A 57,671-nucleotide genomic window follows, 5' to 3' on the forward strand; every position below is an offset into this window, starting at 1 on the left:
TTCTCTCTGCGAAAGTTGAGGTAATAAGTTAAAAGAGATAAACGGAGACATTGCAAAGCTTGTTGAAAAGTTAAATGTCGAGTTTGAAAGTGCAACGGGTATTTCAAGTAGTCTAAGTTTGCCAACCAACCTTCAGTCCTTGTACACCTCCTTTTTAGTAAACACGATTTATGGTGAAGATGAAGTTCCGTTAGAGCAACGGGGGGATGGCATTAAGGTTAGGTATATTCCCAGCATATTGAATTATATAGCCAATATATCAAACAAACAATTTATCTGGGGATTTGAAGAACCGGAAAATTCTCTAGAATATAAGCTTTGCACAAAGATGGCAGAGGACTTTGAAAAGGTTTATTCAAAGGTAATTCAAATTTTTACTACCAGTCATTCTCCTGCGTTTATTTCCATAAATAATACTAAGACGTCTTTGTATAGGATTTATAAGCAAGGGTACCAAACTAAGGTGGTATCCTTAAACAAATCCGATCAGGGATCTGTTCATGTGTTGAATGAAGAATTAGGTCTAACAAAGTTATTGCAGGACCAACATGAATATTACTTAAAGAGAGTAGAAGAAATTGAACTCCAAAAGCGCGAGTTGCAGATACTACAAGACGAAATAGCTACGAGTCGAAAACCAACGGTAATAACTGAAGGGAAAACTGATAAAATGATTCTTGAAACGGCATGGTCGAAGTTATACCCAGAAAGAGAGATGCCGTTCAATATTACTAGCTGTGATTTAGAAGATGGCACTTCAGGTGGGGGGGCTGCAGGGTGTGGCATACTGAGGAAACAACTAGAATCAGTAAGACATGATAGTCCGAACATCATTATTGGGTTATTTGATTATGATCAGGCTGGAATGGATGCATTTAAGCTAGATAAAAACTACACATTAACTGAAGGATATTCAAATATCAAGAGGAATAAAAACGGAAGAGGGTTTGCAGTACTTCTTCCAATCCCTGAAGGAAGAGAGGATTTTGAGACAACCAAAAACCTACCTATTGAGTTTTACTTTGAAGAGGCCGATTTGCGCAAAGAGGTTGATGGTTACTCCCTCGGATTGATTCAACCTGTACTTCAAGCAAAATTTATGGGCGTGATCGTTAAACAATTTGAGACTAATGAACTGCAGTATGCTCAAGTTGAAAGTAATACAAAAACAGTTTTTGCCGAGAAAATTGTTCCGACCTTTGAACCCAGTAGCTTTAGGAATTTTGATATGCTCTTTAGTATTTTTGACAAAATTATTAATGACCAAGTTTAGGATAAAGAGGGGGCACCTGCGGGTGTCCCCTTCGTGTTGAAACTTGCCGTTACAGACAGCGCGAAGAACCATATCACAAGTGAAGCGAAAATTTTTGCAAGCAGGGTATATCACTGGCTGACTTGATCAATTTTATACGCGCTCTTATGATAAAGCAGCCTGTGAAGTACCCTCAAATTCTTCAGGATGGTGCCTCTGTATTCGTGGTATACGTCCACGTGTATTCAATCGGTTCCCACGACCAATTCACGTCGCGCTTTAAGATCCGCCCCAAGCTCGGCCAGGGGAAATGATAGGCTAGCACCAGCAGTTGTTCCTCGGCAGCGCGGTTCAGCAGCATGCGTCGCGTGCGGACGGTCTGCTCAGGGTCCAAATCGAAGGCGGTAAGCCAGTCGGGGTGTTCCGGCGTCAGCTTATAATGAGACCAAGCGTCTCCGACTACCAGCATCGAATCGCCTTTGGAGGAGACAAGGAACGCGCTGTGTCCGGGCGTCTCTCCTTTGGCGGAAATCGCGGCAATTCCCGGAATAATGACTTCTTCATCATCGATCAGCCTTAGTTTTGGTTGAAGGCGAGTAAGGCAGTCCTGAGCCAATTGCACCGTTCTTTGTTTGAGAGGTTCCGGGAGTGCTAGAGAACTTAAATCGGGTTGTTCCATCCAGAACGTCCACTCTGCTTTGGAGAGTACGTAAGTGGCGTTAGGAAAAGAAAATCGATCTTCTTCGTCGAAGATTCCGCCATAATGATCGGTGTGAGCATGAGAAAGGATGATGGTATTAATCGACTCAGGAGCAATGCCGAATGTTTGCAGGTTCGAACGCACCTTACCGACGAAGTCTGCTCTGCCGCTCGGTCCCGGCAAATGTCCAAGCCCCGTATCGATAAGAATTTGATGCTGTCCTGTATGAATGTACAGAACGCTAATCTGCATCGGCACATGCGTACTAGGCAAAGCATATTCTCTGAGGGTGGCAGCTACTTCTTCTTTGGTTGCATTTGTTATGAGAGAGGTAGGCAGCGAATAGCTTACTTCATCACTGATTACAAGGCAGTAGAAATCTCCGAGCGTTAAGGGATAGACTCCGGCAGGACGGATATCCGGCGTGCTTGATTGGAAATGATTCTGCATCATGTAGTCTCCTTTTTCTTTGAATAAGATGGGGGATCTCAATGTTGTTTCGCTTGTTGAGCTTGATTATACTGTATTTGTGCCGACGGGACGTGGGCGCCTTAATCATAGGTTTCCTAGTAACAGTTAGGAGCGGTGGATATGAACGATAGCGAGCGACGCAAGGTGCTCGGCGAGTTTTTACGCAATAGACGGGCAAATCTTTGTCCGGGTGACGCAGGGTTCCCGCCCACCAATCCCCGCAGGAAGCCGGGGTTGCGCCGCGAGGAGGTTGCGCAGATCGCCAATGTTGGCGTTTCCTGGTACACTTGGCTGGAACAAGGACGCGATATTCACCCTTCAGTGCAAGTACTGGAAAGCCTGTCCCGGGCGCTCAGACTTACCCCGGACGAACGGCGCCATCTCTACCTGCTCTCCGGGCAATCTCTCCCACCTCAAGTGAATCAAATAGAGGAAAAGACCGGCTCCTTATTGCAGCAAGCGGTCAATGAACTCGGATCGGCTCCTGCCATTGTGATCGGACGGCGCTGGGATTACTTGGTGTGGAACAAAGCGGCCAACGACATATTTGCGATTTCCCAGCCCGATCGGATAAACCCGTCTTACGAATTGAATTTGCTGTGGCAGTTTTTCGCCAACCCGGTATTGAAAGGGCGATTCCGGGCTTGGGAGCAGGTCGCGAGCGGCGTGGTGGCGGAATTTCGCACGGCAAAAGCCCGTTATTTGGAGGATTCTTCGTTTGAAGGGCTAATCGAGGATTTGAAGGCAGTCAATGCCGATTTTGGCCGGCTATGGCTGCAACACCATGCGCGCAGCGTCCTTGATGGATATATTGCGTTGGAGCATCCAGTGCTAGGGATTCTGGAATTCGAGCATACCACGCTGCAGGTTCCCAGCGATCCGGACATCAGAATGATGATGTTTTTGCCGTTACAGGAAACGCGAAACAATCTGGTTCATTATTTTGAACGCAATCAGTAAGGTGATCCACGTGCACCTCAAAGTGCCTCGCTGCCGAATCGTCAGCCTGTCTTGCAGATCATAGAAATAAAATCCATGTGAGCATCAAAAAAGGAGCATGCTGCGGCAGCTCCTTTATCGATTTTCCCCGATGGAACCGTAAGGAGAACCGTATCACAAGTGACGGCGAAATTTTCAGTCATAGTGTGTGGCATGATTAGGTACAGGACAGATTATACGATAAGGAATCACCAAAGTAAACCGATTTAACTTAAATAGTTAATTTAATAAAATTCGTTAATGAAAATTGTGATTCCATCGGTTTTCCTATACTATTGTAGAGTAAGCATCAAAGGAGGCTCCAGTCGTGAGGAAACCGATGAGCGCTAATCATTACTTGAACAAAATTAAGCCTATCGTTCGAAAAACGAAGTCAGCCAATTGAGATAGGCGATATCGCAAAATATATGGATATTAGTAAAGTGACGCTATATAAACATTTTTCATCCAAAGATGATATCATCGAACAGGTTGTCGAATATGAAATTCAGTACTTGCAGCAGGCTGATATCGTTGTAAATGATGATTCCCTCTCTTATGTAGATCGCTTCCAAAAAACTTTTCTGCAGTCGCTGCTGTGCGTTGTTTATTTATCTGACCTGTTCCTGCAAGATCTCAAGGAATTTTATCCGACGCTGTATGATAAGCTAGTCCTGGCCCAATAAAATCGAAATAAGAATTTACAGGCTTTTTTTGAGACCGGGATGGACCGGAAGGTTTTCAACAGAATGAATCCCATGCTGCCCTTGATTCAAGATGACGCCACGCTGCGGCGCATCATGGAACCGAATTTCAGTATTCAATGGTATGATCTCACGTTGAAACAAGCGATAATCGAATATTAAAAGATGAAACAATATCAAATGATTAGGCCGGAACATCTGGATGCGATTGACGATTCCAATTTTGAGAGTCAGGTAGCGGAAATTTTACTAACAATTTCGTGAGCATATCTGTGGGTTGGCTTTTAACTTGCCGTTACAGACAGGGTGGAGAATCGTATCATAAATAAATAAACCGGCTACTTGCAGAGGAGCATATCAGCCTGCCATAGTTGGGAGCCATACTGTGCCTGCAGATCATCCAGCACACCCGGCTTGCTTACTGTTGCGGCTACACGGTCCCCCCCTATCAAGCAACCGGCGAGTTATACGTGAAGCCAAGCCTCCTGACGCTCCTGTAATGAACCATGTTTGCATGCCAAACACCTCCAATCGTTGTCTTCCACTGAATCATAAATGCACGAATTCCTCGCTTTCCCGTCTCAAGCGTTCGAACCGTTCCATATATAACAGGTTGTTCTTAAGAAAGCGTCAAAGGACCAAAAACGTGCAATGACGGCGCAGGGATAGCCTCCCTTACGCCGCCATTTTGAGGTTAATGCCCCTTTTGTGAGCGGGGTGTTCTTAAAGTGAGCTAAAAATCTACTTTTAAAACTTACGGATTGATAAATTGCATCGCCTGCAGCATCCGCTTCAACAGGACGGCACTTTGCGCGCGGGACGCATATTCCCGGGGGCCGAACTCCGTTTCGGTCAACCCGCGGATGATGGAGGCTTCGGTCAGCCGCTCCACCGCGGCATCCGCCCAAGGCGCGATGTCCGCTGCGTCGGCGAACGTTCTCGCCGTCGCCCCGTTCGCATCCGGCGCATGTCCGCCGTACTCCATCGCCCTGACGATCATGACCGCCATTTGTTCGCGGGTAACGGGAGCCTCCGGCCGGAACGTCCCGTCCCCCAAGCCGTTAATGAGCTGATGTTGTTGAGCGGCCCAGACGGCCCCCGCATACCACGCTCCCGGCGCCACGTCCCGGAAAGGCGTCGAATCGTTTGGTTCATCGTCCAGGCCGAGAGCGCGCACGAGCATGGCGGCAAATTCGGCGCGGCTGATGTGATCGTCCGGCACAAATCGGTCTTGCGTTCTTCCTTCGACAAGCAGCTTGTTCGCCATCAGGACGATATCCTTTTGTGCCCAATGCCCGTTCAAATCCGCAAACGTATGATCCGATTGGATGACCGAATAAGCGCCGTTATAAAGCGAACGCATCGTCACCAGGGGGGAGCCGTTGTTCGAGAAGACAGCCGGTGCGAACCGCAGCCGCCCGTTTTCGTCGATGCGTACGGCAGTCGCTCGATCCGGATTGGCCGGTTCGGGCAGAGCGGCCGTCAGCGTCGCGTACGTTCGGCCCCAATCGATGCTGCTGCCGTCGCGGGCCTGGAGCGAATACACGACCGGATGAGGGAGCAGCGGCTCTCCCCCCGCTCTCGCGATCGCTCCGTTCCCGTCGTCGCTGACGGAACCCGCAGCCGCCGCGATCCCGAAGGTAATAGCCGCATCCTTCGGAACGCCTTGCAGGACGTGGAGCGGAATGTGCAGGCCATTTCCGTTAACGCGCCATTCCAACAGGGCGTCGGGACGAACATCCAGCGCGCGAAGCAGCGGAGCGGCCGGAAGGTCCATCTTGACCGAGTCTCCGATGTCTTGCGCTTCGATCCGAATGCCGTTCGGCTTAGTTGCCAATGCTTCGGACAATTGCTCCGCCGTCGGGAAAATCCGGGTTATGCGTTGACCGCCGGACGATTCGTACGATGCGTCCACCCACTTGACCACCCCGTTGAATTTGACGATTACCTGGCGGATGGCCGCAGGCTCGTCGCTGCCTGAGGAGCCGCCGGAGCCATTGGAACCAGCAGGAGCCTTGACCGTCACCGTGCGCGTCGCTTCCGCGGCGGCATTGCCGGATGGATCTTCCACACTGTACCGCAGCGTATACTTACCCGCCTGGCTTGTATCTACCGTTCCGGTCACGACAATGCGATCGGAGATGTCGCCGTAGTAGGCATCGGTCGCTTGCGCTCCGGGATCGGCAAACGCTGCGCCCAGCGGCACGTTCATCGCGGAATCGCCGAGCAGCGTGAGAACGGGAGGCTGCGTATCTTGCACATAGACCGTGCGCGTCACGGTCGCAGCCGCATTGCCTGCGGCATCGGAAACGTTATAAGCTAGCGTATAAGTGCCGAGGGTCGACGTATCCACCGTTCCGATCACCGTGATCGAAGCGGAAAGGTCGCCGTCCTGCACATCCTGCGCCGTTGCGCCGGGATCGACAAACGGGCTGTTCGCTTCCACCGTCATGGGATTCGGTCCGTTCAAATAAATCGCCGGTCCGTCTCCGTCGTACACGTTCACATCGCGGATGACCGCGGCGGTATTCCCGGCGCGGTCCGTGACCTCATATTGAATCGGGTAATTGCCGAGGCGGGTCGTGTCAACGGCTCCCGAAATCGTGATGGACGAGGCCGGAATCGCGCCGTCAATCGCATCAAGCGCCACCGCCCCCGGTTCCGCATACGTCCCGCCTTGCGGGATATTCATCGGATTGCTGCCGTTCAGCGCAAGCTCCGGCGCCGTGTTGTCCAGCACGAACGCATTCGATACCGCGTCGGCGACATTCCCGGCCAGATCTTGCGCGCGGATATGCAAGTACCAGTTGCCGTCCCCGCTCGTCTGCCGCAGCGTGTCGCCGTCGGCAAAATCGGTCCAGCCGTCTGCGGGAACGGCCGTGTCTTGCGTCCATGCGTATTGCAGCGAGGCTGTGTCGACGCCGCTTTCCGCATCCGTCACGGTTACGGTGCTCTCCGCCGTGTGCGAAGGCATCGCTTGGCCGTTCGCGGCGAACTGAACGTCGGGAGGCGTTCCGTCTCGCAGCACGGTGATCGTGTACGTTCGAGGCGGCTTCAAATACGGTTCAACCCGAACAGGGATGACCGTCGATGCTCCCGAGACGCTTACGGTCGCCGTGCTGCCGCTGGCTTGCGGCTGGTTGTCGACATACAGCTGGGCGTTAGCCGCGTCCGCCAGCGTTGCCTTGATATGCACGCTTGATTCCGACAGGCCGACGAAGGTATAAGCGGTGACCGAAGGGGAAAACGCGGGATCCATATCGCCCTCCTGCACCTTCAGGCCGCTCAGACGGTCATTGCCCGGCACGTCCGTTTGACCGTAATAATCACTATCTCCCGGGCCGGCTCCCCAAGCGACGACGGTGCCGTCCGACTTCAGCGCCAGCGAAAGAGTCCCTCCCGCCGCGATTGCCACCACCCCGGAGAGTCCGGCCGGCACTTCTATTTGATCATAAAAATCATCTCCCCAGGCGACAACGGTGCCGTCCGATTTCAGCGCCACCGAATGAAGCCCTCCCGCCGCGATCGCCACCACCCCGGTAAGCCCGGCCGGAACGTACGATTGACCATGAAAATCACCGCCCCAGGCGACGACGGTGCCGTCCGCCTTCAGCGCCATCGAGTGCATTCCTCCCGCCGCGATCGCGACCACCCCGGTAAGTCCGGCCGGCACGGTCGTTTGACCACTGCTATTACTTCCCCAGGCGACGACGGTGCCGTCGGCTTTCAACGCCAGCGAATGAAACCCTCCCGCCGCGATCGCCACCACCCCGGAGAGTCCGGCCGGCACGGTCGTTTGACCATAATAGTTATCTCCCCAAGCGACGACGGTGCCGTTCGATCTCAGCGCCAGCGAATGTTGCGTTCCCCCCGAGACGGCCTTCACGCCGGAGAGCCCGGGCACGTCCGTTTGACCGTAACGGTTATCTCCCCAGGAGACAACGGTGCCGTTCGCTTTCAGTGCCAGCGAATGATACGCTCCCGCTGCAATTGCCGTCACTCCGGTAAGCCCGGCCGGCACGGTCAATTGACCAAGATCCGGGTCGTCGTCCCCCCAGACATCTCCCGGGCTGCCTCCCCAGGCTTCGACGGTGCCGTCCGACTTCAGCGCCAGCGAATGAATCGATCCCGCCGCGACAGCGCCACCCTTGACCGGCTTGGCAAGCCCGTTCGGCACGTTCGTTTGACCCTCATCATTATTTCCCCAAGCGACGACGGTGCCGTCCGACTTCAGCGCCATCGAATGCATCTCTCCCGCCGCGACCGCCACGATCCCGGCAAGTCCGGCCGGCACGGTCGATTGACCGCTACTATTATTTCCCCAGGCGACGACGGTGCCGTCCGATTTCAGCGCCAGCGAATGATTCAATTTCGCCGCGACCGCCACGACCCCGGAAAGTCCGGCCGGCACGGTCGATTGACCGCTACTATTATTTCCCCAGGCGACGACAGTGCCGTCCGATTTCAGCGCCAGCGAATGATTCTCTCCGGCCACGATCCCCGCCACCCCGGTAAGTCCGGCCGGCATGGCCGATTGACCAAACGTATTACTTCCCCAAGCGACAACGGTGCCGTCCGATTTCAGTGCCAGCGAATGCAACGCTCCCGCCGCGATCGCCACGACCCCGGCAAGTCCGGCCGGCACTTCCGTTTGATGCTGACTATTTCTTCCCCAGGCGACGACGGTGCCGTCCGGTTTCAGCGCTAGCACATGGGCGCCTCCCGCGGCGATCGCCACAACCCCGGTAAGTCCGGCCGGCACGTCCGTTACCCCATTATGATTATCACCCCAGGCAACGACGGTGCCGTCCGATTTCAGCGCCAGCGAATAATTCGCTGCCGCTGCGATATCGATCACTTTCCCCGGCCCGGCAAGCTCGGCCGGCACGTCCGTTTGACCAGCGCTATTGCTTCCCCAGGCGACGACGGTGCCGTCCGACTTCAGCGCCAGCGAATGATAGGCTCCCGCGGCGATCTTCACAATTCCGCTTCCCGCTTCCGTCTGCGCCGCATCGGCCTTCCCGGAACCGTAAGGAACCGCTGCAGTCAGCAGCAATACGAAAGACAAAACAAGAGGAATGACTCTTCGCCTTTTCATGAATAACATGATAAACACTCCCACATTCTACGACTCGATTTACATATTGGATCTATTTCGTCATCATTCTGCCATCCCGAATTTTGTCGTCTATTGTTGGCTCCCCCCGAACTACGGATTTATAATTTAATGAGCACCTAGTAGATTATTATTATGCGGGACAAGCAAGGCTTCAACGAGCAATAATGGCGAATGTGTCGGTTAACGAACACGTTTGGCCAAGGTGTCGGGTAAAATTTTCCGGGAAAATCGGGAGGGATTCGGATGAGCGGGAACACGACCGATCTGCGGGTGGTCCGCAGCAAACAGGCGATTCGGGATGCGCTGGTGGAATTGATCGAAGAGAAGGGTTTCGAAGCGGTTACAGTCAAAGACATTACGACGCGGGCCAGAATCAACCGCGGCACGTTCTACGACCATTATCAGGACAAATACGATCTGATGGCCAAATGCGAAGAAGAGATCATGGTCGGGATGTCCAACATTGCGAAGGAGATTATTCCATCTTTGAGAACGGAACTGCAGCAGTCGCCATCCCGATTGGCGATTTATCCGTTCGTTGCAGCCATCTTCGCTTTCATGAACGGGCACAGCCGATTCATGAGAGCGGCGTTGGGACCAAAGGGAGACATGTCTTTCCAGATCAGGATCAGAGCGTTCATGCAAGAGACGATGCTGGGGAAAAGCCCGGACGTGCTGATCAATGAAGAAGAATGCCTCGTTCCGGCAAAGTATTTTGCTACGTACGTGGGATCGGCGCACCTCGGCGTGATTCAACAATGGCTGGAGAGCGGCAGGCAAGAGTCGCCCGAGGAAATGGCGCGCATCCTGACAACCATTCTGGTGCACGGTCCGTTGTATGCGGCCGGATTGAAGAAGCTGCCCCAGTCCTGAAGCGCCTGTTGCCGATTCTTACAAGTTGGGGCACAAATCCGAATGAATGGACGGAATCGATAATAAAACGGCGTTTTTACTAGTTTTGATATGTTAATCGTCGCATCGGGAGTTCATTCGGCCCCCGGATTTATTTCCGGATCGAGATTGACAAGCTGCCGGCACTGCGAAACGCGACCGCAGCGTTCGGAGCTCGACGTCACTTTGCGGGGCGGAACGGCAACCGGAAGGCGATAGATCCCCCAAAAAAAATTCAATCGCTACATAAGATGCAGAGGCCATCCTAAGTCATTTTGGCGACTTTTGGGACGGCCTCTTCGTCAACCGCCGCCTCTTTTTCTCGCCCGATACTGCTGCGGCGTGACGCCGATCGTTCTCTTGAACAAATTCGAGAAGCTGCCCAGGCTGATATAGCCGACCCGTTCCGCGATATCGGTTATTTTCAATTCCGATTCCTCCAAGAGCCGCATGGCCTCCCGGATTCGTTCGCGGATGATGGCGTCCGACAACGATAGCCCGGTCTCCTTCTTGAACAGCCTGGATAAATACGCCGGGTTCAGATACACGTGCGACGCCAGTTCTTCCCGGGTGATCTCCTGGCTCAGCCGCGATCGAATGTATTGTCTCACCTTGGCGACGACGGCGGAGGATAGCTGATCGCTTGCCTTCAGCAACTGCACGGCCGCCTCCAGGCAATCGATCGCCCAGCTCTGCAGAGCCGCCGGGCTTCTCGGGCAGCCCGCCTTGTCCGTCAAGCCCTTGAGCTTCGCCGACTCGTGCACGGACAGCCCCTTCTGGGCCAATACGGCATGAATGATAAAGAGAACGCCGTAGACGAACGGACGATACGCTTCCTTCGTCCAACCGTCCGCCTCGCAGCTTAGGAACCATTGCTTGACGCGGCGCTCCAGCTCCTCGCGTTCTCCGAGCTCGAGAAGGGTGGCCCATTCGGCGAACAGGCCGACGGGAGCCGCGGCGGGCCGCTTCTCGGGTTGCTTGTCCCGCCGCGGATCTTCCGCGGGGAACACTTGCCGGGAACGACCGACGTTCCTCTGCTCTCTCTCCGTTACGTCGGCATAGGCTCTTAAGACATCCGGCAGGAGGACGGGCGCGCTGATATAGATGGACAACGAACATTGAAGCAGCCGTTCGCATTCGTTCAGGAACCGCCGGCAATTGCGTTCCAGCGAGCCGCCGACGCTCCCTCCTCCGCGCCTCTCATAGACGATCGCCAGATTCAGACCGGCGTGATTCTGAATCACGGCGCCTTCCCGTTCCTCCAGGATCAGCTCTCCGGCCAAATTGCGCAGCGCGTATTCCATAATAGCCTCATCCCGCGCGCTGAGGTCTTCCTTCCACTGCTCCATGCCTAACAGAACAAGGATGAACCGGTCGTCCGGCGCGAAGCTCAAGCCGTAAATCTCCGCGGACCGCCGCAACGAATCCGGATGAAGCGACGAGCGTTGGCTGAGAATATCCTGCCAGAAGCGTTCCACCAATAACGGCAGCTGATGCTCCCACTTTCTGCGGTAATCCTGCATAAGGAAGTCGTATTTTTCCCGCTCCTTTTGCTTGCCGACTTCGGCAATGGCATTCCCCGCCGCTTTTCTCAGCTGCTCGTAATCGACGGGCTTCAATAAGTAATGGAACGCGCCGTGCTGGATGGCGCGCTGCGCATATTCGAAATCCGCATGACAAGTCAGCATGATCGTCCGGGTGTCCGGCGAGTGCCGTTCCGTCCAGGCCAGCAGCTCCAACCCGCTCTTCCCTGGCATCTCGATATCGCATATGAGCAGATCGACCGTATGACGGCTTAACATATCCATCGCTTGTTCCGCGCTCTCCGCAAGACGGACGTCCGTTACGCCCAGCTCGTCCCAATTCACGCCCTGTTGCAAGCCCAGCAAGGCGAAGTATTGGTCATCGACGATCAAGACCCGATACATCCGAATGATCTCCCTCCTCTCGCAAGGGCAATCTCAGTTCCACAAGACCTCCGCCTTCGGGATCGTTGCGGAACGAGAGAGTCGCCCGTTCGTCATCGAACATAGCCAAGCGCCTGCGCACGTTCCATATTCCTAAATGCCGGTCGGTCGGCTCCCTCTCGTAGGCCCCGAGATTAAGCCTCTCGAGCTGCTCCCCGGAGAAGCCCGGCCCGGAGTCCCGGATTCGGATCACCATGCGCACAGCCCCATCCTCCCCCGCTTCCTCGCTCGCCGTCAACTCGATCCGGAAGGGCTTCCGATTGTTGACGAACCCGTGCTTCATAGCGTTCTCTACGAAGGGTTGCACCAGCAGCGGCGGAATCGGCGCGTTCTCGAGCTGTTGCGGCAGCCGCTCCTCGAAGACGATCCGGTCCGGGTACATCACCCTGTGGATCTCCATATAGTTGCGGATATGGCTGAACTCTCCGGCAAGAGGAATCCAGGTCTCGTTCGTGCTCATCAGGAATCGGAAGTAGGCGACGAGGTGGCCGATCATCTTCTTGATCAGCTGATCCTTCCGCAGGTCGACGAGATGGAAGACGATATTCAAGGAATTCATGAAGAAGTGGGGATGAATCTGAGCTTGAAGATGCTTCAGTTCGGCATGCTGAACCTTCATCCGCTCCTCGTACACGTCGATCTTCAAGCTGCCGATCTGCTCGGCCATTCGGTTGAACTGCTGCGTAATCAATTGGAACTCCTTGGAGTTCCCTTCCTTCAACCGGTAATCCAGTCGTCCCCGGCCCAGAGTGCGCATTCCGCCCGCCAACCGCTGAATGGGCTTGAACACGAGCCGGCTTAATAGAACGAACAGAATGACGATCGTCGCGAGGACCGCGACGGGAATCCACCGGATCACGCGTTGGAACAGAGGCAGCTCGTCCAGCAGCGACCTCTCGTCCAAGAGGATGAAGACGTTGAGATCGGCGAAGAGCGAAGGCTTATTGACGAACAAATAGGCCTTGTCGTCGTCCAGGCGAACGGAGGCGCTGGCACGGTCCGACGGATCGTTCAGATGGCCGCGGATGCGGGAGAGTTCGTCGTCCGAGAATCGCCCCCACAGCAGGTCGCCGTCCCGGGAGACGATGCCGACCCGCTCGTCGCTCCTCGCGGAATCCAATTGGAGCAGCGGCTGGGCCAACGAATCGATGCCGACAAGAACGCCGACGAGCAGTCTCCCGCTCTTGTCCGGCAACGCCTTGTACAGGACCGGTTCGCCGCCGACGGTTACGATCTCCCACTTCTGGGACGTCGGAAGCCGGGACGTTCTCAAGCGGGAGGACAATCCTTCGCGAATGGCCTCCTTCTCCCGGTAGTATTCTTCTCGGCTGCTGAGGAACAGCTCGTCCCGATCCTGATGATAGACGAAGACGCTTCGTATAACGGAGTAATAGCTGACGTCGTTGTACCATTGATCCATCAGCTTCCTTATCGACAAATAATAATTGACGCTGTCCGGGCCGCTCTCCGCGTACAGCTCGAGCAGCATGCTGTCGTTTGCCGTGCGAAGCAAGTAGATGCCGGTCTGTTCAAGCAGCTCGTCGAGTCCTCCCAGATGAAGGGCCAACGTGCCGGACGCGGATTCGGAGACCTTCTCCCGCACGATGTTCGTAGAATAAATATTGGTATAGTACAGAAATAGAAAAAGAGGCGTTACGAGGAGCAGCACCGGAACGCTTACCTTCAATCGCAACGATAGTCTCACGGTCTCTCTCCTCTACAAGGTTCGTTCGCGCCGACGCGGCACGAAAGGGGGAAGACGTCGAGCGTCCTCCCCCTTGCCTTATTTAGGCTGCTTCGCTTGCCACTCCTCGTACTGCTTCTGGACTTCCGCGCGGATCTTCTCGATCCCGTTGGCCTTCAGCTTGCCGTTGTATTCCGCCAGCACCTTGTCCGCGTCCAGGCTTCCCGTCTCGAGCAGCGGACGATACTCCTTGATGATGTTGCTGACGACCGACACCTCCGTCTTGACGGGATCCGTATTGAAGTTGAAGCCGAAGGACTTGACCTTATGCGCCTTCTCGTTGTATTCCTTGAACTTCTCCCACTTATCCGGGCTCTCCCCTTCCCACAGATACGTGAGCGTCTGATTCCCGAACATCCATTCGATGCCCGGCGCCCACCCCGTGTCCGCTCGCGTGGCGATGCCGTCCGGCAGCTTGATGAAGTTCTCCTTGCCTTCCACCTTCACGTATTGCCGGCCTTCCACGCCGAAGTCGATCAGATTGACGAGATGCTTATCGGTGTGCAGAAGGTTAAGCAGCATCATCGTTCGCTCCGGATCGACGGAGGTGCGCCCGATCGCCATCATGGAGTTGCTGACGCTCGCGGTGCTGATCTCGGGATCGTTGCCCTTCAGCTTGACGAGTTCGATGCCGGTGGCGGCGGAGTCTTCCTTGTCGGAATCCGGCTTGTCCGAACCGAACTTCATCCACGTCTTGCCCGCCTTCAGCGCGTCCTCGGCGCTAGTCTTGGTCGTGGCGGCATCCTGATTGATATACCCCTTCTTGAACCAGTCGCTGTAGAGCCTCATCCGGTAGATCGCCGCTTCGGACTCCATGGAGCTGATAATCATCTTGTCCGTCTTCGTATCCAGCACGATGCCGGCCGGCGCGCCGGCGACCAGCTCGTAGCGGAAGTTCTCCTTCATGCTCGGTATCGTCTTATCGAAGTAGCTCAGCGTATCGGACCCGCTGCCCGACAGCCAGATCGGCGCGAGGCCGGGCTCCTTCTCCTTAATCGTCTGAAGCCAGGGCTCCAGATCCTCGAGGGTATGGATAGAGTCGACATCGAAGCCGTACTTATCGATCAGATCCTTCCGGAACATGATGGTATGGCTCTCGCCGATCTCCTTGTTCGTCGGGATCGCGTAGATCTTGCCGTCCACCCGGCCGCCGTCGAAGAACCTCGGGTCCAGCGAATCCGTGATCCCCTTCCCGTATTCGGCCAGCAGGTCGTCCAAGGGCAGGAACGCGCCCTTCGCCACGTTGTTGGCGAAGTCGGCCCAGTTGGGCGCGAAGGTCAGATCGACCTGTTCCCCGGATTGATAAGCCAGAACCATCTTCTCCGCCCAGGAAGACCAGGGGAGTCCCTGGAAGTCGATCTCGGCGTTGATCTTCTCTTTCAGGTACTTGTTGATCTCTCCGATGACCGCTTCAGAGTCCTTCTGCGGGAAGTTCCCTACCGTATACACCTTGAGCTTGCGGTACTTCGAGATGTCCGGCTTGGCGCCTCCGGCATCGGCGGTCGCCGTTCCGCCGGCCTTCGGTTCCTCGCCAGGCGAACCGGACGAGCTTGAGCCGTTGCCCGAGCAACCGGAGATGACCAGCGCGGCCGCGATGACCGAAGCCAGCGCCATCCCCCACCCTTTCGCTACCTTCATTTCGTAGTGCCTCCCTAATCGTTCTATTATCTATCTCTAACCGGCCTAATTCGCCAGGGTTAGACGGCTTAACCCTTGATCGCCCCGACGGTCAATCCCTTGGTGAAGTACTTCTGGAAGAAGGGATACACGAACAGAATCGGTCCGATCGAGACGACCACCATCGCCATGCGAAGACTCTCCGTCGGCACCGTCTCTTGGACAAGCAGAGCGACGCCGCTTCCCGCCAATTGATTTTTGAAGAACTCGGCTTGGCGGATCATCTGAATCATGACGTACTGCAAGGAGAATTTATCGGTATCGTTGATGAACAACAAGGAGTTGAACCAGTCGTTCCAATACATGAGCGTCGTGAACAGGCCGATCGTAGCCAGAACCGGCAGCGAGATCGGCAGGACGAGCTGGAAGAAGATGCGCCACTCCGAAGCTCCGTCCAGCTTGCCCGATTCGATCATCTCCTCCGGAACCGTCTGCTGGAAGAAGGTGCGCGTGATGAAGATATAGAAGGCGTTCGACAGCCCCGGCAAAATAAGGGCGATGAGCGAATCTCTCAGGTGCAGATAGTTGATATAGAAGAGATAGAACGGAACGAGTCCCCCGGAGAAGAGCATCGTGATCAGAAGGTAGAGATTAAAGGCCTTCTTGAACGGAAAGTCCTTGCGGAAGAGGGGGTACGCGTACAGGGCGATCAGCAGCACCGCCAAGATCGTACCGACGAAGGTGACGGTCAGCGTGACCCCGTAGGCTTTGAACAGCGTCTCCGAATCGTTGAAGAGATACCGGTACGCGGACCAATCGATCTCTTCGGGCCAGAACTTGTAGCCCTTCAAGGTAAGCAGCTTCTCGTTGGACAGGGAGATGGCGACGATCAGCACGAGGGGCAAGATGCATGCAAGACTGAAGACGATGAAAAGAAGATGAAGCCCGATCCCCGCCAATCCGGAGACTTGTTGATAGGCTTTGACGTTCGTTGTTTTGGTCATGTCGATTCTCCGTTCTAGAAGAGTGCCGTATCGCGATTGAGTCTGCGAGCCAGGCTGTTGGCTCCGATGACGAGGAAGAAGCCGACCACCGATTGGTAGAAGTTCGCCGCGGACGACATTCCCAGGTCGTTGAGCTGGATCAAGCCCCTGTACACATACGTATCGATGACGTCCGTCGTCGATCGCAGCGCTCCGGAGTCGAGCGTGACGTGGTAAAACAAGCCGAAGTCGGAGCGGAAGATGCCTCCCAGGTTCAGAATCGTCAGGATGACCATCACGGGAGTCAGGAGCGGAAGAGTGATGCGAACGATCTGCTGCCATTTGCCGGCTCCGTCCATAACCGCGGCCTCATACAGCTCCTCGCTGATTCCGGTAATGGCCGCCAGGTAGATGACGCTGCCGATGCCGACGGAGTGCCACATCTTCGTGAGCCATAAAATATACGGCCATGCCTGAGGGTGCATGTAGGCGTTGACGTCCGAATACCCGAATAGGGGCAGCACATGCTTGACCAGGAAGCCGTACTCCGGATGAAGGAACGCATAGACGATGTAGCTGACGACGACCATAGACAGGAAGTTCGGCATGATCATGACCGTCTGGTAGAACCGCGAAGCGAGCCTGCTGCGCACTTCGTTGACGGCTATGGCCACGGCGACCGATAGAATCAAGCCCGTTACAATAAACGCGGCGTTGTAGGAGATCGTATTGACGGTGACTCGCCAGGCGTCGGAAGTGGCGAAGAGGAAGCGGAAGTTGCTCCATCCCGCCCACGGACTGCCCAGAATGCCGTCGACGTAGTTGATATTCTTGAAGGCGATGAAGATGCCGAACATCGGAATATAGCAATTGATGAAGAATACGGCGGCCGGCGGCAGCAGCATTAACAGCAGCACCCGATACTTCACGACGTTGCGTCCCAGTCGGACCATGCCGCTCGTCCGCCGCGGACTTGCAGGCTTGTTGGATGATGATATTGCGGTCGATCGAATCCCCATGCCTCTAACCTCGCTCGTTGTTCGATAGGATAGGTTCATTATACGAAGGAGGATACCGGATTCTCTCTCTCGGAGATGACCTTCTTTATTCGGAAGTTACTTCTTGCGGAATGCTTCGGAATAGCTTCGGAATAGCCCCGGAATGCGCCGTCATATCCGGAGTGCCCCCTTCGTCCGCTGGAATGGCTGTGGTCCATAAGAGAAGGCCCGCTCCGAGAATGAAGCCGCTCGAAGTGGGCCTGCCTTAAGCCAACTAGCCATCTAGCGATCTAGCCATCTAACCATCTACCGATACAAGGTTTAATGCCGTTCTACGGGTCCGATATCGAGAACCAGGCCGACTCGCCTCCGCTTCCCCGACTCGACCCCGTTCCGGAACGCCAACCGGACGAAGTTATAGGCGCCGTGGTTCCATACTTGAAAGTCGTGGTTCCCGTCCGTCAGCAGGACTTGATAAAAGTCGCCCAGGGAATCGCCCGCCGCCTCCGCGAGGCCTTCGATCGAGCCGGCGTAGCTGCCGACGGCGATGCCGTCCGCGTCTCCGCAAGTCATATAGAGGAGCTCCAGCTTGCGGTCGCCGGACGCGAGACCGGAGCCCAGCACATGGCCGGCGCTCGAGGTAGGGGCATTCGAGAAGGCGCCGACATAGGCGAACAAATCCGCCATTCCGGGCGCGCGCACCGTCGGAGCCAGCCCGTTCTTCCAGCCGCTCGGCGCTCCGGCGAATTCAGCCGCGTCGCACCGGTAGCCGCCGAGAATCAAATTAAGCGACTGCATGCCGCCCATGGAGAGGCCGGCGACGGCTCTATGCTTCCGGTTAGATTCGATTCCCTCCGGAGACGCATCCTTGATATCGGCATAAGTGCGGTAATTGGCTTCGATGAAGGGGATCAAGTCGTATCTGAATTCATAGTCGAAATAATAAAATCCGAGCATGTGGGTGCCCGCGGCGTTAAACGTACGATCCTCCCAGTCATGGGCGCTTCTTCCGTTGGGGAATACGACGATGAGCGGCTCGATGTCGCCGTTCGCGATCAGGTTATCCAGAATATGGGCCAGAACAAAGCTCCCGTCCGCCGTCCCGCTCCCGTGCAGCCACTCGTTCTCGTCTCCTCCTACTCCGTGGAGAAGATACAACGTGTCGTATCGGGTATGCGAGTCGTTCTCGTCATAGCCGGCGGGGACGTAGATCTTGCACGTCTTGCGAATGGCGGCTCCCTCGATCGTCTCTCTGCCGGCCTCGCCGGAATCGATATTCCGATCCGTCGCCAGCCGCCTGGATGAGTGGATATAGTTCCGGACCGTATAGGCGACCTCGCGAATCGTCCCCCGACGCCCCTCCGGCGCCGCCCGCTTGTACTCCTCCGGTATGGCCGTCACAGTCGCGTTCTTCATGGTCGTCGATCTCCTCTCGATCGTAATCTCGGAACGAGCCGAATGCCCGAAACGAGCCGAAGGTCGGCAGCTTCTTCACGGCACGTAACCGAAGCCCAGGATCGTAAACCGCTTGTCCTCTTGGCCCGCGCCATGCGAATCTCGACCGTATGCTCCTCGGCGACCGGCTCGTTGTATAGAAGGACGGCGTTGCAATGCGTCCAGTTCACTTCGTGCGGATCGGCGGTCTTCGCGAGGCGTCCGTCTACTCTTATATCCGCGCTTCCGAAGTCGTCGCGGCCGGAATCCTTGAAGACCAGAATCAGCCGCTTGCTGCGGATCGTCATCCGGAAGGCCCTGTCTCCCGACCCGGGCGCATGCATCCAGTTGTAGGGGAAAAGAGGCGTCGCATACGCGCGATCGTCCATCTCCGCCATCTGCACATCGGCATCGGTATCCGCGAAACCGCCTTCCTCGACGCGGGCGATTCCTTCGGCGTTCCTCCGATCCAGCAGCCGCGTATCGACGAAGTCGTCGCCGATGACCGGCGGCTTGCCGGTCGCGATGTCCTCCCCGTCCGGAGCGGACCGGTCGGCGGCGTCGAACAGCCAGGCGAGGCAGTCGGCCATAACCGTATGCCCCGCGTTCGTCGGATGATAGATGTCGTAGAAAAATTGACGTCTGGAGATGACGTTGCCTTCGGCCTTGCTTCGTCTGAATTGCTCGACCACGGCATCCTTCACGCTGACCATGGGCAGATCGTAATGCCAGCCGACGGGAGCCAGCCGATCCTGAAGGTTCCAGTCGTTCTCGAACACGCTGAACAGCAGGACGACGGCAGGCTTGTTCGGAGCGTTCAGAGCCTTGAGGACAAGGCTCTCGTAGCAGTTGCCCTTCGTCTCGTCTCCCGCGTCGTTGACGGCGAACTCCACGACCAGGATGTCCGGTTCGGCCGTCCCGTCCCGGAGAACGTCCCGCTCGTAGCGGACGATGCCCAACTCGGACGGGGTTCCGCCGACGCCGGCTTTGATCAGGCGAACCGAGTCTCCTCCGTCTTGACCGAACTTCTTCTTGAACAAGGAATACGATTGATACGCGTAACAATTCGTCGGAAGCGGCACCGCTCCGGCTCCGTGGGTGATCGAGCCGCCGATAAAGGCGATCGTGACGGGTTCGCCTCTCCTCGCTTTGTCGATGGCGGCCTTCAGCCTCTTCGTATTGCCCTTGTTCAGCAGAGACTTGGCGATCATCTCCCGGTAAGCCTGCGATTCGAAGTCGACCGGAGGCTCGAGCTCGGCTTCGGCGCTTCGTCGGGCCGCCGCGTCTCGAGGCGCGGACGGGCCTTCGGCACCGGGTTCGTGCAGGTTCCGCGAGAGCGGGTCGGTCATGAGGCATTCTCCTCTCCTTCTTCTTAGATCTAAGCACCAAGCTTCGACGGGTCGACGATCGCCCAGAACGCCGGCTTCGCCTGGTAATTCTTGTCGAACAGGAGCGGAGCTTCCGTGCGCGTCACCGGGAAGGTGCTCAGCCACGTATGGTCGTCGGCGATGCCCCAGAACACGACGGCGCTGACGAGGCCCTTGTTCGCCTTGAGGGCGTCGAACAGCTCGCGGTAGCGTTCCGCCTGCCGCCTAAGCACGTCGGCCGGCACTTCGGCGCCGTAGTCGCTGCGGTCGTTCCAGGCGTAGAGGCTCATGTCCAGCTCCGTGATCTGATTGTCCAGGCCCAGCTCCCGGAACTTCTTCATCGACTCGACGATATTGTCGACGGAAGGCGAGGCGATGCTGATGTGCGTCTGGTGGCCGATGCCGTCGATCGGCACGCCCTTGTCCAGCATCGTCTTCGCGAGCTCGTACAGCCGGTCGCGCTTCCTCGGATCGTCCGTCCCGTAATCGTTGATATAGAGCTTGATCCCCGGCCCTCCCGCTTCGCGCGCGGCGCGGAACACGGTCTCGATGAAGTCGGTGCCGGTTATCTTGTACCAGTCGCTGCTCCGCATGCCGTCCGGCTCGGCCGGCTCGACGACCTCGTTCACGACGTCCCACGACCGGATGTCGTCCTTGTAGCGGCCGACGACCTCGCGCACGTAAGTATCCAACCGCTTCAGCAGAAGCTTCTTGTTCGCATCCCGTCTCTTCGGATCGGTCTCGTCCGCCATCGGCTTGCCCTCGGCGTCCAGGAAGAACCAGTCCGGCGTCTGATTGTGCCAGACGAGCGTATGGAATCGGACCTGCATCCGGTTCGCTCTCGCGAAGTTGACGATCTCGTCCGCCTGGTCCCAGCGGAAGCCGCCCTCCGTCGGCTGGATCGACGCCGGCTTCATCGCGTTCTCCGCGACGAGCAAGTTCGCGTGCTTCTTCAGCAGCTCGGCCGTCAGCCCGTTAAGCTGATTCGGCTCGACCGCGGCACCGATCGGGAAGAAGTCCTTGTACGTCTCCGCGAGAGACGGAATATCCGTCTGAACGGACGGCGCCGGCGAAGGCTTCACGCCGTTCTCTGCCGAAGCCGACGCGCCGCTGCCGGAAGCCGGATCCGACGCGGACGCGGTTCCGACGACCGATTCGAAGGTCGGCGAGCTCTCGCTTGGATTGACGCTGCGGCTGCCGGACCCATTCCCGTCGCAAGCGGCTATGGCCGAGATCAGCGCCAGGCTTGCTACTATCTCGATCCCCTTAAGTTTTTTCACCGTAGGCTCCTTGGTTTTGGATTTCATCCTAAGTGTACCGCCTTCGGATCAACGAACAACCCGCCGCTCGATAGGTGTTTGACCTTATCATCTGCACCCTCTCCGTTCGCCGGCCAAAGAGGTAAACGAATGCACCTTAGATGAAGAGATGCACATTGCCCATCCCGCTTCGGAACAACCATAATGAAAGCGCAGTCATTCGTAGCCGGCTCGTCTTCTCCTGCCGGCCAATCAAGCAGAAAGCGAGGTAGCCGATTTGTATAAGGTGTTGCATGTGGATTCGGACGCGTCTTCCAGGGAAGCCACGGAGAGGATGATCGACTGGGCACGACTGGGCCTCGACATTCAGGCGCATGCCTCCCATTCTGCCGAAGCCTGCGCTTTATTCGACAAGCAGCGTTTCTCCCTCGTCCTTATCAATATGAAGCACTCGCATGCCGAAGGGTTGAAGTTATGCGGGCAGATCCGGCAGAATAGCCAGGTGCCGATCATCCTCCTCGGCGGCAGTCCCGATTATGCGCTCGTCAAGCAAGCGTTGCTCTATCAAGTAAACGATTATTTGGCCGAGCCCGTCAAGAGCTCTCATCTATCGGACAGCCTTCGCAATGTGATCGAACTGCTGAACCGGAGCGAACCTGTCGCGTCTCCGCAGACGGCGCCGTCCCAAGAACGCTCGAAGCCGTCGCCGGTCGTCGAGATCGTGATGAGATACGTTCAGGCGGAGCTGCATCAAAACATAACTTTGAAAAAAATATCCGACGCCTTGCATTTCAATTGCGCTTATTTGGGTCGGAAGTTTAAAAATGAAGAGAACATGTCCTTCAACGAGTATTTGCTTCAGCAGCGAATGGAAAAGGCGAAGCGGCTGCTCGAACAGACGGATATGCGAATCTACGAGATTGCGAACGAAGTCGGCTATACGGAGATCGATTGGTTCTATAAGAAGTTCAAGGAATACACCGGAATCAGCGCGAACGAGTATCGCAAGAAGCAGGTCGTCGCCCGATAAATCGGCAAACAAATTCATAGATCGTACTGTGCAGAATCGGAATGCAGGCGGTTTAGCGCGTGTGTGATTTTTCGTATAAAATCGTCGAAATAATCATAAACAGAGGAAATTTGTATGATTTCTCATATAAAACGTAAGCAACGCACCGCCATAAGGTAGAACTTGTATGGTTTTTCACACAAACCAAACTGCGTACTTTCTTAACCAGCGAATTTTATACGATTTTTCATACACAAGTACGAATCGAAATATCCCGGGATAAGTTTTCGTTAGTGAATTAGACATTCGCAGAAAAAAGCAGCGCAAGGGAGATTATCATCCTCATCCTTGCGCTGCTTTTGCTTTTATGCCCAAGCCTCTTACTCTCCGTGCGTATCCCCCGCATTATCGTCAAGGGCCTTCTGGAAGACGTTCTTGTGCGCCGCTATCGCCGCTGCCGGCGATTTTTTCTGCGTCGTCAATTCATCCAGCATCGCGTAGAAGTCATCGCCGTAGACCGACATTAGCAATGGATAGTTCAGAACGCTCAGATTCTTGGAAGCTTCGATCGCCGTATCGATGTCCTGCTGGTTCGTGTACTCCTTCTCCAGCCAGTTCTGGCCCGGGTATTCCTCGTCCGACGGCACGTCGTAGATCTTCCGAACCAAGTACAGAACGATCTCGGGGTCCTTGACTCCCTTCGGAATGGTCCAGAAATTCTCTCCGCTGTCGTTCGAATAGAACTTGGTGGCGGAAGGGCCCATCGGGTACGGAACGAAGCCCAGGTCGATGTCGGGCATCTTCTGCTTCATGTCCGGGACCTGCCAGTTGGCGATATCCATCATCAGCACGTTGCCCTTCTGGAAGGCCGGAGTCGGCGCTTGCCAGTCTTTGGCGACGCCCTTCGGGATAAAGGTCGAGTTCGCGACGTCTTGCGCGTATTGCATCGCTTCGAGGGTCTTCGGATCGTCAAGCGTCTGCTTGTTGGCCTCCAGATCGATCAGGTCGGCTCCGTTGGACAGGAGGGCGTTATCCAGAATGCTGCCGTTCCAGGAAGCGAGTCCGTACGAATTGCCCTGCGTCGCTTCCGCGGCGACCTTCTTGAACGTATCCCAATTCCAGGTCCCTTCTTTGACGTATTCCTGCAGGTCCTTCATGTTCAGCTTCTGAAGCAGCGTGCGGTTGTAGAGAATGCCGGTATAGGTGAAGACATGGCCCGGATTGAAGCCGTACAGCTTGCCGTTGTAGGTCGACAGCTTGTTGATGATTTCGTCGTTATAGGTTTGCTTGTCGATGCCGGCCGATTCCATCAGATCATCGAGCGGCTGGAGGATGGACTTCTTGATCATGCCCGGATAGATCCAGCTGGCCTGCAGGCGAACGACATCGGCGAAGGGCTGCCCCGCCAGCGCGGAGCTGACCGTCTTGTCGGCGATTTGGGCGTAGTCCACTTGCATGAACTTCAATTTGAAATTGTACATTTTCTCGTAATCGGCTATGTTCTTCAAAATCTGCTTCTCCGATTCCGTCTCCCCCTTCGGCGTCGGATCCCACCAGGAAGCGATCGTAATCGTGCGGCCGCCGAGATCGAACTCCTTCTCGTCGGAGCTGGCGGAAGGCGAAGGCTCGGAACTCCCGCCGGCCGAGGCGGACGCATCGGCGCTCGGGCTCGAGCTCGGGCTGGCGCTCGGACTGGCGCTTGGGCTGGCGGAATTGCCTCCGCCGCCTCCCGAGCAGGCCGTCAACGAGACGGCGAAAGCGGCGGTTAAGCCTAGCAGAAGCATTTTCTTGGTCCTGTTCAACTGGTATTCCTCCCCTTGTTCTAGGTACCTGATCGCGCAAATCTTGTCATTGCTTGGGTTCATCGTTATTGTAGTGCGCCATGGAAGCGCCAACAATCCGAGAGAATGCACTTTTAGCCTTAGCGATTATACTGTTCTGCGACCGCGAACTAGCCTACGAGCCCCGTCCGATCGATGCTCTCGACGAAGTAGCGCTGAACGAACAGATACATCAGGATGAGCGGCAGGATCGAGAGCAGCAGGCCGGTGTCGACCAGCATCGACGCGTAGAAGGGATCGACGTTGGTGGCCGTCTGGTTGAGCATGACGTTGACCTTGTAGGGCAGGGCGAGCGTCGCCGTCGTCAGGGTGTTCATGCTGGGCAGGAAGTTGGACGAGAAGTACGAATCGTTCCACTGCCAGACGAAGGCGAAGAGCATGACGGTCATCATCGCGGGGATGGCGTTGGGCAGCATGATCGACCGGAAGCTCTTGAATACGCCGGCTCCGTCGACGAACGCCGCTTCCTCGATCTCCTTCGAGATGCCCCGGAAGAACTGCCGGAATATATAGATGAACAAGCCGGACTTCAAGGCGTTGCCGGTAATCGCCGGCAGAATGAACGGCCAGTACGTGTCCAGCATGTTGATGCCGCGTCCTCCGAACAGATGGAACAGGCCGAACAGATCGAACGATTTGAAGTTGATGTAGCTCGGCACGAGAATCGTCTGGGGAGGAACGAGAATCGTCAGGATCACGCCGGCGAACAGAATCTTCATTCCGCGGAAGGGCAGCTTGGCGAAGGCGTAACCGGCCAGCGCGCAGCTGAACGTCTGCAGCACGGTCGTCACCAACGACAGCGTGAAGCTGTTGCGGATCGCGGTGAAATAATCCATGACTTCGATCGCCAGCCGGTAATTGTTCCATGAAGCGTGCTCCGGAATCCACATTACGGCCGGGTTCGACAGATCCTCCAGCGACTTGAACGACGCGGATACCTTAAGCAGGATCGGGTACAGGATCACGAAGCACATGCCGATGAGAAGAATCGCCCTCACCAGCGACCAGAGCAGCTTGGACCACTTGTTCACGTTCGTCACGCGCCGCTTGAAGCGGTACAGGTCGGTCGCCGCTGGCTTGGATTTGTTAAAGGCAAGCTCGGAGCCTGCCGCCGACTCGGTCGGATCGACCACCATAGATCCCCCCTATTCCCCCGCCCTTCCGGCCGCGTAACGGACGGAAGGCGGGATCCTTCGAATCAATCGTGATAGAACACCCTGCGGGATACGAGAAAGACGCTGATCGCGAGGATCGCGGCTATGATCGAGAAGTAGATCCAAGCCATCGCCGAGCTCAGACCGAAATCGAGCGTCTGGAAGGCAATCGAATTGATCTGCTGCGTCACCTTGTTGTTCAGGAACGAGTCGATAATCGAATAGACCAGATTGGTAAGAATAAGCGGACTGACCATCGGGAACGTGATCTTCCAGAACGCCTCGTACCCTGTCGCGCCTTCGATCCGGGACGCCTCGTACAGCGAAGGCGAGATCGATTGAAGACCGGCGAGGAAGATAATGATCTGCACGCCGGACTGGCTTATAATCTCGTAGATTCGGTCGACGGCTCCCGTCAAGTAGTTCACGATCGATTCGTTGACGCCGATATCGAGCAGCATTCCCCTCAGCTCGATGCTCTGCAGGAAGCCGTTCACCGATGCGCCGGACGGATCCCCCGAAGCCAGATTCGCGTTCATGATCTGCTGCATGAAGCCGGCATTGTTGATGCTGACCATAATGCCGGACGCGAGAATGACCGGAAGGAAGAAGATCGCCCGGGTGAAGGAGCGCCCGAAGAACTTCTGATTCAGCAGGACCGCGATAAACAAGCTGAAGATAATGATAAGCGGCACGTTGACGACCATGTTGGTTACGACCGTCGTCAGGTTGCGAACGAAATTCGCATCGACGTAGAGCGCTTGGCTGTAGTTGGACCAGCCCTCGAACGTCAGCGCGTATCCGTTGTCGGACGCTTTGAGATCGTTGAAGCTGTACCGGATCGAGTTCGCGATCGGGACCAGGAAGAAGAATATAAAGCCAAGGATCCAGGGGGTCAGGAAAAGCAGTCCCGTGCGCGCTTTTCTCTGTTGGAACGAACTTCTAGCCCGCCTCATCGTCCATTCCCTCCAACAAGGAAATCGTTAGCCGAGACGGAGGTTCCGCCGACGTCGACTTCGTAATCGTTGTAATTGACGGTAATCGTCTTGCCGCCCTCGTAGGTCGTCCGGTATACGTTGTCGGCCAGCTTCTCGTGTGCGACGATCGGCTTGTTCTGAACGTCGCCCAGCACCGCCGATACCGTGCGGTACGCTTCGACGGCCTTATTCATCCAGGTCTTGTAGTGGACGGAGTACAGATACTGGAAGTCCGTATTTCTCACTTCGCTGTTGTCCGCGTAGATCCATTTGAAGTATAGGCTCGAACCGTACTCCAAGGATTTGAGCACGTAGCTCTGCACGTCCGCGATCCGGGCCAGATTCACCGGGGCCCCCGCATAGCCGACATAGCCGTGAAGCACGATCTGATAGAACGGAACGGCTTCGTCCGCGATGTTGTCTCCGTTATTGCTCATCGGCGCCTCCACGATATCCTTCGCGTACTTCAGAATGTACGCGTTGCCGCCGTCCGCCATCATGTCGGGCAGCTGACCGCCGATTTTCTCCAACTGCCGCTTGTCGATCTCCTCGGATTGGACGCGGTCGACGACGGCGCCGTTCCGATAGTCGCCTTCGAGCTGGTTCCCTATGTTGCGTACGGAGATGCCGGCCGCGCCGAATCGCTTATAAGCGTTCAGGAAGCCGTCTACGATGCTCGGCAACAATCGGGGCGACAACGGCTGCGCCCAATCCGTCCGTTCCCATACCCAAGCGGCCTCGTGATTGATATAACGCGATACCGCCTTGGCTTCGGTATATTTCCCGTCCGTCGCATAGAGGTGAGTGAACGACACGTCGGGATACAGATCCACGCCCTGCTGCCGCGTATAATCGATGAATTCCTTGAACCCGGAGGCGCCTCCCAGAACTCCGTCCACCTTGACGCCGTCCGCCGCCTTATGGGAATACCCTCCGTTGAACCATCCGGACAGCCGGACCTTCTGGCTTGTGATCCCCCGCTCCTTGAGCTCGGCGATGATCGTCCGGGCTTGATCGAATGTCGTTAACGGCACGATCGCCTTGTACGGCACGCCCAGAAGCGACTTCCGCTTCGGAATTCCGCCGACCAGCTCAAGATAGAAGGGCAGGTCGTCTTCCGAGTCCTTCTTCTTGTTTAACAATCCGTTGGACAGCAGATAATTGCGATAATATTCGGCCATGCCCGCGTAGCTGGCCTTGTCTTCCGGCAGGAACGCATAGCGAACGCTGAAGTCGGAGTATACCGGCCTCTGCTGGAACACCGGAATGACTTTGGTTTGACTTCCCGATTGGGAGGTCGACGCCAGGCTGGCCTTCTCGTCGGAGATGTACTTGAAGCTCGCATAGACGCTGTTGAAGGAGCTGCGCTTCCGGGCCACTTCGCCGTGAATCGAGGCGACGGCCGCCCCTTGGTCGATGATCGCGACTAAGGCGGAATCCGCCGTCTTGATCCCGTAGACGGGCATCCGAATCGGCTCGACCGTCGGGTCGTCGTCGTTCTCGCCGTTCCAGGTGCCGCCATCGTCTCCGTAGACCGGCTGTTCGAACGAATCGTACCGCTCCTTGCCGTTGTTGAGATAGATCAGGCTGCCGGAACCGTCGGGCACGAACATGTACCCTTGCTCCTGGAGGCCGGCCGCTCCGAAATAAGGTAGAAGAGCGATATCCAACAGAGGGTACGATGCCGGATACTGGATTCCGCTGCCGATAATCCTGGCGACGAACTGGTCTCCGGACAGCGTATATTCGACCGGAATCGTGAACACTTGCTTCTCGTCGCTCTCGCCGGTCGAGTTCTCCTCGTTGTCCTTCTTCAGATCCTCGGCCGTGTAGCCGGCTTCCTGGAACGCTTCGATGACCTTCTTCAGCAGAAGGGCCGCCAACGTCTCATCGTTGCGCTCGTAGACGTCCTTGTTCTTGTCGTTCAGATAAGCCTGAACCAGGTAGCGCTTGTACTTCTTGCCGACTTTGTCGAGAATGAGCTTCTGGTACCGCTCGGCGCTTATTCTCTTCGGCAGGGCATCGATCTCGCTCTTCGCCTTGCCCAGCGTATAAGTCACCTTCAGCCCCCGCTCGAACGGTTCCGCGACGGCCTGCTTCAATTGAACGCTGTCCTGGTACGACGTCTTGTACGACTGTTGGCCGTTCTTGTCGCTGAAGTTGATCAGAATCTGGGAAGAGAGCTGATCCTTGACGGACGCGTTCGCGATCTGGTCGTCCGCGGTAGAAGCGGGGTTGGAGCGCCACACGCGTCCTTCCTTGTCCCGGACGGCGATCGCCATCGTATTCGGATCGTAGTAGAGAGACAGCTGTCCGTTGGAGACCACTCCCTCCATGCCCTCGAGCGGCACGGCCGGCTTCGCGTAACGATCGGCCGCGGAGACTTGGGGCTCTCTGTCCCGCAGATCGGGCAGCTCCGAAGGGCTAAGCGCCGGAAGCGGCTTGTTTTTCGCATACAGATACAACCCGGAGCCGAATACCAGGACGACCGCGATGGCTATGCTGACGATTCTCTTCACACCGTTCCCGGCCCCCTATTAGCGAAATTGCAACTCTCGATAGATGGTGAAGTAGACGCTGTACATCTGCTGGATCAAACTGAAGAACAGCATGCCCAGAAAGACGATGAAGCCCATGCATACGACGGACAATCCGATCGTAACGAGCGTCTTGAGCACGGTGTACTGGTGAACGGTCATCGTCGAGACGAACATCAGGTAGAGAAACCAGATGACCGCGAATCCGTTCAAGTAATAATAGAAGGCCGTCTCCTCCTGCGTGATGAATCGGCTATAGATCGTCGCCGGCACGAAGAGCATAAAGATAGGCAGCATGGCATAAGCCGACGATATCACGATCTCGCCGAACTTCCCTTCTCCGTCCATCAGCGTCGTCAGCGACCAGTTCGCCACGCACCAGAGGAAGAACGGCAGGATGACGTTCCGCAATTGAACGAGGCTATTGAACGAGTAGGGCGAATGGGTATTGACGATAAATCCGGAATACTGATATTGGAACATCGAGGCCAACGATACCAGCAAGACGATCGCCATCGCGACGATCCAGTTCCCTTTCTTGTCGTATTTCAGTTCCCAGAAGCCTTTGAACGGATGGACGATTACGTAGAAAGGAAACCTAAGGCGTTCGATCCACATGGGAGATCCCCCCTCTTCTGCGCCTGAACTTGCGAATTTGCTTCCATGCGATCCATGCCGCGGCGAGCGCGAGAATCGTCGTCAGAATCGCATTGAAGTGCTGCTTCAGGACGCCCGTGCGAAGATGCTTATACGCTTTGGAATAGGCATTGCGGTCCAGAGCGAACTTCGCTTCCTTCGCGGCCCTCTTGTATTCTCCCGCCCGGAAGTCGGCCTTGCTGATCCCGCTGTAGGCGATCTCGTAGTTCTCGTTCAGCGAGAGCACTTCCCGCCACAGCTCGGCGGCCCGCTTCTCGTTGCCGATGTAATGGTTGTGCACCGCCTCGTTGACGAGCCGGCCGAACTCCGACACCTTGAACGTCGTGAGCCGCGCAAGCTCCTTATCCAGAACGACGATCGCGTCTCCCATCCGCTCGATGGCCGAAGGCGTCTTGAAGGTGCCGACTCTGTTCCCGTCGTGACCGAAGACGTACAGAAGCCTGCCCTCGGAATCGTAAGTGAAGATTCTGCCGCGAACGATATCCAGAGCGCTGTAGGTGCCGTCCGGTCCGACGCTGATATCGACCAGCGTGGACGGGCCTCGGCTGTCGGCCTTGAGATCGCCTATCGGGTTGGAGAAGCCTTGGCGAAGCAGAACGTCCGTCCCCGACGGATTCAGCCGTTTGATCGGCGTCCCGTTCCGTTCGGCGTTGGTCGTGAAGACGAAGTCGATGTCGTCCAGCGCCAGGTTCGTGTATTCGGTCGGAACGAACTGCACCATCCGCTCCTTCTGGGCCTTGGTGGCGAAATACCGCTTCCAGAAGTAGTCGGCCGGGTTGTACGTAACCCGGTTGGCGCCGAAGAAGTTCCGGAATACGCCCTGCCCGTCGAATTCCATGATGCCGTCGAAGACCCGGTCGGCGATGACGAGGATCCGGCCGGCGGAGTCGACGGCGATCTTCTTCGGGTCGAACACGTAGTCGTCGGCGAAGTACTCCGACTTCGGCGCGAGGATGACCAGATCGGCCTCTTCGCCGCCTTGCTTCAGCCGAACGACTCTATGGTTGCCCGTGTCGGCGACGTAGATATCGCCCTCCGGGGTCACGTAGACGCCTCTCGGCTTAAGGAGCGAATCCTCCTTCCCTTGATGGGTGAATTTGTCGATCGAGCGGACGAATTCGTACCGCTCGTTCATCTCGACGATCCGGTTGTTATCCGTATCCGCGACATAGACATGCTTGTCTTCGGACACGAACATGTCGTCGGGATTGTTGAACCTTCCGATGCCGAGGTCTTCGCCTTCGACGACCCGGTCGGGCACATAAGGGACCGGCGACCATACCCGGTCGCCCCAGCCGTCGTACGTGTAGCCGATATAGGGAACGGCGGCCTTCGCGTAACCGGAGAATACGAGACATGCGATCGTCAATGCCGTCGATGCGGCTATGGCGCGAATCCAGTTCGTCGTTATCATCGCTCTACTCCTTCATCCCCGAGCTGGTCATCGTCTGGATGATGCTGCTCTGGGACACGATGAAGATCGTGATGGGGACGATCATCATGAACATGGAGACGGCCGCGCCAGGCCCCGCCCGGACGATCCCTCCCTGAATGATCTGGCCGAGCGCGTAGGGCAGAGGCTTAAGCTGTTCGCTGTAGATGAAGCTTCCTCCCGAGGTTCCCCATAGCGATTGGAAGGACAGAATGACCAGCGTCAGCCAGGCCGGCTTGACGAGCGGCATAATGATCTGGAAGAAAATGCGGTATTCGCTCGCGCCGTCGATCTTGGCCGCTTCCAGCAGCGCGTCGGGAATTTGTTCCATGAACTGCTTCATCAGGTACAAGCCCAGCGAAGCGGCGAACGCCGGCACGATGATCGCCGCGTAGCTGTCGATCCATCCCAGCCAGGACATGATGACGTAGTTCGGGATGTTCGTTACCTTCGGCGAGAACATCAGCGAGAGCACGACGATGGAGAACAGCACTCTGCTGCCGGGGAATCGGTGCTTCGCGAGCGGGTAAGCGGCGGCGGAAGCGAACAGCACGTGACCGACCGTTCCCGCTGCCGTAATGAAGACCGTGTTGAAGATATAGCGGCTGAACGGCACCCAGGAGTTGGACATCAGGTGGAACAGATCGGCGAAGTTGGTCAACGTCGGGTGCCTGACCAGCAAGGTCGGCGGGAACAGGAACAGCTCGTTCAGCGGCTTCAAGGCGTTGCTGACCGTGAAGACGAGCGGGACGACCATGAACGCGGCGAACGCGGCGAGGAACAAGGCCAGGAACAGATCCCCCATGAACGAACGGTTCAATCGCTTCGGCTTGGCGGTGGATATCGTACTCATCGGAGATCAATCGCCCACTTTCCTAAGCAGTTTTTGCACGATCTTATTCGAACCGACCATCACGACGAACAGAACGGTGGCGATCGCCGAAGCGTACCCCATCTCGAACCGGATCGAGCCGTAATCCTCCAGATGGGTGACGATCGTATGCGCCGCGTAATTGACGCTGGGGAAGCCGGCCAGCTGCGTGGAGACGTCGGCGACCGCGAACGAGGCGGTAATCTGCATGACCGCGCCGAACATCAGCTGCGGACGCATGGACGGAAGCGTGATGAACCACAGCTCCTGCCAGCGATTGCGGATCCCGTCCATGGCCCCGGCTTCGAACAGCGTGCGGTCCACCGTCTGCAGACCGGCGATGAACGCGAGGAAGCCGACGCCGAGACTTAGCCACAGTTGAACGAGCAGCACGATCCAGAGCACGTATTGTTCGTTCTTCAGGAAGATAATGGGCTGCTGGATCGCCCCGAGATCGAGAAGCAATCCGTTGACGTATCCGTACCGGTCGCCGGAGAAGATGATCTGCCAGATGAAGAAGACGTTCCCCGAGATCGACGGCGCGTAGAAGAACAGCGTCATCACCGCTCGAACCTTCGGCCTCAGCTCGTTGACCAGCCATGCGAATACGAAGCACATGAGGTAGCTGATCGGACCGACGATGCCGGCGAACAGGAACGTATTCTTCACCGCGATGAGGAAGACTTCGTCGTCCAGGAACATACGGGCGTAATTGTGCCACCCCACCCACTTCGGGAACTCGAGCAGATTGAAGTTGGTGAAGCTGATCGCTATCGCCATGCAGACCGGCAGCACCGTGAAGAGCAGGAACAGGATCATATATGGCGCCAAAAGGATATAAGACTGTCTGTGCTTCCTTACCTCGAGCGTCCATAGCCTCAGCGAAGGAGGCAGCATCGGACGCGAGGCCCGCCCCTGACGCGCTTGTCGATTAATCTCCGCTCTGTCCATTGGCTGTCCCCCCCGATTCGGCGCGATCCAATCCGAACTCTCTGCGTTTGTTCGCGATCTCGTTGTTCATCAAGATCACTTGATCATAGAGGGCATCCCGCGGATTCAGGCCCGCGTTGACGACCCTGCGGAAGGCGTTGTCCAGAATCCGCCCCGTGAAGTAGCCGCCGGGCACCTCCGGAATGCCTTTGACCCACCGCTGCTGTTCCGACAGCGTCTTGTAATCCTCCACCGGCCACGGCAGCTCGGCAAGCGCTTGCAGGTTCGCCGTCGGATAGCGGGCGGATTCCCCCATCAGACTCTCCATCTCGCGGCCGTACTGCACCTGCGTCTTCTCGTCTGTCCACCACTTCATGAACGTCCAGGCCGCTTGCTTCTCCTTGGCCGCGTTCAGCATCATAACCGCCGACCCGTAGCTCGCCACCGAACGGTCCACGGTTCCGTCTTCCCTCTTCGTGCCGGGGACGAGCGTGAAGCCCCATTGGCCGCGAATCTCCGGCGCGAACACCGACAACGTGTTATAGGTCGTGTAGGCGGCGAACCCGAGCGGGACTTCGCCGAGACGGAACCGGTTCACGAAGTCGTAGTCGATCGGGAACTTGTAATCGGTGTACAGGTCCGTCAATTGCTTGAACGCGGCCATGCCGATGTCGCTGTCCAGATCGCTCGCCGTTCCGTCTTGCTTGTACAGGCTGCCTCCGTTCTGGTAGAGGAACGTAGCGAAGGCGTCGTTGATCGGCAGCGCTCCGGCCGGCTGCGCCGTCGAGCTGACGACGGGCAGACCGAAGTCCATGTTGTTCTTCTTCAGGAACGGAATCAGCTTGTAGACATCGTCCCAGGTCTGGGGAACCTGAAGGCCCAGCTCCTCCAGAATGTCCTTCCGGTAGAACAGGACGTCGAAGATCTGCTGCTCCGGCAAGGCGTAGACGCCTCCGTTGTAGCGGTACGGCACCGAGGCGCTGTCGGCGAACCGCGCCGCGACGTCTTCGTAATCCGGGAACCGGCTGATGTCGTAGACGGCGCCGCGCATGGCATAGTTGATCGGGTCGCCGTTGCCGACCATCATGGCGACGTCGGGACCTTGCCCCGCCAGCGTCGCGGACAGCAGCACGCTCATGTCGACAAGCTTCAGATCCACTCCGATGTTCTCGTTCGGCGTGAACGTATCGTCGACCATCTGCTTGATGACCTGGGCCTGGTCGCGGCCCGTTCCGATCCAGACGGTTATCCTCTTGCCGTCCTTCGTCGTATTGCCGATCGAATTGTAATCCTCGACGAACGAATAGCCGAAGGAGGCCAGGTTATGCTTGATCGATGCCCCGATCCCCTTGGTCGGACTCGGCATTCTCAGGTCCGGACTGGATACGACCAGGTAGTCGGCTTGCAGCGGCATCTCCCGGGCCGTCAGGAGCCAGCTGCCGAGCGAACCGAGATCGATCTTGAATTGCTTCAGATTCTCGGGAATCTTCTCCGGATCCAGCGCGAATCGGCGCAGCTCATCCGCCATCAGGTAGAGAATCGACGTCTTGTCGCTCTTCTCCCCCGTAAGCTCGATCAGCTTCTCGCCTACCGTATACAGGACGTCGCTCTGCTTCCGTAGAATCTCCGGGAGCTCCGGAAGACGCTTCCCCAGTTGATAGTCCCGGATCGGGTCGGGGTCGGCGGACGTGATCACGATGATCTTCCGATACATCTCGTTCAATTCCAGCATGCTGGATTGAACGCTCCGGATCAGCGTGGACATATCGCCGAGCTCCGCCTCCAGCCGGATGGAATGCTTGCCCTTCGTCAGATAGAACAGATAGGGCTCCTCTCTCTCCTTCTTGTCCTCTCCCTTCTTCTTCCCCTTCTCCAGTCCCGGAACGAACATCTGCCATTTGGAGCTATAATAGAAGGGCAGCGATTCCACTTCCTTGAACGGAACGACCCCGTCGATGTAGAGCTTCCTATTGGAGTACAGCCCGCGCAATTGATCCTGCCGGACTTTGAATCCGAGTTGGTAGAGGCCGTCCTGCGGCGCCTCGAATTCCCACTCGATCCATTGGCCCGGGAGCTTCCAATTCGTACCGCCGATCGTATTGAGGCGAATCTTGGAGGCGCTGTAGGGCTCGGTCGCCGGGCTGGAGTGGTCCGCCACCGGGAAGAGCGTGGGCGAAGACTTGAGGGCGGGATGCTCGGCCTGAATCTTGACGGAGACTCCCTTGGCGTTCGTATACCCTCGGGCTTCGTATTGCTGCTTGATCTCGGCGTAAGACGGCGGCTCCGGCTCCTGGTAGAGCACGATCTCGTCGATGACCATCGGCTCGCGAAGTCCCGTCAAGGTCAACGAATGCTCGCCCTGCGAGAAATAAAAGCGGAAGGGATCGGCGTAGAGCCCTTGCCGGTCCTTGAACGGCTCTTCGAGCCATCTCGGAACCTCCGTCTGGCTGGGACGGGTCTGATTGCCCCGGTTATCCAGCTTGAAGTCCTCGGTATGATTGCGCCACACCCGGTCGAACATGATGGAGGACGCTTCATCGAACGGAACCTTGCCGTCGATGGAGAGCTTGCGCTCGATCGCCGAGCTCTTGCCCGGAACCGTGTAGTAGCGAAGCTTAAGCTGGTACAGCCCCTCGATCGGAACGTGGAAGTTCCAGGTGACGGACCCGGAATCCCCGGTGCGCAATACGCTCCCCGCCGCCCCCTCGTAATTCTCCAATACTTGACAATCGCACCCGTCCGCGGCGGAATAGGACGCGCCTTGGATCTGAATCGTCTCCGCGGGCCTGGCTTTGTCTTTGTAGGGGTTGATGTAGTTCTGGTAGCTTCCTTCCGAGTAGGCCTGAAGCTTATCCAGATCCGGAACGAGATTCGCGTGCACCGTTCGTTCGGCGGAGCCGGACATATACCAGGTCAACAAGCCCGCGACAAGAAGGGCCCACAAGGCAGGCTTCGAGTACCGATGGCGCAGAAGACGCTTCAACACGATAGGGATCACTCTCTTTCGTCTACGATATCCGCATGGCACAACCGCCGCCGCTATTTTTCGATTGTAAAACCGGATCCCCCCTCCAACAATCCGAGAGATTATACCCAATCACCTTAGCAACGATAGCTCTTTAAGCCGCCGTTCCTAAAACTGCGCAAGACCCTATCGCTAGCAGACTTCTGGGGATATCGGGAACGCTGTTTAGCATCCAAAGCCCATTTCACGAAATAGCGTCTCCTCGATTCGTTAAAAAAAAGAAGAGCGGCAGCTCGGAAGGAGCGATCCTCCGAACTGCCGCTCATGATAGGTTGGACTAGCCGATCTCGCGGAACCGCCATTCGCCTAGCCGGAACAAGGGAGCGCCGGGCTTGCCCCGGAAGACGAAGAAGACGTCATGGACGCCGACGGCGCCGCTCAGCTCCGCGTTCGCCTCGATCCACTCCGTCCCGGCCGACGGCGGAACGGCGAGCGTTCCGGCAAGCGGACCGTCGGGAGCGTCGAGGCGCAGCTCGATGGCCGCGGACGCGGATTCGCCGGCGCCGGCGACGAGCGCCGAGAACCGAGAGGCGCCCTTCTCGCCGAAGTCGACGCCCGACAAGGCCATCCAATCCCCATCCTCGATGCCGGTTACGATCGCCGAGCCCGCGCTCCCCTCTCCTTCCGCCGCCTCCGTTCCGATTCCCGCGCTCCAGGCCATCGTCGCGCCGGCATGAAGAGCATAGGGATTGAACCGCTTCGTCTGCGGAACTCCCTCGTAATCCGCCTGAACCTCCCCTATCGATCCGTCTTCAAGGAAGGCAAGCTTGTTCAAGTGCGTCGAACGATACCCTTGGGGAACGCCCATCGCCTTGGACAGCGTCTGCGCGTGATAAGCGATGTACCACTCGTCGCCGAAGCGGAAGATCGAGTGATGGTTGTTGCCCCCGACGCCGAAGAAGAAGCCCGGATTCTTCAGAATCGTGCCGCGATACGTCCACGGTCCCATCGGGCCGTCGCTCGTCATATAGGCGATCTCTCCCGCGGGCGGGCTTCCGTCCGGGCGGGGGCCGCCGTAGAAGTTGGAGCAGTACGTATAGTAATAGGTCCCGTTATATTTGTTGATGCCGGCGTCCTCGAACATGAACGGAGCGGGAATCGCCTTCGCTTCGCCGACGACGCTGATCATGTCCGGGCCCAGCTCCATGACGCGCGCCGTATTCGGCATCGCGTCCTTCCCTTCCGGAATGCCGCCTCCGAAGTAGATGTACGCCTTGCCGTCGTCATCCATGAGCACGGCCGGATCGAACAGCCACGTCACGTCCTGAACTCCGGGCGTCTCGCGCGTGATGAGCGCCCGCCCGATCGGGTCCGTCCACGGGCCGGTCGGGCTGTCGCTCGTCAGCACGCCGATTCCGCTCGCGTTGTTCGCGAAGTACAGGAAGAACTTCATCTTCCCGTCGATCGTCTTGCTCGCCGCGGCCGGAGCCCACGATTGCGTGGCCCACTTGGCCGCGCCCTGCGGCCCCGCCGCCTCGATCTCCCCGTGATCGGTCCAGTTGACGAGGTCGGCCGAAGAGATCACCGTCAGCTTATGGATATTGCCGTAGGTATTGTCCTTCACCTGTCCGTCCGCGTCGTACTCCAGCGCGTCGCTTGTCATGTACAGATAAACGCGGTCTTCATGGACGAGAGCGTACGGGTCGGCGCCGAACTTATGGGAGACGAGCGGGTTGCCGTTCGGGCGCGTCTTGCCGACGGAGGCCGCGAGCGGCGTGCTTCCTTCGGCGGCCGAAGCCGCGGATGGGCTCGGCTCGGGCGTCCCTCGGGCCGGAGAGTCGGATGCGAGCTTGTTTTCGTTCACGGGTATTTCCTCCCTATCGATTTTATGGACCGAGTAATACGAATAACAGACGACGGCCGCTAGCACGACGAGAGCCGCGCCAAGGGTCCCTCTCTTCAAGCCCCGCAACCATTAGCCCCTCCTTAAACAATGGGAATCGTGTCCCGGTACTCCTGCGGCGTCATGCCGGTCGCCTTCTTGAAGAAGCGGGTAAAGGAATGAGCGGCCTCGTAGCCGACGGCCGCCGCCACCTCCCGAACCTTGAGCTCTCCGTCCTTCAGCAGCTCCATCGCCCTTCGGATGCGGCACTGATCGATGTATTCGGACAGATTAAGGCCCCGCTCCTGCTTGAAGAAGCGGGAGAGATAGGTCGGATTGAAGTAGCTGATCTCCGCCAGCTTCACGAGCGACAGATCCTCGCCGAGATGCTCGTTGACGTAACGGCAGATCCGGTCGATGGCGCAAGACGCCCTCTCCTTCTCGTCCAGCCGCTTGATGCCGAAGATGTCTTCCGCGACGCGGGATAGGTACTGGAAGCCGTCCTTCATGGAGGCATGATCGTTCAAGTGCATCAGCTTGCCGTAGTCGCCGATCTGTCCCTGCAGTCCCCAACGATTGATATAGGAGAGCAGAGCGAGAGCGACGGCGTAATAAGCCTCCACGGTCGTCTGCACGTTCGCGTCCGGCTGCAGCGCGCGGCCGGCCACCTCCTCCAGGCCTTCGAAGAACTTCTCTCTGCGGTCCGCCTCCAGGTGGGCCGCCAGAATCTCCGCCTTCCGGCCGATCCGGTATTCTTCGTTCGGATCGAGAGTCTCGCGCGGATCGGTCCGATCGGTCATAATCACCGACAAGCCGTCGCTCAGACGCAGCTGGCACAGCTGCCGCAGCCGTTCGTACTGCGACGTGACGGCTTCCCATTCGCACGGGGCTCCGCTCAGGGCGATCGCCATCGTCAACCCCAGCGTCTCGCCGCAAGTCTCCTGGATGAGCTCGAGCGTCCCTTCCAGGTAACGCACCATGCGATCGGAGAATCTCGCCGCGGCGTCCTCGGACGGCTGAAGCAGCCAGACGAGATCGCCGTGACGGTCCGTGACCCCGAGACAACGGGTTTGTCCCTCCAGGTAAGAGGACCCGATCGCCCGGCAGGCGTTCGTCAGCTCGCTTCTCCGGGAATACGCCGTTCCTTCCGGATAGCAGAGGCGGCCGAGCGCCAACGAGACCGGGCGGGCCGGATCCAGCGCGATGTTCAGCGCCCGGAATTCGCCCGTCAGAACGTCCCGCTCCCGGCAGAGCTGACGGCTGTCCTGCAGAAGATGCCGCACGTAGTCTCCTTGGGCCATCGCGTCGAGGGCGTAGCGCTGCTCGCGCGACTGCCGGTCCAGCTCGAGAATCCGATTGTCTTCGTGGATCTCGCGCAATACGTCGCGCACCGTCTGCGTCACCTTGTCGTACCCTTCCGTCTTCAGCACGTACCTCGCTCCGGGCATCTGGATCGCCTTGTAGGCGTAGTCGAATTCGCTGTACCCGGTCAAGAAGACGACCTTGCAGCGGGGCCAATAAGCGACGATCTCCTCGGTGAGCTCCAATCCGTCGATTCCGGGCATGCGAATGTCGGTCAGCAAAATATCGATCCTCGTGCGCGCCATCCAATCCAGCGCTTCCGCGGCCGAGTAGGCCTTGCAGACGTCGAGTTCGTCCGGCAGGAGCCGGGAGAGGACCTCGTATAAACTATCCGCGATGATCTCTTCGTCATCCACGACCAGCAGCCTGTACATTCCCCTTCTCCTCCTCCGTTCGGATTCGCACTTCCACCTTGAGCCCGTTCATTTCGCTTCTCGAGAGATACAGGCCGCTGTTCTCTCCGTAGATCAGGGCGATGCGCCGATGGATGTTGGTCAGCCCGGTCACCTCCTGATGGTCCGAAGAACGGGATAGACGCTGCCGCAGCTCTTCGATCTCCTCGTCGCGGATGCCGTTCCCGTTGTCCTCGACGATAATCCGCGCTTCTCCGTCGGAAGACTCGAACGTGACGCGCAGCATGCCGTCGCCCGTCTTTTTCTCCAGACAGTGCTCGTACGCGTTCTCGATCAGAGGTTGAATAATGAGCCTCGGCACCCGAATCGACTCCATCTCGGCGGGCAGCTCGTCGAACTGCACGCGGATTCGTCTGGGGAACCGAAGCTTCTGAATCTCGGTATACATGCGCGAGTGCTTGATCTCTTCCCCGAGCCGGACATTGTCTACGCCGTTGCGCGTGATGAACCGGAAGTATTCGCCCAGCATCTTCGTGAAATCCTCGATTCGTTCGACGTCCCCCGTCTGGGCCAGAGAATTCAGGATGAAGAAGCTGTTGTACAGAAAATGGGGATTGATCTGCGATTGCAGCTGCTTGAGCTCCGCCTTCTGCATCATCAGCTTCTGCTTGAAATCCTGGTCGATCAGCGACTGCAGCCTGCCGATCATCTGATTGAAGCGGCTGTACAAATACCCGAACTCGTCCTCCTGTTCGTGCTCGATGCGTATATCCAGGGAGCCTTCTTCCATCCGGCGGAAGCTCTGGATGAGAGACAGCATCGGCCTGTGCACGTAGCGGTAAGTCGAATACGCGTAGACGACGACCGCCAGCAGCGACGCGATGGAGAACACCCACGCCCAGATCTCGAACTTGCCGAGCGGCCGTCTGACGGCTTCCTCCGGCAGATAAGTGCCTACCGAGAGCGCGAGCCGGTCCGAATGCGCCATGTCCAGATGGTAGCGCCGGCCGTCCACCAGCCAACGGGAGGTCGGCTCGTTCGTCTCCTGCAGCGATTCCATGCCGGCCCGAAGCGTCCGGTCGGCCTGCCCGTCGCTGCCGAGAGCGAAATCCGACGAATCCGCGATCAGGAACGATCGGCTGGATGCGTACATATGGACCTGGCGCAGGGATTCCCGCAGCTTCTCCATGTCCAATTCGATCAGGACGACGTACAGGGGCTGCTCTCCCTTCACCCCGGTCATCTTCGACGCGCTTAGATAGAGCGAGCCGTTCCATTGAATCAACCGGCCGGCGATCTCGCCCGCGGGGGAACGGAAGGCCCGGTAGGTGTCCGCTTCGAAGTCGTGAACCGCTCTCCCGGCGGAGACGGACTTCCGAATGGTGCGCAGATGAATGGAGATATCCTTGATATAAGCGCTGCTGCTCTTGAAGGAGGTCAACCGGTGAACGACGTAATTAAGCGTCGACCTTCTCTCGACGGCGTCCATCATCTCCCAAGTAACGGCGAGCCTATGCAGCTCGTTGTCGTCCAGAATGTCGTACTGCTGGATCTCCATCCATTCGATCTCGCGATTGAGATCCTTCATATAATTCGTCAGCTGGGCCAGCGTCGCCCTGGACAGATCCTGGCTGGCGTTCTTATAGCTCCAGTTGTACAGATACAGGCCCAGCAGGATAAGCGGCAAAATCACGACCAGATACGTAATGACGAGTCTGACGAAGAGGCTCTTCCGGAAGGAACGAGCCGGGAATTTAAGCAAGCGAATTCCTCCGATGCGATCGCGCCTGTTACCTCGTTGTGCTGCCTCTGGCGGCATACCATTGGTTGACTTCGGCGGTAATCCGGTCTCCTCCCAATCGGCGCCATTCGTCCGCGAAACGGTCGAATTCATCGATCGGTCGGCCCAAAATGATGTTCATGTACGTATCGTTCAGCAGATTGTCGAGAATCGTTTTCTTCTCGATCATCGTCAACGTCGGGCCTCCGACGAAGCTCTCGTAGAGCAATTGACCGTTGCTCTCGTACCGGTCCAGAATCGCGAAGGCTCCGTCTTGGCCGTAGGTCCTCTCCCAGCCCCAGCCGGTCTCGGCTCCGGCTCCTCCGGCCTCGTACGTCTCGATGTTCCTCCGGATCGCCTTGGCCTCGTCCTTCAACCTGGAAGAATCGCCGGTTCTGCGCATCTCCTCCAGCTGCCGGTAAGCCTCCAGGTTCTTCTTCGCGGGAAACGGCGTGACCGGCGACAAGGTCCAGACGGCAAGCGGAGTGCTGTAATACTTGTCGTACTCGGCCGTCGCTCCCCAATTCTTCTCCAAATGCAGGTTGAACAGCTTGACGATGGCCTCGGGATGCTCGTAATCCTTCCGAACGGCGAAGAAATGGCCGGTATTGAACGGAAGCGGCACTCGCGGAAGCTCCCCCGTCGCAGAGACGATCGGATAGGCCTGCCATTGGGCGTCCGGGTTGCGCTCCCGGCTTCCTTGCAGCCAGAAGGAGCTCCATTGCTCCCCGTAGACGATTCCGAGCCGGCCTGCGGCGACGTCTTCGCGAACCTTAAGGCCGTCCTTGATCCCGAATTCGGAGTCCAGCTGACCGGTTCGGTACAGATGCTGAAGGGCCTTCAGCGCTTCCTTCGCTTCCGGCTGGATGCCGCCGAACGCCAGCTTGCCGGAGGCATCCTTCACCCATAGGTTCGGATACGCCCCGTAGCCCGCCATGAAGCCGGATACGCCCGCGACGGGATCGAATAAGTAGCTGGTGAGCGCGAGGCCGTAGGTGTCGTTCTTGCCGTCGCGGTCCGGATCGCCGTCTGTAAACGCTTTCGAAATCGCCAATACATCGTCCATCGTCCGGGGAGGCTGCAGCCCGAGCTCGCGGAGCCAGTCGGTCCGAATCCACAGGAACTTGGCCCCTTCGATGGAGGAGGAAGGGTCCGGGATGCCCATCAGCTTGCCGTCGAGAGTCGCCGCCTCGAATTGGCCGTCGCCCTCCTCGCTCAGCGTCTTCTTGGTCAGCGGGGTGGCGTATTGCTCGTACACGTCGGTCAGAGGCTGGATTCGACCGGCGTTGTACAGCTGCCGCAGCTGCTGCGCGTCGACCCGGACGACGTCCGGAATGTCGCCGGAGGCGAGAGCGACGCCAAGCTTCTGATAGAACAGGCTCCCCTTCGCCGTCCAGTCGTACTTGATCCGAATGCCCAGCACCCGCTCGTACAATCGGCTCCACCGGTTGTCCGTCAGCGATTCGCCGGGCAGCTGGTCGAGCAAGCTGTCCAGGTCGTCGCTCGTCTCGCGGACGAAGCTCAGCTCGACGGGGGGGTTATATCGGCTTAAGCCGAGTTCTCGATAGGGGGCCGCTTCCGGAATCCCCTCCGGAAGCGGCTCGGGCCACGCGCCGTCCTGCCGACAGGCGGACAAGAGAAGAACGGAGATTGCCGAAGCCATGACGAGCCTGACCGATGCTTTGACTTTGTCCATTGCCGGCCCCCCGGATGAGATTGCCGATCCTGAATTTTATGAGTCCATACGTTAGAGCAATTTTTATGATGCCGGATATCTCTCCCGAAGATCAAGGTGCAATTTTTGATTTTGTTGCCGAACGTTTACCGTTTGCCGACCGCGACGCCTCTTAATGGCTTCACTTCCTATAATTAGACAGGTTGCGGCCATCCTCCCGACGAGATTACACTGGTTGCGAAAGCGCATTCATAATCGAGAGGGGGTGGAGAACCGCTCGCAGCGAAGAGGCGAGCGCGCCGTCTCGGCTGCGGCCGACGACGAGCTTCCACGAGTTCCGCCAACAACCGATTAGCGAGGAGAGTGACATTGATGAGTAAAGGAAGATGGAGCTGGGCAAGCAAATTCCTGTTGGCGCTAACCCTGTTGGTTACGCCGATGCTGCTTCACGGCAACGCGGCGGAAGCCTGGACGGGCATGCCCATGTCCAAGCTTCGCGTGAGCGGCAACCAGCTGGTGAACAGCAGCGGACAGCCGGTATTGCTAAGCGGGTGGCACCAACCGTCCGGCTCTTATTGGACGTATCAGAACAGCAGCTACTACCTGAATCGGAACGGCGGGAACCGGCATGCGGCGACCCTGGAGTACTTGAAGGAGATTACCGACACCTTCACCACGACCTCCGGCAAGTACGGCAGCAGTCATGGCTGGTACATGAACCAGGTTCGCCTGTTCATCGACCGCGAGGACATGGGCGACGTCGCGGCCGGCACCTACAACTTCGCCGGGCTGCAGGCCGTCACGCAGAACGTCATTATTCCGTACATCAACTACGCCAAGACCAAAGGAGTTTACGTCACGCTCGGGCTGGACTTCACGATTCTCAACAACCAGGCGACCACGCAAGCGAATCTCGACAAGTTCAATCAGATCTGGGGCTACCTCTCTTCCCAGCCCGGCATCAAGAGCGCGGACAACGTCATGTTCGAGCTCATCAACGAGCCGGTTCTCTCATACGCGAACGGAGGCTGGGGAGGGAACCCCGCCGAGCCGGATTTCGCCGACCACTGGAACGCGCTGAAGAACTTCCAAAATTCCATTATCTCCACCATTCGGAACAACGGAGCGGACAACGTCATCTGGGCGGCGGGACTCGGCTGGGATCAATATTATCAGCTGTGCGCGACTTATCCGCTGACGGATCCGCTGAACAATGTCGGCTATGCGGTTCACTGGTATCCGGGCTACGGCGCCCATGACGATTACGCGACTCTGCAGCAGATTTGGGACAACACCATCAAGCCGTGCGCGGATCAATATCCGATCAACATCACGGAGACGACCTGGTTCAAGACGCTGCCGGGAGACTCCTCTTATTGGGAACTGTTCAACGGCTCCAACGAAGGCTTCGGCAAGAACACGAAAGCGATCTTCACGGCGGCGGGCAACGTCAGCATCGCCGTCCACATGAACGGGTTCCTGCTGGAAGCCGGCCCCCGAAGCTCGTTCGCGGACCCGACGGCCGGTCTCAAATACGACGGCAACGCGGCGCGGGACGGCATGGCCCGCTTCCTCTTCGAATGGTATTACGAGCGGGCGCAGCTGCATCCATGGAACGGGATGTGGAACGGAATCCAGTCCGGTTCGACCTACAAGATCGTGAACCGGGCTTCGGGCAAGGTGCTGGAGGTCCCGGGCGGAGCGAACACCAACGCTCTGCAGCTGCAGCAGTATACCGACAACGGCGCGACCGCCCAGCAGTGGGTCGTCACGGATGTGGGCAGCTACAACAATTATTACAAGCTGCGGAGCGTCAGCTCGTCCGACGGCAAGGTGATGGACGTGCGCAACGGCACGAAGACGAACGGGGAAGCGATTCAGCTGATGTCCGATTTCAACAATACCGCGCAGCAGTTCCGCTTGTTCAAGTTAAGCAACGGCTATTGGAGCATCATCAACGTGAACAGCAACAAGGCCGTCGAGGTCGCCGGCTCCTCGACGGCGAACAACGCGCCGATTCAGCAGAATCTGTACCGCGGCAACCTGAACCAGCAATGGCAATTGGTTAAGATCGACTGATATCAAGCGAACGCCGCCGGAGAGCTCTCGCCCTCCGGCGGCGTTCGCCGGTTCCTACCGATAAACGAACGGCTCCTTGGCGTCGACGAACTTCACCGGCAATCCTTCCGCGATCGGAAGCAGCCATTCCGCCAGGTGCTTCATTCCCCACTCCTCGGTCCGCTCATGCCCGACTACGATCATCGCCTTGTTCATGCCGAGCATGGAAGCGTCGTTGACATAGGCGCACAGCGTCCATTCCGTAATGTCGCCGCAGACCATGACGTCCAGCTCCTTGTCCCGCATGAGCTCCATCGGCATCTCTTCCCGCCCGAGGCCCAGGCTGCCGCCTCCGACCAGAATGCCGATCCGGGAGCAGGGAGACTCCGGCTTGCCGACGATTCGCACGACGCTCATGCCAAGCTTCGCCTTGAAGAACTCCGCCAGCTCTCCGACGGTAGTCGGCTCGATGACGTACGTCCAAGGCGACGGCGGATCGAGCTTCTTGTCCTCCCAGCCGAGCTCCCGCATCAGCCCGTCGTAGATCAGATCGCTCTCGGCCATATGCATATGGTCGTGGAAGCGCCAGATCGCGATTCCGTTGTCTTCGATCAGCTTCTTTTTGGCCGCGTATACGGGGTCGTCCCGCAGCCAGTCCACCTTGTCGGCGCCGGTGAAGTAAGTCGGCTCGTGCGTGACGATGAGATTCGCCTTGGCGGCGATCGCCTCGCGAATGACGTCCACGGTCGCCGTGAACGTCGTGACGATGCCCGTCACTTCCATGTCGGGGCTTCCGCTCGCGAGCACGTCGCACGTCTGCTCCAGCTTGCGTCCTCCGCAGCTTTTGTCCAAGATCCGATCGATGACGTCTTGCACCTTCATTGGCGTCTCGCTCCTTTTCCCACTTCTATTCTTGGCCCTTCCCCTTACCCCTTGACGGCGCCGATCACGACGCCCCGGGTCAAATACTTCTGAAGCAGCGGCAGCACGACGAGAATCGGCACGATTCCGAGAACCGCCATCGCCATCCGCACGGCGCTGCTCGGCAGCTCCACCGCTCCCGCTCCGACCGCGTTGCCCGCTTGGCCGGAATTGAGGTATTGAATGTTGTTCATCAATTGAACGAGCAGGTTCTGAATCCCATAGTATTGCGGCTTGCTCACGTAGTAAAGGGCGTTGATCCAGTCGTTCCAATAGGCGAGCCCCATGAACAGGCCGACGGTGGCCAGAACGGGCACGGAGAGCGGCAGCATGATGCGGAAGAACGTTCTCGTCTCCGTGGCGCCGTCGATCTGGGCGGATTCGATCAGGTCGACCGGCACGTTGCTCTTGAAGTAGTTGCGGACGAGCAGCACGTTGAATCCGTTCGCCAGCAGGTTCGGCACGATCAGCGCAGCGAGCGTGTCCTTAACGTGGAAAACCTGCGTCCACATGATATAGGAAGGAACGACGCCTCCGCTGAACAGCATCGTGAAGAAGACGACGAAGGCCAGCGTATTATGGTACTTGAAGTCCTTCCGCGACATCGGATAAGCGAGCATGCTCGTGATGAGCAGGCCGACGGCCGTGCCGACGACCGTGACGAGAATCGAGACGCCGTAGGCTCTCAGGAACGTATACGCCGAAGCTTGCAGATAGACGTAAGCGTCCAGGCTGAATTCCTTCGGGAAGAAGCTGTAGCCGTCGTTGATCAGGCTGGACTCCTTCGTCACGGAAGCGATAAGGATCAGGACGAACGGCAGGAATGCGGCCAGCGTGAAGAGCCCCATCAGAATGGCCGAGAACAGGGCGAAGGCGCGTTCCCCTCTCGTTTGAATCATGGACGTACCCCCTAGAACAGTGCGTTTTCCGAATTGACCCGTTTGACGATCGCGTTGACGACCAGGACGAGAACGAAGCCGACGAGCGATTGGTACAGCCCCGCCGCCGCCGACATCCCGATGTCGTTCAGCTGCATCAGCGCCCGGTACACGTACGTGTCGATCGTCTGGGTCGCGCTGTACAGCGCCCCGGCGTTGAGCGGAACCTGGTAGAAGAGGCCGAAGTCGGAGTTGAAGATGCGTCCGATCGACATGAGGCCGAGCACGATGACCGTAGGCTTGAGGAGCGGCAGCGTGATCGTCCGGATCTGCCTCAGCTTGCCGGCCCCGTCGATCTTGGCCGCCTCGTAGATGCTCTTGTCGATCCCGGCGATGGAAGCGAAGTACACGATCGAGCCGTAGCCCGCCGTCTTCCATATTTGAATGAGGACAAGCAGATAAGGCCAGTACTTCGCTTCCGAATACCAATTGATCTCCGGAAGGCCGAGCGGCCGCAGTATCGACTTGTTGACGAAGCCGCTGTCCGCGTTCAGGAAGGCGAATACGAGCATCGACAGCACGACCATCGAGATCAGGCTCGGCAGCACGAGCCCGGACAGGTAGAGCTTCGAATACAGCTTCGTCAGCAACTCCGCCATCAGAATCGCGATGAAGATCGAGCAGACCGTTCCGATGACGATGAACGCCAGGTTATAGAGCAGCGTATTTCTCGTCATGATCCAGGCGTCGGTCGTCTTGAACAGGAATTGGAAGTTGTCCAGGCCGATCCAGTCGCTTCCGAAGATCCCCTTGGCGTAGTTGACGTCCTTGAACGCGATGAACACTCCGAACATGGGAATATAGCTGTTGATCAGAAAGTAGAGCAGGCCCGGAGCGGCCAGCATCAGGAGAGGCGCCGTCTTGCGAAGCGCGCTCGAGGTTCCGTTGGCGTGTCTCATATCCGTTAACTCCTCCATTACGGAAAATGGAACCTTCGGCAGGCTCCATTCTCCTTCATGCCTTGCTTTATTGGCCGCCTTGGGAGGCGATCCATTGATCGAGCTGCTCTTGCTTGCTCTTGATGACGTCCGCCGCGCCCGCGTCGTTCAGCGCCTTGACGAACTTCGGAATCGTCGTCTCCGGATCGAGGGAGCCGGTGACGAGGCCCGGCAAGTATTGGTTGACGACGTTGTTCACGGCGCTGATCTGCGTCTTCACCTTGCTCGGGTCGAAGATGAAGCCGAAGTACGGCGAGCGCTCCGTCTCCTTGTTCTCCTTCAGCTTCAGCTCGACGTCCGACCAGTCGATCCCCTCGAATTGGTATTGCAGCGACTCGGAGCCGACGACGCCGGTGCTGATCATGGCCGTATAGGAGACGGTGTTCGCGTCCTTGCCTTCCGGGAACTTGACGTGATGTTCGTCGACCTTCACGTAGTCCTCGCCTTCGATGCCGTACAGAATCGTATTGATCAATTGCTCGTCGGTATAGAGCAGGTTCAGGAACTTAACCGCGGCTTCCGGCGCCTTCGACGTGCTCGATACCATCCAGCTGACGGAATTGACCGCGCTCGTATCGAAGTAGAACGGAGCGATCCGCTTCGTCTCGACGTTCTTGCCGGTCTGCGCGCTGATCGTCTTGCCGACCTCCTTGCCGCCGTAGCCGCCGAGGAAGGAGAATTCCCGGCCGGAAGCCAGCATCTCGCTGGAGGTGATCGTCGTCGTCGCCGCATCCTTCTGCAGATACCCTTTGTTATACCAGTCTCTCATCATCTGCACGCCGTTCTTGAAAATATCGGTCTCGTAGAAGTTGACGACCTTGCCGTCGTTCCCGACGACGACGCCCGCTCCGGTCGTGTCCGTCAGGAAGTCGACCTTGTGGATCCCCTTGAGCAGGTTAATCAGGTTGGTGTCGCTCGGATTGACGTTGATCGGCCCGAACGGGACGACATCCGGATGCTTCTTCTTGACCGCCTCGAAGATCTCCGCCAGATCGTCCACGGAGCCGATATCGTCCGCCGAGTAGCCGGCCTCCTTCAGCATATCCGCGTTGTAGACGAAGCTGACGGGCAGAGCCATCCCCTTGTTCACCGGAATGCCGTAGATATGGCCGTTAATCGTCGTGGCCTTGAGCATGTCCGGCCCGAAGTCCTTCTCCAGAATCGCGGTCATCTCTTTGCCGTGCTCGGCGAGAAGATCGTCCAGCGGCGCGACCTGGCTCTTCGAGACGTAGTTCGAGAATTGGCCGAGCGTCGTGAAGACGTCCATCTTCTCCCCGCTCTGAAGCGCCAGGTTGACCTTCTGCATGTAATCGGCCGGGCCGTACACGCGGAAGTCGACCTTGACGCCGATCTTATCGACCGTAATCGCGTTGATCGCGTCGGTAACCTTGCTCAGGTCGTCCGGGATCCGGTTGAAGGACGGCAGCGCGAAGACGATCTCCTCCGCCTTGACGGATTTATCGTCATCCGGCGTGGAAGAAGAATCCGAGCCGCCGGAGCAGGCCGTCAATACCGATCCGGTAAGCGCAACCGACATGAGCAGCGCCGCTAACCCCTTTTTTCTATTCATCCTGTGGCCTCCTGTTCGTTGTTTTCGCTCTCAGTTTACCTGTTCGCGGCGAGCCCGGCTTTCAAAAAGACGGCCTGTATTTTAGAAAACAAGCGCTGCTCCCGTCCTTCCCCCGCAAGCTCGAAAAAAACTCCGCCTCCCGTCCGGAAGCGGAGTTTCGCTTTGCGGCTTATAGTTGCGTCTAAGTTGCGGCTTATAGTTGCGGCTTATGCTTCGCGCGGTACGCGTTCGGAGTCTCTCCCGTCAGCTTCTTGAACACGGTGGAGAAATAAGACAGCGTGTCGAAGCCGGTCTCCAGCGCGATCTCGCTCACGCTCGCCTTGCTCTCGAGGAGCAGCCGTTTGGCTTCGTTGATCCGGCATTCGTTCAAATATTCCTTGATCGCGATGCCGGTCTCCGCCTTGAACACCTTGGCCAGGTAATCCGCCGTCAAGTACACGTGGGCCGCGACGTCTTCCCGGTTCAGCTCCCGCTTGTAGTTCTCGTGAATGAACCGCTTGGCTTTGTCGACGACTCCTTCGGACTTCAGCGTCTCCCGAACGGAATCGATCGTCTTGTCGGTCATCGCTTGGGCCCACTTCATGAAGTCGAATACGCTGCTCTCGGCTTGTTGCGACAGCTGCAGGATGGCTTCGTCGGCGAACAGCCGGTGCGCCTGGATATGATTCCGAAGGAGCAGCGAATAGACGACCTGAAGGAAGTCCTCCCGGATCGAATGCAGAGTCGCCGGATCCAGCTTGTTCTGCTCGGCCAGCCTCTCCAGCTCTTTCTTCAGCCCGTTGACGATCGGAACCTTCTCGCCCTGGACGAATAGGAGCGAGAAGCGATCCATGTCCAAGGCGTAGCGGTCCGACGTATCGTAGCGGAAGGGAACCTTCTCCAGGTGGACCTTCCCTCGGAAGATAATGTTGGAAGCATCCAATTGCTCCAGCCGTTCTCTCGCCCGGGAGAGCCCGGCGATGGCTACCGTCTCGGCGACGTAACAGGTTGCCGTGCATTTCAAATATTGTCCGCACAGCCCGATCAGCCGTCCGCCGAGCTCCTTCAACCGCTCCGCGTCGGACGTCCCTTCCAGGATGACGGCAATGTAGAAGGCGGATTCCGTCTGATAAGGGATGACCCGGTCGTGGTTGACCCGGTCGAATAGAACCTCGGAGCCCAAATTGGACAGCGCGTACAGCAGGATGCTGCCGTCCCAGCGTTCCTCCGCCTGGGACCTCGGAACGCCGGCCAGGAACAGAACGTAGTCTCCGTCCGCAGACAGCGGCAGCTCCCGCTTGCGAATCTCGCTGGCGATCAGATCCGCTCGGGGCGAGATCGCCTCCGTCAGAACGTCCCGCCAGAAATTCCGCTCCACCCACTCCTTGTTCTTGATCCACGTCAAGCCCAGCCTGCTGTATTCGTCCAGCAGCCGGTTCTGTTTAAGCGCGTCCACGGCCTTGCGCAGCGCGGCCTCCAGCTTCGTCTTGTCGATCGGCTTGACGAGGTAGGCGTCGGCGTTATACGAGATGGCCGTCGAAGCGAATTCGAAGCTCTCGTGGCAGGTGAAGAAGATGAAGCCGCCGTCATACTCCCGCTCCCGAACCCACTTGATCATGTCGAGCCCGGAGCCTCGCGGCATCTCGATGTCGCAGACGATGAGGTCCGGACGATCGGCCTCGAACAGCCGCATGGCGTCCTGAACGTTGTACGCGAACGCCGTCTCCGCGATTCCGTAATCGTTCCAATCCACGATGCGAAGCAGCGCTTCGACCGTGGGAATGTCGTCGTCTATCAATAAGCAGCGCATACGGTTCCTCCTACGCCGTCCGTTCGTCGGTTATCGTTGCCGGTATCCACAATTCCACCCGCGCTCCGGACGGTTCGCCGTTCGACAGCCGAACCAGGTCTTCGCGCTTGTACAAGAGATGAAGCGTTCGGCGGACGTTGGCGATTCCGATATGCGCCCCTCCCTCCGTCTCTTGAACGGACGAGAAGCTTCTCAGCCATTCGGCGTCGAAGCCTCCTCCGTTGTCCTCGATGACGATCTTGACGAAGGAAGCGCCTTCTCGAATCTCCATGCCGGCCCGAATATAGATGGAGAGCATCTCTTCATAGAACATCGCATGCTTGAAGACGTTCTCGACGAACGTCTGAATCAGGAAGGGGGGCACGGGCGAGCGGCCGGCCTCCTCCTGGATCTCGGTCATATAGAAAATCTGATCGGGATAGCGGATCTCCTGCATGCGAATATAGTTGACCGCGTGCTTGATCTCCTCTTCGAGCGGAACGACGGCGAGTCCGGCTCTGAACATATATCGCAGGTGCTCGGACAGGTGATGGACCAGCCCGCGGATCTCTTCGTTCTTGTTCTGATAGGTCAGGCTCGTTACGGTCGAGATGGCGTTCAAGAAGAAGTGGGGACGAATCTGCATCTGCAAAAATTTGATCTCCGCGCGGCTTCGTTCGATCTGCTCCTCGTAGGACTGGATCTTCAGCTCCGTAATCTCCCGCACCATGGACTGCAAGGAGCGGTACAGCTTCGTGAATTCCATCGAGCGGTCCGCGCCTTCGGGAATTTGCAGCTCCGGCTGCCCCTTCTCGACCTCCTTGGCCGCCTTGACCAGCTCGAGAACCGGCTTCAAGATGTCCCTGGCCAGAGAGCGGAGCACCAGCGGCACGACGACCAGCGACACCAGCGCCAGCAGGACGATCAGCCATTGGATCATCTTCAGCTTGGAGAACACGCTCTGCTTGGCGACGAGGCTCGTGATCTCGCCGAATTCGGCGATCGGCTCGGAGATCATCAGGTAGCGGCCGCGATATTCGTTCCGCAGCTCGTCCAAGGTCTCGACGGGCTTCAAGCTTGCTTGGTTCCAGGTCAGAAGGCGGCCCTCCCGGTCGCTGAGCGCGTATCCGTTCCGGTCGCCTCCTCCCCGATTCACCATGTCCAGAAGGGATTCGGCGTTCACGAGGGTGCCGAAGGTCATCCCCGAGTAGACCATATATTTGCACAAATAATGAACGCCTTGAACCGAGAGAACCGTCCACTCGTCCTCCGTCCCGTCGGAATCGGGAACCCACTTCCGCTGCTCGATGTAGTCGATCAGCGCCAGCTTCTCGTTGGAATCGATTCGGGAGCTGACCTGGGCGAGAAGCGTATCGCCGGGCAATCGAATGAAGAGGCCGTCGCTGGCGTCGTTGGCGGACATCTTCGCGGCGAGCGCCTTCTTGAGCTGGATCGACCGGAAGTACCGTCCGCTCTCGCTCAGCTGCTCGAAGTCGTTCGCCGCGTCGACATGGTTCTCGAAGACCTCGGTCAGATCCTTCGAGAAGTTGTTCAAGTAATTCCGTATGTTGGCTTGATACAGAGAGAGCGTATTGCGCGCGCCGTCCTGGGTGTTGTTCCTCACGACCTCCAGCGAGTACACGTTGCTCAGGACAAGAACGGCGAACAGAATCGCGACGATGATGGTCAATTGCATGGAGAACCGGAATACGATGCTGTTCGTACGCATGACGCCTCCTCTCCTGTCTCCCCGAATTCAGGAAGCCCCCGACCCCGATCGCGTCGATCGAAAGTCAGGGGCGTCCATCGAAGCTAGTCCGCGATCCGATCCGCGGGCGGCTCTCCCAAGGCCCACTTCAGGCCGTCCGCGATCGTCTCGTTCCAGAAATCCCAAGTATGGGCGCCGGCGCTCTCGCGATAAGCATGCCCGATTCTCTCCTTCTCGAGAAAATCATGAAAGCGGCGGTTCACGTCCAGCAGGAAGTCCTCGGTCCCGCAAGCCATATAGAGGCCGGGAAGCTCCTCGCCATTCTCGATCAGCCGCCTGACGATCGCTTCCGGATCCTTGTCGCTGCCGAGCAGCCGGGTCAAATCGCCGAACACGCTCCTGTAGTAGCCGTAATCGGCGATCTCGTCCTTGAAGCCCGGCTCCATATTAGCGATTTTATACGGGATAAGGGCGGACGACAAGGCGATAATCCTGCCAAATCGGCTCGCGTACCGGAAGCCGTTCCGAATCGCTCCGTACCCGCCCATGGACAGCCCGCCGATGAACGTGTCCTCCCGGGCCGCGGAGAGCGGGAACAGCTTGCGCGTGAAGTCGACCAGCTCTTCGCCGACATACTCCCCGTACAGAGCTCCTCGATCTTCATCGTCCACGTAGAAGTGGTTCTCTCCGGAGGGCATGAACACGGCGATCCGGTACCGGTCCGCTAATTCGCGTATGCGGGAGAAGTGGAGCCAGTCCGTGTGGGTGCCGGAATAGCCGTTCAGAAGATACAAGGCCTTCAAGGGCCGAACGCTCGGATCCTCTTGATTCGGGTGCACGGGAGAATCCACCGGCAGCAGAGCGGTGAACGGAACTTCCCGGCGAAGGCAGCGCGAGAAAAAATGAATTTGCATCGTGGCCATCGGGCTCACTCCCCTCTCTTCGGTTAAAGCTCGCAGGAGATCGATTCTCCCGAATGATCGACATACTCGATGACCGTGCGATAGGATCGCAGATCGATGAACAGCTCGCAGCACTTATCTTCCCGGCTCCAACGAAGGCGAATCTCGCTCTCGGCCGATTCCGGCACGCTGAACCGCCCGTCGAAGGCCTCGTACTCGTTCCGGAAGCGAATCAGCTTCATCAGCCTCCGGACGACCGGCTTCTCAAGGGCTTGCTCGACTTCTTCGACCGAATAATTATGCCGATTGATCTCGCGGCCTTCGCCGGTCCGCTCGACTCTCTCCAGATCGTTCGCTCCCGCCAGCAGGCCCACGTAATACACTTGCGGAATGCCCGGAACGAACAGCTGGATCGCTCTCGCCGCCACATAGGCGTCGTCGTCTTCGTTAAGCGCGCTGTAATAGGTGCAGCGAATCTGATGGACGTCGAAGCCGTCCGCCGCCTTGTGCTCGTCCGACAGGATCCGGCTCAGGTTGGCTCCCCTGCTCACGCAGAGATCGACCAGCTTCCTCGCTTCGGCGGTGTCGATAAGATCGTCCAGATCCGGCTTGACGGGAATGCCGTCGTGGCAGTCCAGCATCGTGAATTGCTTGTGCGGGCGAACCTTCAAGTAATCGATCAAGTCCTTGTTCGACCGGTTGACAAGCGCCTCCAGCACGCGATAAGGGAGAATGAAGTCGTAGATCCAGTACCCCCGCTCGGCCAGCTTGAACTGCGTGCCGTAATGCGCGTGCACCTCCGGAAGGAGCTCGATTCCGAACGAATCGGCGAGCTGCTTGATCTCGCCTAGAAATTCGTAGATGTCCGGCTCGACGAAGAAGCAGCTCGTTCCGAGCTTCTTGATGACGTACCCGACGGCGTCGAGACGGACGATCTTCACGTTATGCCGATGGAAATTCTCGAAGAACGCCCGCAGCAGCCGCTTGGTCAGCCCGGAGCGAATGTCCAGGTCGATCTGCTCCGAAGGATCGGTCTTCCCGAACGTCGTCCACACCTTCGCTTCTTCGCCGTTCTCGCCGACCCGGTAGACGGAATACGGCAGCGGACGCCGCAGGAACATCTTGTCGATGTCCGCCTGCACGGGCACGCCGTCCTCCCATAGTTTATCGAGCGGAATGAACAGATCGGCGTATTCCGACTCGCGCCCCTTCGCGAGGAAGTCCTGGAAGTAAGGCGACTGTCTGGAGATATGATTCACCATCAGGTCGACCAGGACGTCGAACTTCTCTCCGATCTCGCGGATATCGTCCCACGTTCCGAAGCTCGGATCGATGTCCAGATACGTCAGCGGCGCGAAGCCCCGATCACCCGAGGAAGGGAACGGGGGAAGAATGTGGACCCCTCCCGGGAACAGATCGGCGAGATGCTTGCGAAGCAGCTCGTTAAGCGCGCGCAGATCTCCTCCCAGCGAGTCCGGGTAAGTGATGAGTTGAACTTGATTGCGTACCGGCACGGTCGACGCCTCCTATAAGCGATATTGGCTCTTGATGTCTTCAAGCCTCGGCAGATCGACGACGGCCCCGGTATACTTCAGCTTATAGGCGCTGACGGCGAAGCCGAGCCGCAGGGCTTCTTCGAGCGGATACCCCTTGATCGACGCCGCGTAGAAGCCGGACCAGAAGGCGTCGCCCGCCCCCGTCGTGTCCGCGACCTCGGAAGCCATCGTCGCGTACTCTCTCGTCTCCTTCCCGTTCGAGACGAGGGCGCCGTCCTTGCCGAGCGTCAGAATGACCAGCTTGGCCCCGAGCTCCAGGAATTTCTCCAACTGGTTGGCCGGCGTATCCGGGCCGAACAATCGCTCCGCGTCGTCCTCCGAAGGCTTGACGATGTCCGCCTTGGAGAGGATGGACTTGACGTACGAGACGCCGTCCTCTCCCGCTTGCCAGATCATCCGGTGGTAGTTCGGATCGAAGCCGATCCGCACCCCGTGGGCCGCAGCCGCATCGATCGCGCGTTCGATCGTTCGGCGGGACGGAAGCCTCGAGATCGGCCAGCAGGAGAAATGGACGAGCTTCGAGTGAAGCAGGGCCTCCTCCAGCTGCGGAGTATAAGCGAGCCGATAATCCGCTCCCCGGTAGAAGATCGGGATCGGGGTCGCCCGGCTCTTGGTCACGACGACGAGGCTCGTCGATTCCTCGGCCCGCTGAATGAAGTGCGTATTCACGTCCTCTTGGCGGAGACGTTCCAGCAAAAATTCGCCGAAGCCGTCGTTCCCGACGCAGGCGGCGATCTGGGAGCGGATGCCCAGCTTCTGCGCGTTGATCGCGATATTGGAAGGAGATCCGCCCGGATATTTCGTATATCCGCTCGACAGGAACGTATCGTCGTACTCGTCGGAGATCATGTCGACGAGCAGCTCGCCGACCGCGAACAGGTCGTTCGGCCTCTCCTCGAAATGCAGCTTTTCACGGAAATCCATTGCAGTCGTCCCCCGGTTCTAATGGAATGCCTCATGGAAGGATGCACTCAGTTTAGCTCGGCCGGGTCGAGATTCTCTTCTAAAAATAAGGCGAGAATTTTCAAATATAAGGGGAATCTAGTCCGCGCGGAACGAACCCTTGGGGGTTAACGGCCGTGGCGTCCGTTAGAATGGCGGCTTGCAGGTTTGCGTCCGATCGCGCCCCTTGCATGAATGTTGTAAGATTGGGATCGAAGGTGAGAAAATAAGATGGATGGCGCATGAGATTATCGTCATTATGAAACACCCCCTATACTTTCATTACCAATTGAGTAATGGAAAGTATAGGGGGTGCGTTCTCGCGATTATTTATCGGACACAAATGCGTTACAGTTTCTTTTTAATCACGTTCAGCTCTTTGTTGATCGCAATCAACAATTCCGGGGGAATATTGAAAAAGGCCAGTTGCGTCATCTTCTCGATCGACATGACGCTCTTCGTCACCTCGAAGAAGGGATTGTTCGTCATATCTCCGAAATATTTCAAGAACACTCCCCTTGCTTCTTCATGGCGATAGAGCTCTTCGATCGTATCGAACGTCGAATAGTAGCCTTCCTTCAATTCAATGCTTTCCGTGTTCGATAAATCGAACTTCTCGAACCAATTTACGACGTGCTTGGCCTCTTCCTTTTTCACATGGACATAGCTCGGGTCGATGTCCGACACGCGGCGAAGCTGAATTTCATCCGCGTGAATCCCGCCGCGCTCATCCATGCCCTCGACCCGTAACCGGTTTTCCCCATACGATAACGAGACATCCTTTACGATTTTCATCGGGTCGTCGTTTTGAATTTCGGTAAGGAGTACTCCATTGAGATAAACCCGGATTCGGCGCAAATTAGACAGAATCGCGATGTCGTTCCGTTCCTGATGCCGATTCGCAAACCGGCGGCCCGCCACATGAACGAAAGGCTCCTTCGACCAGTAAGCCTTGTAAAGATAGAAGGCATCCTTCTTCAAGGCGCGGTCGATCGTCACAAGCCCCTTCAGGTTTTTGCCGGTCTCGCCCCCCTCCCGTCGGTTCGCGCTGCCGAAGTCGAACATGTTCCAGACGTACCCGCCCTGCACGAACGGTCTCGAGCGTATCGCTTCGATGGCGTTGCGATGGAACAGAAGCTGGTATTCCTCGGTGTAATCCTGAACCTGAGGCGTGTAAGAATGATAGTTCGGATTGGTATCCACGCCGTATTCGGACAGAATAAGCGGAACATCCGGCTGAGCGCGGTGAAACGAATCGAAGCGATCGTACAAATCCTTGATCTCTCCGTAGTACCAACCGTAATACAAATTGTAGCCGACAAGGTCGGTATAACGATTGATAATGCTGTCATCCTCGACGCCGTTAATATTCGCCTGCGCGGTCATCCGGTTCGGATCCAGCTCTTTCGCGAGCCGTACCAGCTTCTGTATGGAGCGATGGGTATGCTCATTTTCCACCGC

At 57.5% G+C, this 57,671-nt stretch carries 37 protein-coding genes and 2 pseudogenes (1 of these 39 running past the window's edge); 6 read left to right on the forward strand and 33 right to left on the reverse strand.

The window, feature by feature from the left end; translation table 11 throughout:
- Window positions 1-34 precede the first annotated feature (34 nt).
- Window positions 35-1,273, forward strand: a pseudogene (locus tag H7B90_RS10075) (AAA family ATPase); the annotation flags it as partial.
- Between the two features lie 181 nt (window positions 1,274-1,454).
- Here H7B90_RS10075 and H7B90_RS10080 read toward each other — a convergent pair.
- Window positions 1,455-2,402 carry an MBL fold metallo-hydrolase gene (locus H7B90_RS10080; RefSeq protein WP_185135741.1) on the reverse strand — a complete coding sequence of 316 codons (948 nt, stop codon included), beginning with the start codon at window positions 2,400-2,402 and terminating at the stop codon, window positions 1,455-1,457.
- A 141-nt stretch (window positions 2,403-2,543) separates the two neighbouring features.
- On the opposite strand from H7B90_RS10080, the gene H7B90_RS10085 reads away from it, so the two are divergent.
- Both H7B90_RS10085 and H7B90_RS10090 read left to right on the forward strand, forming a co-directional pair.
- A complete protein-coding gene (locus H7B90_RS10085; protein WP_185135742.1) occupies window positions 2,544-3,383 on the forward strand; it encodes a helix-turn-helix transcriptional regulator in 840 nt (279 codons plus the stop codon).
- A 346-nt stretch (window positions 3,384-3,729) separates the two neighbouring features.
- A pseudogene (locus tag H7B90_RS10090) lies at window positions 3,730-4,369 on the forward strand (TetR/AcrR family transcriptional regulator).
- Window positions 4,370-4,859: 490 nt separating this feature from the next.
- On the opposite strand, the gene H7B90_RS10095 reads toward H7B90_RS10090, so the two are convergent.
- Complete coding sequence (locus tag H7B90_RS10095; RefSeq protein ID WP_185135743.1) at window positions 4,860-9,173, reverse strand: RCC1 domain-containing protein; 4,314 nt, start codon at window positions 9,171-9,173, stop codon at window positions 4,860-4,862.
- A 294-nt stretch (window positions 9,174-9,467) separates the two neighbouring features.
- Here H7B90_RS10095 and H7B90_RS10100 point away from each other — a divergent pair, with 294 nt between their 5' ends.
- Window positions 9,468-10,097, forward strand: coding sequence for a TetR/AcrR family transcriptional regulator (locus H7B90_RS10100; RefSeq protein ID WP_185135744.1), 630 nt, complete (start codon window positions 9,468-9,470; stop codon window positions 10,095-10,097).
- Window positions 10,098-10,417: 320 nt separating this feature from the next.
- Here H7B90_RS10100 and H7B90_RS10105 read toward each other — a convergent pair whose 3' ends face one another.
- The 8 genes from H7B90_RS10105 to H7B90_RS10140 form a co-directional block, all read right to left on the reverse strand.
- Window positions 10,418-12,043, reverse strand: coding sequence for a response regulator (locus H7B90_RS10105; protein WP_185135745.1), 1,626 nt, complete (start codon window positions 12,041-12,043; stop codon window positions 10,418-10,420).
- Window positions 12,018-13,787, reverse strand: coding sequence for a sensor histidine kinase (locus H7B90_RS10110; RefSeq protein ID WP_185135746.1), 1,770 nt, complete (start codon window positions 13,785-13,787; stop codon window positions 12,018-12,020). The genes H7B90_RS10105 and H7B90_RS10110 overlap by 26 nt, the downstream gene beginning before the upstream one ends.
- A gap of 78 nt (window positions 13,788-13,865) precedes the next feature.
- A complete protein-coding gene (locus tag H7B90_RS10115; RefSeq protein WP_185135747.1) occupies window positions 13,866-15,464 on the reverse strand; it encodes an ABC transporter substrate-binding protein in 1,599 nt (532 codons plus the stop codon).
- 68 nt (window positions 15,465-15,532) lie between these two features.
- Window positions 15,533-16,447: a carbohydrate ABC transporter permease gene (locus H7B90_RS10120; protein ID WP_185135748.1), complete on the reverse strand. Its 915-nt coding sequence runs from the start codon at window positions 16,445-16,447 to the stop codon at window positions 15,533-15,535.
- A 14-nt stretch (window positions 16,448-16,461) separates the two neighbouring features.
- Window positions 16,462-17,379: an ABC transporter permease gene (locus tag H7B90_RS10125; protein WP_185135749.1), complete on the reverse strand. Its 918-nt coding sequence runs from the start codon at window positions 17,377-17,379 to the stop codon at window positions 16,462-16,464.
- 366 nt (window positions 17,380-17,745) lie between these two features.
- Window positions 17,746-18,840 (reverse strand): alpha/beta hydrolase, encoded by a 1,095-nt coding sequence (locus tag H7B90_RS10130; RefSeq protein WP_185135750.1) that lies wholly within the window; start codon window positions 18,838-18,840, stop codon window positions 17,746-17,748.
- Window positions 18,837-20,207 (reverse strand): SGNH/GDSL hydrolase family protein, encoded by a 1,371-nt coding sequence (locus tag H7B90_RS10135; RefSeq protein WP_311772707.1) that lies wholly within the window; start codon window positions 20,205-20,207, stop codon window positions 18,837-18,839. Before H7B90_RS10135 ends, H7B90_RS10130 begins: the two co-directional genes overlap by 4 nt.
- A 29-nt stretch (window positions 20,208-20,236) precedes the next feature.
- A complete protein-coding gene (locus H7B90_RS10140; protein ID WP_185135751.1) occupies window positions 20,237-21,532 on the reverse strand; it encodes an endo-1,4-beta-xylanase in 1,296 nt (431 codons plus the stop codon).
- A 247-nt stretch (window positions 21,533-21,779) separates the two neighbouring features.
- On the opposite strand from H7B90_RS10140, the gene H7B90_RS10145 reads away from it, so the two are divergent.
- Window positions 21,780-22,514 (forward strand): helix-turn-helix transcriptional regulator, encoded by a 735-nt coding sequence (locus H7B90_RS10145; protein WP_311772710.1) that lies wholly within the window; start codon window positions 21,780-21,782, stop codon window positions 22,512-22,514.
- Between the two features lie 359 nt (window positions 22,515-22,873).
- Here the strand turns inward: H7B90_RS10145 and H7B90_RS10150 are convergent, their stop codons facing one another.
- The 13 genes from H7B90_RS10150 to H7B90_RS10210 form a co-directional block, all read right to left on the reverse strand.
- A complete protein-coding gene (locus H7B90_RS10150) occupies window positions 22,874-24,295 on the reverse strand; it encodes an ABC transporter substrate-binding protein (protein WP_185135753.1) in 1,422 nt (473 codons plus the stop codon).
- 149 nt (window positions 24,296-24,444) lie between these two features.
- Entirely contained in the window at window positions 24,445-25,470 is a 1,026-nt protein-coding gene (locus tag H7B90_RS10155; protein WP_185135754.1) for a carbohydrate ABC transporter permease, read from the reverse strand.
- A gap of 62 nt (window positions 25,471-25,532) precedes the next feature.
- Window positions 25,533-26,444, reverse strand: coding sequence for a carbohydrate ABC transporter permease (locus H7B90_RS10160; RefSeq protein ID WP_185135755.1), 912 nt, complete (start codon window positions 26,442-26,444; stop codon window positions 25,533-25,535).
- Window positions 26,441-28,984 (reverse strand): DUF5696 domain-containing protein, encoded by a 2,544-nt coding sequence (locus tag H7B90_RS10165; protein WP_185135756.1) that lies wholly within the window; start codon window positions 28,982-28,984, stop codon window positions 26,441-26,443. The genes H7B90_RS10160 and H7B90_RS10165 overlap by 4 nt, the downstream gene beginning before the upstream one ends.
- 18 nt (window positions 28,985-29,002) lie before the next feature.
- Window positions 29,003-29,620: a Yip1 family protein gene (locus H7B90_RS10170; RefSeq protein WP_185135757.1), complete on the reverse strand. Its 618-nt coding sequence runs from the start codon at window positions 29,618-29,620 to the stop codon at window positions 29,003-29,005.
- Window positions 29,601-31,073, reverse strand: a complete 1,473-nt coding sequence (locus tag H7B90_RS10175; RefSeq protein WP_185135758.1) for an NHL repeat-containing protein — start codon at window positions 31,071-31,073, stop codon at window positions 29,601-29,603. Before H7B90_RS10175 ends, H7B90_RS10170 begins: the two co-directional genes overlap by 20 nt.
- A 4-nt stretch (window positions 31,074-31,077) precedes the next feature.
- Entirely contained in the window at window positions 31,078-31,944 is an 867-nt protein-coding gene (locus H7B90_RS10180) for a carbohydrate ABC transporter permease (protein ID WP_185135759.1), read from the reverse strand.
- 6 nt (window positions 31,945-31,950) lie between these two features.
- On the reverse strand, window positions 31,951-32,859 hold the full coding sequence (locus H7B90_RS10185) for a carbohydrate ABC transporter permease (protein WP_246578617.1): 909 nt from the start codon (window positions 32,857-32,859) through the stop codon (window positions 31,951-31,953).
- A gap of 34 nt (window positions 32,860-32,893) precedes the next feature.
- Complete coding sequence (locus tag H7B90_RS10190; protein WP_311772708.1) at window positions 32,894-35,878, reverse strand: extracellular solute-binding protein; 2,985 nt, start codon at window positions 35,876-35,878, stop codon at window positions 32,894-32,896.
- A 316-nt stretch (window positions 35,879-36,194) separates the two neighbouring features.
- Window positions 36,195-37,721: a glycoside hydrolase family 43 protein gene (locus H7B90_RS10195; protein ID WP_212962624.1), complete on the reverse strand. Its 1,527-nt coding sequence runs from the start codon at window positions 37,719-37,721 to the stop codon at window positions 36,195-36,197.
- Window positions 37,722-37,843: 122 nt separating this feature from the next.
- Window positions 37,844-39,475, reverse strand: a complete 1,632-nt coding sequence (locus tag H7B90_RS10200) for a helix-turn-helix domain-containing protein (protein ID WP_185135762.1) — start codon at window positions 39,473-39,475, stop codon at window positions 37,844-37,846.
- A complete protein-coding gene (locus H7B90_RS10205; protein ID WP_185135763.1) occupies window positions 39,450-41,216 on the reverse strand; it encodes a sensor histidine kinase in 1,767 nt (588 codons plus the stop codon). Before H7B90_RS10205 ends, H7B90_RS10200 begins: the two co-directional genes overlap by 26 nt.
- 28 nt (window positions 41,217-41,244) lie before the next feature.
- Window positions 41,245-42,930 carry an extracellular solute-binding protein gene (locus tag H7B90_RS10210; RefSeq protein ID WP_185135764.1) on the reverse strand — a complete coding sequence of 562 codons (1,686 nt, stop codon included), beginning with the start codon at window positions 42,928-42,930 and terminating at the stop codon, window positions 41,245-41,247.
- A gap of 351 nt (window positions 42,931-43,281) precedes the next feature.
- Here H7B90_RS10210 and H7B90_RS10215 point away from each other — a divergent pair, with 351 nt between their 5' ends.
- On the forward strand, window positions 43,282-44,988 hold the full coding sequence (locus tag H7B90_RS10215) for an RICIN domain-containing protein (RefSeq protein ID WP_185135765.1): 1,707 nt from the start codon (window positions 43,282-43,284) through the stop codon (window positions 44,986-44,988).
- 54 nt (window positions 44,989-45,042) lie between these two features.
- Here H7B90_RS10215 and H7B90_RS10220 read toward each other — a convergent pair whose 3' ends face one another.
- From H7B90_RS10220 to H7B90_RS10265, 10 genes are all read right to left on the reverse strand, one after another.
- Window positions 45,043-45,849, reverse strand: a complete 807-nt coding sequence (locus tag H7B90_RS10220; protein WP_185135766.1) for a Nif3-like dinuclear metal center hexameric protein — start codon at window positions 45,847-45,849, stop codon at window positions 45,043-45,045.
- Window positions 45,850-45,893: 44 nt separating this feature from the next.
- Entirely contained in the window at window positions 45,894-46,787 is an 894-nt protein-coding gene (locus tag H7B90_RS10225) for a carbohydrate ABC transporter permease (protein ID WP_185135767.1), read from the reverse strand.
- Window positions 46,788-46,798: 11 nt separating this feature from the next.
- Window positions 46,799-47,725 (reverse strand): ABC transporter permease, encoded by a 927-nt coding sequence (locus H7B90_RS10230; RefSeq protein WP_221481989.1) that lies wholly within the window; start codon window positions 47,723-47,725, stop codon window positions 46,799-46,801.
- 67 nt (window positions 47,726-47,792) lie between these two features.
- Complete coding sequence (locus H7B90_RS10235) at window positions 47,793-49,334, reverse strand: ABC transporter substrate-binding protein (protein WP_185135769.1); 1,542 nt, start codon at window positions 49,332-49,334, stop codon at window positions 47,793-47,795.
- A 193-nt stretch (window positions 49,335-49,527) separates the two neighbouring features.
- Window positions 49,528-51,123: a helix-turn-helix domain-containing protein gene (locus tag H7B90_RS10240; RefSeq protein WP_185135770.1), complete on the reverse strand. Its 1,596-nt coding sequence runs from the start codon at window positions 51,121-51,123 to the stop codon at window positions 49,528-49,530.
- 10 nt (window positions 51,124-51,133) lie between these two features.
- A complete protein-coding gene (locus H7B90_RS10245; protein ID WP_185135771.1) occupies window positions 51,134-52,831 on the reverse strand; it encodes a sensor histidine kinase in 1,698 nt (565 codons plus the stop codon).
- A gap of 83 nt (window positions 52,832-52,914) precedes the next feature.
- Window positions 52,915-53,733, reverse strand: coding sequence for an alpha/beta hydrolase (locus tag H7B90_RS10250; RefSeq protein ID WP_185135772.1), 819 nt, complete (start codon window positions 53,731-53,733; stop codon window positions 52,915-52,917).
- 23 nt (window positions 53,734-53,756) lie between these two features.
- Window positions 53,757-55,226, reverse strand: a complete 1,470-nt coding sequence (gene gtfA, locus H7B90_RS10255) for a sucrose phosphorylase (protein ID WP_185135773.1) — start codon at window positions 55,224-55,226, stop codon at window positions 53,757-53,759.
- Window positions 55,227-55,238: 12 nt separating this feature from the next.
- Window positions 55,239-56,192, reverse strand: coding sequence for a carbohydrate kinase family protein (locus tag H7B90_RS10260; protein WP_185135774.1), 954 nt, complete (start codon window positions 56,190-56,192; stop codon window positions 55,239-55,241).
- Between the two features lie 366 nt (window positions 56,193-56,558).
- On the reverse strand, window positions 56,559-57,671 hold the final stretch of the coding sequence (locus H7B90_RS10265; protein ID WP_260410915.1) for a glycoside hydrolase family 2 protein. It continues 1,170 nt past the right edge of the window; 1,113 of the gene's 2,283 nt are visible here — the last part of the coding sequence; its start codon lies beyond the right edge, outside the window — the gene reads right to left on this strand; the stop codon is at window positions 56,559-56,561.

Origin of the sequence: Cohnella xylanilytica (assembly GCF_014212175.1) — a bacterium.
Classification (GTDB): domain Bacteria; phylum Bacillota; class Bacilli; order Paenibacillales; family Paenibacillaceae; genus Cohnella; species Cohnella xylanilytica.

Bases quoted from the DNA above. Each gene is read 5' to 3' on its own strand.
- H7B90_RS10080 (WP_185135741.1), bottom strand. From the start codon at position 2,402: ATGCAGAATCATTTCCAATCAAGCACGCCGGATATCCGTCCTGCCGGA.
- H7B90_RS10085 (WP_185135742.1), top strand. From the start codon at position 2,544: ATGAACGATAGCGAGCGACGCAAGGTGCTCGGCGAGTTTTTACGCAAT.
- H7B90_RS10100 (WP_185135744.1), top strand. From the start codon at position 9,468: ATGAGCGGGAACACGACCGATCTGCGGGTGGTCCGCAGCAAACAGGCG.
- H7B90_RS10105 (WP_185135745.1), bottom strand. From the start codon at position 12,043: ATGTATCGGGTCTTGATCGTCGATGACCAATACTTCGCCTTGCTGGGC.
- H7B90_RS10115 (WP_185135747.1), bottom strand. From the start codon at position 15,464: ATGAAGGTAGCGAAAGGGTGGGGGATGGCGCTGGCTTCGGTCATCGCG.
- H7B90_RS10120 (WP_185135748.1), bottom strand. From the start codon at position 16,447: ATGACCAAAACAACGAACGTCAAAGCCTATCAACAAGTCTCCGGATTG.
- H7B90_RS10125 (WP_185135749.1), bottom strand. From the start codon at position 17,379: ATGGTCCGACTGGGACGCAACGTCGTGAAGTATCGGGTGCTGCTGTTA.
- H7B90_RS10130 (WP_185135750.1), bottom strand. From the start codon at position 18,840: ATGAAGAACGCGACTGTGACGGCCATACCGGAGGAGTACAAGCGGGCG.
- H7B90_RS10135 (WP_311772707.1), bottom strand. From the start codon at position 20,207: ATGACCGACCCGCTCTCGCGGAACCTGCACGAACCCGGTGCCGAAGGC.
- H7B90_RS10140 (WP_185135751.1), bottom strand. From the start codon at position 21,532: ATGAAATCCAAAACCAAGGAGCCTACGGTGAAAAAACTTAAGGGGATC.
- H7B90_RS10155 (WP_185135754.1), bottom strand. From the start codon at position 25,470: ATGGTGGTCGATCCGACCGAGTCGGCGGCAGGCTCCGAGCTTGCCTTT.
- H7B90_RS10160 (WP_185135755.1), bottom strand. From the start codon at position 26,444: ATGAGGCGGGCTAGAAGTTCGTTCCAACAGAGAAAAGCGCGCACGGGA.
- H7B90_RS10170 (WP_185135757.1), bottom strand. From the start codon at position 29,620: ATGTGGATCGAACGCCTTAGGTTTCCTTTCTACGTAATCGTCCATCCG.
- H7B90_RS10175 (WP_185135758.1), bottom strand. From the start codon at position 31,073: ATGATAACGACGAACTGGATTCGCGCCATAGCCGCATCGACGGCATTG.
- H7B90_RS10180 (WP_185135759.1), bottom strand. From the start codon at position 31,944: ATGAGTACGATATCCACCGCCAAGCCGAAGCGATTGAACCGTTCGTTC.
- H7B90_RS10185 (WP_246578617.1), bottom strand. From the start codon at position 32,859: ATGCTGCCTCCTTCGCTGAGGCTATGGACGCTCGAGGTAAGGAAGCAC.
- H7B90_RS10200 (WP_185135762.1), bottom strand. From the start codon at position 39,475: ATGTACAGGCTGCTGGTCGTGGATGACGAAGAGATCATCGCGGATAGT.
- H7B90_RS10210 (WP_185135764.1), bottom strand. From the start codon at position 42,930: ATGGACAAAGTCAAAGCATCGGTCAGGCTCGTCATGGCTTCGGCAATC.
- H7B90_RS10215 (WP_185135765.1), top strand. From the start codon at position 43,282: ATGAGTAAAGGAAGATGGAGCTGGGCAAGCAAATTCCTGTTGGCGCTA.
- H7B90_RS10220 (WP_185135766.1), bottom strand. From the start codon at position 45,849: ATGAAGGTGCAAGACGTCATCGATCGGATCTTGGACAAAAGCTGCGGA.
- H7B90_RS10225 (WP_185135767.1), bottom strand. From the start codon at position 46,787: ATGATTCAAACGAGAGGGGAACGCGCCTTCGCCCTGTTCTCGGCCATT.
- H7B90_RS10230 (WP_221481989.1), bottom strand. From the start codon at position 47,725: ATGAGACACGCCAACGGAACCTCGAGCGCGCTTCGCAAGACGGCGCCT.
- H7B90_RS10235 (WP_185135769.1), bottom strand. From the start codon at position 49,334: ATGAATAGAAAAAAGGGGTTAGCGGCGCTGCTCATGTCGGTTGCGCTT.
- H7B90_RS10240 (WP_185135770.1), bottom strand. From the start codon at position 51,123: ATGCGCTGCTTATTGATAGACGACGACATTCCCACGGTCGAAGCGCTG.
- H7B90_RS10245 (WP_185135771.1), bottom strand. From the start codon at position 52,831: ATGCGTACGAACAGCATCGTATTCCGGTTCTCCATGCAATTGACCATC.
- H7B90_RS10250 (WP_185135772.1), bottom strand. From the start codon at position 53,733: ATGGCCACGATGCAAATTCATTTTTTCTCGCGCTGCCTTCGCCGGGAA.
- H7B90_RS10260 (WP_185135774.1), bottom strand. From the start codon at position 56,192: ATGGATTTCCGTGAAAAGCTGCATTTCGAGGAGAGGCCGAACGACCTG.